We start from the raw sequence: 55,737 nt of genomic DNA, 5'->3' as shown, positions 1-55,737 counted from the left end.
CGATGCCGGCCGAGGTGCTGGCGCGCGATGACCACAGCGCGATATCGCGCCCGATGGCGGCGTCGCTCACCGCCTCGACGTCGAGTTCCCCCAACGCTACGGCCACACCCAGTGCCGAGGCGCCGCGCGAAAAGCCCATGGATTTGAGGGTATCGCGCGTGGCCACGCTCCCGCCTCGAGCTTCGACCTCGCCGATCCGTTCGGCGGTCAGCAGCGGACACTTGATCTGCACGAAGTGGACATCGGCCGGATCGGTAATCCCCGCGTCTGCCATGGCCGCAGCCACGCCGTCGGCAACCAGCCGAACCTGGGCTAGACGACCGAGACCCTCGGACGGCAAATCCGATGTCAAGGCGCTGCCAATCGCCAAGGCCGGTCCCGGGCCGTCGCCCGCGCCGCGCTCCAGCACCAAAATATGGGGAGATAGCGCTCCCTCGGTGCCGCCCGACATGACATAGGCGATCTGGCTGATCCGTCCCGCATCCAGGTACTGGCTCAATCCGGCCTTGAGAGCCGAGACGGCAAATGCGCGGGTGAAATCATTGACGCAGCCATTGCCCTCGGTCTTGCCCAGAATGGCAACGATGCCCTGGGGATCGATGGTTCCGGCCGCGATCGCAGCAAGCAGGCCCGACAAATCGTCCGGCGCCGTCGTTGCAATTCGATGCACCTTGGCCTGCCGCATCATGAGAGCCTCCCGAGAGACACGGCGGTGGCAGCGGGCGCCTCATGGCTTCGCTGCAGACGTTGGGTATTTTGGATACATCTTTCGCCGAACGACATGCGGGCCTCCTTCACAACAGGCCACGACGCTGCAAGGGGCATGCCAGTCTTCGTCCAAACGAGACGCCGCCGGCGCTGGCCTTGAGCAAATGCTTGGAGCGCCTGCCCTCGCCTGCTCCCGATGCCGCGCGGACGAGCAATGAAGCATTGGCCACATCGTTAAGTTGGATGACCTTCTGCCCAAAGTTTGCCCATTTCACCCTCCGATGCTCATGGTTTGCTCACCTTGCTAAGCCAGCGGAGGCGTATCCCTTTGATTTCTCGTCTCTTTGCTTTTGGCATGGCGCTTGCTGCGTTGCGCCGGAGTAAGGAGCTAGGGTTCCGGCGTTCCGTTTGAACGCGTCTGGTCCGAGAGCTACGACCACGCGGGAGACATCCGCGCGGATGCACGGCGGGACAAAAGCCCGGGAGACCTCGATAGCCAAGGGATTGGCGCGATGGTTTCTGCCGATCCCTTTTTGTGAGACACGCAAAGGGGAATTGAGATGCGCCTCAAGGCCAGCAGAGCCGAGGCGGCGTCGGCGAAATTGCCAATCTGCACAATGCAAACCCACCCACATCCCGCCCGGCTGCTGTTGGCGCAGGCTTTCCTGCGCCTCACCTGAGCAGCAGCCCAGCTATCCAACCAAACGTTCCCAACCAAAGGACCCATCGGCATGTTCAAAATCCACAATCCACCAGAAGTTCTCCCGCTTGTCGGACCGCTGAGCTGGGGCCTCGAATTCAGTAAGGTACGGCGATTTGTCTATGTGTCGGGCCAGGTCGGCGCCGATGTCGATGGCAGGGTCGGAGATGGCTTGCTGGAGCAGGCGCAGCTCGCTTTTGACAATGTCAGCGCCGTACTTCGTTCGGCAGGGCTGACCCCGCAGCATGTGGTTCGCACCGGCCTCTATTTCACGCGACATGTCGAAATGACGCCCAAACTGCAGGCGGATTTCAATGCCATCAGGACCGACTTCATGGGCGAGCACCGCCCCACTTCGACATTCCTTTTCGTGCACGCACTCGCCGATCCGCGATGGCTCTTCGAGATCGACGCAATCGCCGTCGAATTCGAGCCGAACTCTCCATAACTAGCACTGCTCGCCGCATAAGCAGACCATACTTCTGCTTAAGGAATAAGCGTATTGCGTATACAGGAAGCATTTGTTCCGCCGCAGACAAATTAAAAGCCCGGATTTCCGGGCTTTTTCATTTGGCACGTGGCTTGCAATAGTCCTGTTGAGCTTAGCCGCTAGGGATCCAGCGTTCATCGCAAGGACCAAGAGCAGCTGTTGGTGCGGGAGAAATCCGCCCCAAGCACGGCGGGATAAAAACCCGGGAGATCTCAAACCAAGAACGGCCACCGCGGCCTTTCGAAGGGAGATTCTCTGTGGGTTACCGCGCAGTTTTTGATGTCATCACAAGATGCCCCGGCCGGTGCGATATGCCCGCGCGGTCCTGGCATTGCCCTTTTTCTGTTCCCCGAGGAAAGGACCGGCAATGACGGTTCACGCACAGATCGTGCCCGATCTCACCACGCCCAAGCTCAGGCTGGAGGCGCTATCGCATCAATTCCTGAGCCGTGGGGCGCCAGCCGTTCAGGCCATCTCCAACATTTCCCTCGATATCAGGCCGGGCAAGTTCGTCAGCATCATCGGCCAATCCGGTTGCGGCAAATCCACGCTGTTCAACATCCTTGCCGGCTTGCTGGCGCCGAGTTCCGGCAGCGTGCTGCTGGACGGAGAGGACATTACCGGCCGGGCGGGCCTCGTGTCCTACATGCTGCAGAAGGACCTGCTGCTGCCTTGGCGCACGGTGCTCGACAACGTCATCTATGGCCTCGAAATCCAGGGCATGGACCGGCGAGAGGCCCGCGACGTCGCCGAACCGCTGATGGAGCGCTATGGACTGGGCAAGTTCAAGCAGCACTATCCCAGCAGCCTGTCTGGCGGCATGCGGCAGCGCGCGGCGCTGTTGCGCACGCTGCTGTGCAACAACGATGTCATCCTGCTCGACGAGCCCTTTGCGGCGCTCGATGCGCAGACGCGCTTCAAGATGCAGGAATGGCTGCTGACCCTGTGGAAGGATTTCGACCGCACGGTCCTGTTCGTCACCCATGATGTGGATGAAGCGGTTTTTCTCTCCGACGAAATCTGCGTGCTCTCGCCGCGTCCGGGTCGCATCGCCGACCGCTTCGAGGTCCCGCTGGCCCGCCCGCGCGACCGCTCGGTCGTGACCTCTCCTGAATTCGTCAGCATCAAGCAGCGTTGCCTCGACCTGCTGTTTGCCACCCAGGACACCTCGACCGCAGAAGGATCCCAGGCATGAGCCAAGATCTCGCATCCCCCGCCAAGCCGCCCCGCGCACTGCATCCCCTGCCGGTCGGCGGCCTCAAGAAGCGCACCGGGGTGGTCATCGCCAGCGAAAAATCCTGGCCGCGTGCTGCCATTGTGCTACTTAGCGTGCAAGCACAGCGCTAAGCCATTGAAATCATTGACCTCAAAAACCAGCGTGTTAGTTGCGTGCTAAGCTAAACGAAGAAGGCTGGGTTGTCACCCAGCCTCTTAAGTCATTGATTTTCAATGGAATTTTGGTAGCGAAGCCCAGATTTGAACTGGGGACACACGGATTATGATTCCGAGTGTCTGCGCCTTCTCGGATGTTTCTAACCTCGATTTACGGGTGCCGAAACCCTTGTATTCGCTCAGTGTTAAGGACCTTCGTCGACGGGCCCTTTGAAATAGGAGGTAGGCGTGGTTTCTTCGCCGGCGTCCCAACGGCGTCCCAGCGAAACCAAATCAAATGCCCCAGACCGACATCACCGCGACAACCGTCAAGAGAGCAAAAACCGACTCCAACGCGGGTTCTGAGCGGTACGAGATCACCGATGCGCGCCAGCGAGGCCTCTGCATTCGCGTCGGCGCAACCAGCGCCAGGTGGCAGATACGCTGGAAGCGGCTGGGCAAGAATTCGCGGTTGGACATGGGTGACATCGACGATTGGTCCATCGCCGAAGCCCGCGAAGTTGCGTCCAAAGCCCAGGCTTTCATCCGCACGACAGGCATTCCCGACGAAGTGTGGCTGCACGCGCGAAAGGTCGAGTACAAGAAAGTCGAGGCTGAGGCACCGGAGCCCAAAGCCACGCCGGTCCGTCTGTTGTGGGATTTCGAGACCGCAAAGAACATGTATCTCGGTGAGGTCAAGCGGACCAGGAGGGAAGCGACTTGGACAGACTACAAGGGCATGCTTGGCGCTCCGGAGCTAAAGCCCTTGGAGAGGAAGCTCGTCGGTGACATAAGCCGCATCGACATGGCTACGGTTGTCGCAAAAATCCATCGACGCGGTGCGGAACGCCATGCCGAGCACCTGGCCAGTGTGCTGCGCCCGATGTGGAAGTTTCTCGCCAGCGATGATCAAATCGGCAGATCCGGCGTAACGCCGGGGGTGATGACAGATCTGCAGGCGCCCGTTCGCACACTAGCCGAAGGCGATGAAGAGGAGACTGAAGAGAAGTACGTTCCCTCTCTAGCCGAGCTGGGCCGCATTCTCGCCATCGCCAAGTCGCCTGGCGTGCTCGAAGAGCAAATCGGTCTCGCCGTGCAGTTGCTGGTCTACACCGCCCAACGTCGGCTTACAGTGATCTCCGCCAAGATTTCACATTTCGAGGAAGTCGAAGGCGGGGGCCTATGGTCTATCCCGCCAGCACGCCGGAAATCCGGAACTTCGAAACGCGGCCGGCAGCATAACCACGTCATCCCCCTGCCCCCGGCTATCTGGGGTTCGGTGAAAAGGGCGATGCAGCTGGCCACGGGTTCGGGATCAGAGGGTCCGTGGCTATTCCCCGGGTTCCGGCCGAAACGAGCCGGCGGCCCCGTAACCCACATGAATCCCTCGGTGCTTACCAGAGCGCTTCTTCTAATGCCCGGCGTCGTCGCCAGCCCTCACGACGTAAGACGCACTCTGGGTACCATCGGCGAAGCCGAGCTCGGGCTACGAAGATCGGATACTAAGGCGATCCTCGACCACAATGAGGGTGTAGAGAGCGGGGACGTGACACGCGCTCACTACAGCCTCCATGACGGACGCAACTTCAAGTGGCCGATCATGATGATTTGGTGCGAAGCGGTCGAACATCAGCTTGATGTCGCATATGCTATGGATCCCATGCTCTACGATCTGAAATGGCTCAAAAGCCGGATCGATTACGCTCGTTACGAACCACGCTTTTAACCTGTATTTTTCTCCCCCGGATTTGGGGTTACTTTCCCCGGTCAATCTCGCCCAGCCGGAACATAGGCTGCGGCGCGGGCCTGCGGCCTGCCCCTGGGACGAAGTTCCTGCCGGCCTTCAGTAGCATGCAGAGGCGGGACAAGCGCCTGGCCGCGGCGCTGGACTACACGGCCAAGCCGGAACACGAGGCGGATGTGCGCGGGGTCCCGGCCGCCGCCGTCGACTAATGAGTTCGTGGCCCATGGTGATCCCGTCAGGTCGTGCCAAACGTGACGTGGTTCAACATTCAGGGTTCTGCTATGGTTTAAAGCTTAGTTTTTATCGTCGTGTCCGGCGATCGAGGTTTGGTGGGACGGTCCGAATCCGTACGCAATCTTGAAACCTACCCACACACAGAGTTTTATTAACTTTTAGGGTGGAGGAGCGATCATGCGCGACGTTCCAGCGCTTGTTGGCTTGCGCGTCCTTGTTGTCGACGATGAACCGCTTATTGCGGTGATGCTCGAGGAGTTCCTGCATCGAGCGGCTGCACCACATTGGCCTGCACCAGCCTCGCCACCCACTGCCCATAGCGGCCGCGCGAGGTCACCGGCACGTCGGAGGTAATGCCCAATACAGGTACGGAGGATTCATTGGCTTCGGCCAGTCCGGGCAACAGATAGGTCGCCCCGCCGCCGCTCGGGCCTTCGCAGACGCCGACCCGGCCCGACACGCGGGCATAGCCATCGGCCATGTAGGAGGCGCTGCGTTCGTCGCGGGTCAGCACGTGTTCGATGCCGTGATCGAGGCGATAGAGCGCGTCGTACAGCGGCAGGCTGGTGTCACCGCAGAGCCCGAACACGTGCTTGACCCCGTGCAGTTGCAGCATGCGCACCATGGCCTCGGCGCCATTGGGTGCATTGGCCTTGGTGTCGCTCATGGCACTCTCCGGCCTAGTTCAATGCATTGACGATGATATCGCCGGCCTCGCGCGTGCCGCTGACTGTATCGCCCTTCTGCGCGATGTCGCCAGTACGCAAGCCATCGGTCAGGGCCTTGAGCACCGCCGCCTCGAAGGCTGGTCGCCGAAGGGCTGATCGAGCGCCATGTCGGTCGCGGCAGCTTTGTTACTGAACCAAAAGCCGCCAATAACAATGTCGATTCGGCTGCCTCGCGCTGTCAGCTCAATGAACTGCTCGAAGCGCGCCTGTTGTTCGAGCCGGCGCTCGCCGCTCTCGTGGTCGAGCGCGCCAGCGATGACGATCTGTCAGCGCTGGAAGACAAGCTCCATGTGTTGCGCGCGGCCAAAAGCTGGTCGGAGTTCAAGGAAGCCAAATACGCGCTGCATTTCGCCATCGTGGCGCTGTCGCATAACAGCTTTCTCGAATTCGTCTTCAGCGAAATCATCGCGGCCCGCCGCGCCGTCGCCTGGCGCCGGCCGGGACCGGCAGTGCCCTTATCCATGGTGCACGATGTGGCCATTGCCGAAAACGCCGCCATCGTTGCGGCATTGCGGCAGCGCGACGACAAGCTTGCGGCAGAGTTGATCAGAGCAAATTTGTTGCGGGTCTTTCTTTCTCTCTCGGGTACCTGAGAGAGCTCTTCCTGCAGCTCCTCCGATCGCGAGGCGGCACCTGCTGATCCGGGCGCTCACCAAGGTGGTCAGTCGAAATACGTGTTCGACCATTCCAGAATATGATCGCGCATCGCGGTCGCAGCTTCCTGGCCTTTGTGGGCTTTCACCAACTCGAAGATGGCACGGTGATCGTCGATTTCCTTGCGCCGGGCATTGGGAACCGAGTCGATTCTCCGCCCTCGTTCCTTCATGATGTGCAGAATCGAGGACATGAAGGACGCCGCAACGCGGTTGTGCGAGGCCTCCGCCAGTTGGATGTGAAACCGCGCACCGTATTCGGACACGGGCTTGTCCTGATTGTGCAGAAGCTCATGCTCCTGCAGCAGTTGCTCGATCGCGGCCAGATCCTTTTCCGTGGCCCGCTCGGCCGCCAGCCTGACGCAATCGGGTTCGATCATGACCCGCGCCTCCAGCATTTCCGCGGCAAGCGTGTCGTTGATGAGAAAGCCGATCACGTCGGTGCGAAACAGCTCCGCAGGCGTCGGCGATTTCACGACAGTCCGGTGACCTGCGGAAACCTCCACCACATTGAGGGCAACCAGATTCTGCAGTGCTTCGCGCACCGTCGAGCGGCCTACGCTAAGACTCTCGGCGAGCTCCTTCTCTGATGGCAGGGAGTCGCCTAATTTCCAGGTCCCCGAGCGGATCATCCCCAGAAGCTGGTTCGCCGCGGTCTGCGCGCTCGTGAATTTGACGACGGGCTGAAGTGCCAAAACTTGCTCCCTTTCAGATTGTCAGACAGCTAGTCTGCATTGGCCAGATTGGCAATATCGTACGCTCGTCAGAGCAAATTCAGCGGGGGTAGTAAACTGTCAACCCGCTCCATGGCCGCCGCAACATGAGCCTTCCCGTTATCCAGAACGAAAGGACCGTGTCCGGCAAAAAGGGCATTGAAGTCGAGGGCGAAAAGAGACCGGATGGTCTGGCACGTTTGGGCTACGGAACAATCCCAGGTATCCTGCAGCACGACCTTGCCGCCCGAAAATATCGCATCGCCCGCAATCAGTGTCGTGATGCCGCCTTTGCGGACGAGATAGCTGAAATGGTCGGCGCTATGGCCGGGCGTGGTCAATGCCCGAATTTCAACACCGCCGATGCTCAGCACTGCGCCCTGGTGCACGATCCGGTCGGTTTCGGCAGCGCGGTAGACATAGGACTGCGGGTAGACGCCGGCACGGCGCGCCGCTGGGAGACTGACCTTTGCCTCATCGGCCGCGCCGAGCCATTGAGCGGTCAGCGGGCCAGCGTACAGCGTGGCCCCGTAGCGCTCCTTGATGTCCGCTGCGCCACCGGCATGGTCCGCATGTGCATGGGTGAGAAACATATGCGTCGGACCGCCTGGAAATCCGGCCGCCGCGAAGGCGCGGGTCTGGACGGCCGCATGCTGCCCGGCTCCGGCGTCGAAAAGCACAAGTCCATTGTCGGTTTCCAGCGCGAAGGCGTTGCAATCGGTCGCCGCCGAGAGCAGCTGTTCCCCGCAGGTGCCCAGGATTTGGTGCCAGTGATCGCTAATTCGCATTGTCGCTACCGTGCCAGAATATCGGCGAGAGTGGACATAGTCGCCGCCTCAATGGCAAGCGGCACCACATCGAGAAGAACGCTGGTCTCGCGAAACCCCGACCCACACCCCAGTGCAACCACGGTTTGCCCGGCGACAATAACGCCATCGCGCGCCATCGCGCGCAACGCAGGAAGCAGGATCGCGGTGGATGGCTCGAAGTAAAGACCATCACTGGCCCCGATCTCGCCGACAGCCAACATCGCCTCATCATCGTCGAAGCTGTAAACCAGCCCCTTGCTCTCGCGCAGGGCGCGGAGCGCCTCCATCCCGTCGGGAGGATGACCATGGGCGATCTTGTTGAGCACCGTGGGTCCACCGGCCGGGGCGGCCATGGCAAAGAATACTTCCTCCGTCTCAATTCCCGCTTCGAACGCCCTCTTCAACGCGTCGAACCGCGACGGCACGACTGCGATCAGCCTGGGAAGCCTGGCGATCCTGCCGTTCTGCAACAGTTGCACGAACCCCCGATGAATGGCCCCCAGCGTGCCGCCGCCGCCGACCGGTACCACCAGCACATCGGGGGCGGTGCCCAGGTCGTCCACCAATTCATAGGCGATCGTGCGGGCCGCTTCGGCCTGCACAGCATTGGCCGATTGCGTGGTCGAGGCGACGTAAATGCCGTCGCGGCCGGCCAGGGCCGTCACCGCCTCGATCAATTGATCGATGCCGGCATCGACAACGACAAGCCTGGAGCCGAGCGCTTGCAGCGGATAGATACGTTCGCGCTGCGCGCCTGCCGACATGACGGCGACACTGCCCAGGCCGGCGCGGGCGGCATAGGCCGCGTTTGAAAGACCGGTCGAGCCTGCCGACACAACCACCATGGTTCGTGCGCCCTTGGCCCGGGCGTCGGTCGCCGCAAGCGACAGAGCGCGATCCTTGTGCGAACCCGTCGGATTGCGGGTCTCATCCTTCCAGCGGAGGTCCATTCCCGGCAGCAGGCCGCTGCTGACCAGCGGCGTCAGGCCCTCTCCCAGACTCACCGGGCGGGGGTAGGCATTGGGAAGTAAGTCCATATAGCGCCACATGGAATTGCCGCTGACGATGTCAGCCATGAGTATTTCTCCGTAGATTTTCGCGATGGCGCTTGACCACTGGATAAATTTATACACATATTCTGAATGTCTGACAACCGGGCAGGTTCGGTGAGGGTTATCGAAGCCAGATCGGGCGCGGTGAGCGAAATGGCAGGGAGCCACATCATGTACCCCACGACTAAAAGGACGAAAGCAGCAACCACAATGGCGGTTATCTCGACCGCCGCCATCCTTCTCGCCAGCAGCGCTATGGCTGCCGAACTGAATTTCTCGGTGATGGAATCGGGAACCTACGACAAGGCCGCAGCCGAAGTTGCCGCGGACTTTAAGGCCGCTACCGGCACGGACGTTCAGATTTCGGCATTCCCCTGGGCGGTACTGCGGCAGAACAACACCACCGATCTGATCTCTGGCACCAACCAGTATGACGTCATGAGCGGCGGCTATTATCTGTCCGACGTCTATTCCTACTTTGCGCCCCTGGACGACTACATCGCCAAGGACAACTACGCCCAGGGCATGATCCCGGGGCTGCTGTCACCGGGCCGCTCGGAGTTCGTCGGCGGCAAGTCTATCGGTATCCCCTATGGCGTGGATGCCTACGGGCTGATCTTCAATAAGGACATGTTCGAGAAGGCGGGCATATCCCCCGACTTTGCCAGCTGGTCAGATGTCGCGGCCGCTTGCGACAAGATCATCGCCGCCAACGCCGACGTCGCCTGTTTCAGCCACCCCACCGGCAGTCCCGAACAGATCGGCGGCTTCTTCTTTTCCGGTTATGCCCGCACTTACGTGTCCAAGGATGGCAAGTATTCGCTGGACGTCCCAGCCGCGACCGCCGCGGCCGAAGAAATCGCCGCGCTGTGGAAGTACCTGCCTGCCAAGGGCACGGCACTGACTTTCGACGAAGCCCATCAGCTGTTCAAGGATCAGAAGGTGGCCATGACCATCACCTATCCCAGCTTCATCACCAATAGCCTCGACGCCGACGACTCGCCGGTCAAGGGCCATTGGGGCATGGCCAAATTTCCTGGCAAAGGCTTCCCATGGCTATCGCTGTGGCAGCTGTTCGTCCCGACCGCGACCGAGGACAAGGACGCGGCCTGGGCCTGGATCAAGGCCTACGCCGGTCCGGAGAATGCCAAACGAAACCTCGTCGAACACAATATAGGCTCGGTATGGTCGGCGACCTATGACGACCCTGAGCTGAAGGCAAAGAACGCTCATTTCTGGCCGGCCCTGATCGCGGGGTTCGCCTCAGCCAAAAATCCGCCATTGTCGGGCGAAGCCCAGGATCTGCTGACCAACACGCTCCAGGACATCGTCAATGGCCGCGTCTCCGCTGCCGACGGCATCGCCGCTGTCGAATCGCAATGGGCCGCCATTCCAGTTCCTGCTGCAATGCTCGAGGCCGCTGCTGGCTCAGGCCTGCAGGAAAAGTAAGCAGCCGGGACACTCGGGGTGCGGTGCTGCCGCGCCCCGATACTCCACTAAGGACACCAGACATGCGCCAGCCTCAACCATACCCACAAGTGCGCCGGCCAGCGGGCATCGTCGGCCGGCTGGAAGCGCGGCTGGGTGAGAGCGGCATATTGTTGCTCTTCCTTGTGCCTGCATTGCTCGTGGTCATCGGGGCGCAACTCTACCCACTGGCCTCGTCGGCAATCCTCTCGTTTTTTGACTGGAGCCTGTCGCGCTCACCCACGGTCGGGCCGTTTATCGGCTTCGACAATTATGTGCGCACCTTCACCGACCCGATCTTTGCCAATTCGGTCGCCTTCACGGTGATTCTGGCGGTCTGCTCCACGGCGCTGCAACTGGTCTGCGGCCTCGGCATCGCCATGCTTACCGTCGGCGAGAGCTACACGCTGCGGCTGGTCCGCACCCTCCTGATGCTGCCGATGGTCGTGGCCCCCGTGGCCGTCGGCACGATCTGGCGCATGATCCTGTCGGCGCGCGTCGGGCCACTGAACCAGGCCCTTGCCTCAATTGGCATCGATGGTCCGAACTGGCTGGGCGATCCAAACTGGGCCGTGTTCTCGCTGATCATGATCGATGCCTGGGAATGGACGCCCTTCGTTGCCATTACCCTCACCGCCGCATTAACCTCATTGCCCTCCGAAGTCATGCGCGCTGCCTCCGTGGATGGCGCGGGGCGCTGGACGACCTTTCGCTACATCGTCCTGCCGATGATCATGCCCATCTTTGTTCTGGTTGCCATGTTCCGAACAATCGAGGCTTTCCTCACCCTCGATATCGTCTTCACCACCACCGCGGGCGGACCCGGATACACGACCCATACCCTGAGCTTCTGGATCTACCAGCAGGGTCTGAAATACTTCAACATCTCCTACGCGGCGGCTTCGTCCTGGGTGATGCTGCTGTTCTGCGTCGCCATCGCCGGCGGCTTCCTGCTGTGGCGCCGCCGCATCACGGCATGGCAGGTATCGCGATGAGCCGGGGTCTCGGTTATATGGCGGAAAGCTCGGCAAAGGCGGCGCTGATCGCGCTGGCGCTGTTGGTTGCGCTGGCCCCCTTTGTTGTCCTCTTTTTCAACAGCCTGCGCCCGGCCGACGAATTCCTGGCCCAGGGCGCGGGGCTGATCCCGTCACGCCTGACCTTCGAGCACTATGCTGAGATTTTCGATCCCAACGGGGATACCTTTCGCTATGTCATCAATTCCCTGATCATCACCACCGCGAGCACGATCCTTGCCGTGCTGTTTGGTGCCCTGGCGAGCTACGCACTCGCGCGTTTGCAACTCCCGTTCAAGTTGTCGATCATCATCGGCATCCTGTTCCTGGTCATTCGATTTTACCCCAAGATCACTGTCGCCCTTCCCTACTTCCTGTTGATGCGTGAGTTCCACCTGCTCGATACCCATCTCGCCGTGATCATCGCCCATGTCAGCATGACGGTGCCGTTCGTGGTTTGGATGTTGCTGGCATTCTTCGAGGACTTCCCGCGCGAACTTGAGCAATCGGCGATGATCGATGGCTGCGGGCCGATCCGGCGCTTCGTGCTGATCGTCATCCCGCTGATGGCTCCCGCGCTTGCCGCCGCGGCCGTGCTCACCGCATTCCTGTCCTGGAACGAATTTCTCATGGCATCGACGGTTGCCCCCAACGCCGCAAAGACACTGCCTGTGCGCATTTCGGGCTTTATCACCGACAAGGGCATCCTGTGGGGATCGATGTCGGCGATGAGCACGGTGATCGTCGTGCCGGTCGCGCTCTTCGCCCTTTTCACACAACGCTATCTCGCACGCGGCCTGACGGTCGGTGCGGTGAAGGGATAGATCATGGCTTCGGTAACCCTCACCTCAATCAACAAGAAGTTCAACAATTTGAGCGCGGTCAAAGACCTCGACCTGGAAATCCGGGACGGCGAATTCATGGCGCTGCTGGGACCTTCTGGCTGCGGCAAGACCACGACGCTGAACATGATCGCGGGTCTGGATGTACCCACCTCCGGCACGATCCGGATCGGCGATCGAGACGTCACCAATCTGCCGGCCATGCACCGCGACATCGCCATGGTATTCCAGTCCTATGCGCTCTATCCCCATATGACCGTCGAACGGAACATGGGCTTCGCCCTCAGGGTACGCGGCTACGAATCCGATGAAATCGACCGGCGCGTGGCCAGGGCGGCCGAGATGCTATCGCTCGGAGATTATCTGAAGCGCCATCCCCGGCAATTGTCTGGGGGTCAACGCCAACGCGTGGCGCTGGGCCGGGCCCTGGTGCGCGACCCACAGGTCTTTCTGCTCGACGAGCCGCTCTCAAACCTCGATGCGGTCCTGCGCGTACAGACCCGGGCCGAACTCAGCAGCCTGTTCAAGAACCTGGCCACGACCGCAGTCTACGTCACGCACGACCAGTCCGAGGCGATGACGATGTCCGATCGCATCGCCGTGTTCTCGCACGGCCAGTTGCAGCAGGTTGGTGAGCCGTTGGAAATCTACCGCGCGCCAGCCAATCGGTTTGTCGCCAGCTTCGTTGGCAGCCCGCCGATGACCTTTCTTGACGCCATGCTGACCGACGACGGCAAGCTTGCCGCGGGTGACTTGCGCCTTGTCGCGCCCCCAGCGCTGCAGGGACTGCGCCCCGGCGAAAAGGTCACGCTGGGCATCCGCCCCGAAGACGTGCAGCTCGTCCCCGATGGCTTGGCGGCGAACGCTGACATTGTTGAGCACCTGGGCTCGTTGCAGATCGTCTATCTCGCCCTCTCCGGCCAACGCGTTGTCGCTCAGGTTGTCGAAGGCTCTCAAATCCGCCGCGGCGATGCGCTGCAGGCGCGTATCGAACCCGCCAAACTTTACCTGTTCTCCCCCGAAACCGGCAAGGCGATCTACACGCCTGGCCGGGATGGCGGACGCTTACCATCTCACCTGGAGCTATCGAAATGACGACCAAACACCTTTATGCCGACATGACATGGCCCGAGGTCAACGAGGCTGTGAAGCAGGAGCGCGTTGTGCTGATTCCGGTCGGCGCCATCGAGCAACACGGCTACCATCTGCCGGTCGACGTCGACAATGTGATTGCGGTCCATATCTGCGACGAAGTAGCGAAGCGATCCGAGAACAAGGTCGTCACCATGCCGCCGATCCATTATGGCTATAACGACCACAACATGGACTTCCCCGGTACCATTTCGATCAAGATGCAGCACTTCATCGACTATTGCGTCGATGTGGGAACCAGCCTGGCATCGCAGGGCTTCAAACACATCCTCTACGTCAATGCGCACGGCTCCAATGCCCCACTATGCGACCTGATCTCGCGGCGAGTCACGGTCGAAAACGAGACGTGCCTGGCTGGTTCGGTCAATCACTGGCAAGTCGGCTGGGACGTCATCGCTTCGGTTCTGGAGGGCGGGCCCTATGCGGCCGACCACGCCTGCGAGTGGGAGACCTCCGAATATCTCTATATCGACCCGTCCAAGGTGCAGATGGACAAGGCAGTGGACGAAATTCCAGCGCATCGCGGCGGTCCGCGCTGGCTCTATCCGGACCTGAGCGACAGCCGCAAGGTGTTCTTCATGAACTACTGGAGCCGCATGAACGTTTCGGGCGTTGCGGGCACTCCGACCCTGGCCACCGCCGAAAAAGGCAAGGCAATGGTCGAGGGTACCATCGAACGCCTGCTCACTATCGCCAGCGAGTTCCGCGATATCGAGATCGTCCCGCGCATCGATTATCGGGTCAAGGTGTGATGGAGATCGAAGTCATTTCGGCGACCGCGGGTGCGGCCGTCACCGCCGCTCTACCCGGCACGCTGGTGCGTCGCTCGGTCCAGTATGCTACCGGCGCAGATGGCGTTGAACAGACTTTTCCTCTCATCGTCCTGCAAGGGGTGTCGGCTGGGCCCACAGTGGTGCTGGTTGCGGGCATCCACGGCGATGAGTACGAAGGGCCTTCCGCCTTGCGGCAGCTCAGCGAGCGGATCGATCCAACCACGCTTGCCGGCCGCGTCCTTATCGTGCCCATTGCCAACCTGCCGGCCTTTGCCGCAGGGACGCGAACCAGCCCGATCGACAACGAAAACCTGGCACGGATCTTTCCGGGCGACCCCAATGGCACGCTCTCCCATCGCCTCGCGGCGGCGCTGATGACCACCGTCATCGATCAAGCCGACATCCTGATCGACAGCCACTCGGGCGGCGTGCGCTTGGCTTTCGTGCCGGTGGCGGGGTTTTACGATAGCGGCGACGTCACGCCGGCGACTGCGGCGAAATCCCTGCAAATTGCCAGGCAGATGGGCATCGCCTTCCTGTGGCGCTTGCCACCCGTGCGGGGCGTGCTTTCATACGAGGCCGCCAAACGCGGGATCGCGGTGTGCGGTGCCGAGATCGGCGGCCGTGGCAATTGCCTGGCGCGTGACGCGGCGGATTATCTCGGCGCCTATCTTTCCGTTCTCGCCTCCCAGGACATGATCGATCCAGCCCACAAGCGCCCGGAAACGAGCGTCTGTCTCGACGGTGACTGGGAGAAGACCCCGCGCGGCGGATATCTCCAAACCGTGGTCGCGCTGGGCGAGCGCGTCGAAGCGGGGCAGCCCCTGGCCCGCCTTTACAGCCCCATGGGCGAGTTGCTGCAGGACTTTCGCGCAGCCTTCGACGGCAGAGTGATGGCGGTGCGGCACCTCAACAGCGTGCAGGCCGGGGACCTGGCGACCTGCGTGGTCAAGGAGACGACACTATGAGCACCCGTTTCAAAGGCAAGGTGGTTCTGGTGACGGGAGCGGCGGGCGGCATCGGTGCGGCCATCGTTCGTGCTCTGCTCGACGAGGGAGCGATTACTGTTGCTTCCGATGTCAAGCTTCCAGCTAGCGAACTAGGCACAGCTGGCGCACGCTTCATCGCCGCCGACGTCAGGGAGCGACCGTCTGTCGATATCCTCGTGGCACAGACAACTGCAATTGCCGGGCGGATTGATGCTCTCGTCCATGCTGCCGCCATCCTGGGCGCCAGTGGTCCCTTCGAAACTCTGACCGTCCAGGATTGGACGAGTTACCTCGACATCAACCTGACCGGCACATTCCATGTCTGCCAGGCGGTCGCCCAATCGATGATCGCCGCTGGCGTGCGCGGCCGGATCGTTACCATGGGATCGGTGAACGCCTTCGCTGCTGAGCCGGAGGCGGCACCCTATGTGGCAAGCAAGGGCGGCATTCGCATGCTTAGCAAGGCAATGGCGGTCGATCTGGCGCGCCATGGCATTGCTGTCAACATGGTCGCGCCCGGCCCGGTGACTGTGCCGCGCAACACGGAACTTTTCGCGCGGCCGGAACTGGTGTCGCTATTCGCCCAGTACATTCCCTGGGGCGGCCCTGGGACCCCTGAGGACGTTGCAAAAGCAGCACTGTTCTTCGCGGATACAAATCTGGCCTTTGTGACCGGCGCAGAACTGGCAGTCGACGGTGGAACGATGGCTCAGGTCTTGGCGCTTCCAAAATAGCGGCTTCGATATCCCCAATAGCGGAGCGTACGGATGAGTTTTCGCAATTGCCGCGCTCCTAGGCCGACGGCGTAACCCGCCAATTCACGACGTCGCACGAGACAAGTTCCTCTGAGAGCGGCGTCCGCGTTCCCAGCGGGTAGAAGTAACAGCAGCCGAGGTACTCGCCCTCGGCGGCGCGCACCTCAATGGCTGAACAGGGCTTAGCGACAGGCTAATACCTTATGTGCCGAGGGCAAATCTAGATAACGCGAAGTTATTCTTCGAAAGATCAGGTGTTGCTTAAACCGAAGAAGAAGGCTTCGGATAGCCAGCAATATCACGTCGATCTCTCGACCATTACGAGCGGCTATGCGTGCTGTCCAAAATGGGCTACGCGGGTCGGCCGATTGCCAGTCTGCCTCAGCCAATCCTCGCCACATCGCCGAGGACGTGCCGGGCGACCTCCGAGCCCGTGGCGCACCAAACGCCGGATTTACTCATGATGTGCTGCACGGCCTTTTCGAGATAGGCGATGCGGTGCGGCGCGTCAATCAGCCAGGGATGCATCGGCAGGCCGAAGAATTTCCCGCGTTCGGCACCCTCCTCGTAGAGCGTGTCGAAACCGGCGATGACCATGTCGAGGTAGCGCGGCATCATCTGGATGCGGCGGTCCCAGAGGTTGCGCTGTCATCCCATTCGAAGGGGCTGGGGATCGAAACGAAGTCCTTCCCCACGCTCATGCGAAAGGGCTCATCGTCGTTCGGCCAGTCGCACACATAGCTCAGCCCGGCATCGGCCAGCATTTGCGGCGTGCGGGTGGATTCGCCGTAATCCTGGCTGAACCAACCGGTCGGCCGAACACCGGCGACCTTCTCGATCCTGTCGAGCGACGCCGCGATAAAGGCCTGCTCTTCAGCTTCGGTCATCGCGCTCGAGATCATGCGGCTGGCGGAAATCCCGCGCCCCGCGATCTCGTAGCCACGCTGCAGGAACGTGTTGACGAGATAGGGATATTGCTCGGCCGCCATGGCATTGGTGCCCACCGTGGCGCGCAGCCCATGGGCGTCGAGCATGTCGAGAATGCGGAACATGCAGACCCGATTGCCGTATTCCCACCAACTGAAGGCACGGGGGTCGGGCTGGTGGCGATCCTTCCAGCGCGGGTCGCGCACGGCCCCCTCGGGCGGCATGAATTCGAGATGCTCGAAATAGATGATCGGCACGAAGGCTATGCGGGCGCCATCGGGCCAGGTGAAAGGCGGCCGCTTCCTGATCGAGGAATACTGAAAGTAGCCGTGCTCGACGCCATTGGGGAACGCTGTCATGCGGCCTCTCCCGTCTTGCCGGCCCAGAGGGGCGCCTGTGCCATGTGCGCCTCGACTTTGGGCAGGTGCTGGTCGTTGTACCACTGCGTGATTTCCATGCCGGTCGCCTGCCAGATGCCGTCTGAAGAGGCTCCGGAGCAGCTTGCTGAAGCCTTGCGACAGTTTTTGAGCGAGGCGCATGATGGCGTGCTCGCTGCCGCGGCCTAGCGCTAATGCTCGATTTCGATCCACACCGGAGCGTGGTCACTGGTCTTTTCCAGTGCCCTGATATCGCGGTCGACGTCGGCGGCGCGCAGTCGCTTGGCAACGGCGGGGCTCAGAAGAAAATGATCCATCCTCAGTCCGGCGTTTCGCCCGAAAGCGTTCCGGAAATAGTCCCAATAGGTATAGATCGCCTCGCCCGGGTGCATCTGGCGCAAGGCGTCGGTCCAGCCTTGCGCCACCAATTGCCGATAAGCCTGACGCGTTTCCGGGAAGAAGACCGCGTCCCCTACCCAGCGTTCGGGCTTATAGGCGTCCAGTTCCGTGGGCACCGCGTTGTAATCGCCGCAGAGGATGGTGGGCTCTTTGGTAGCGATCAGTTTCGAGGCACATTGGTCCAGTCGCCTGAACCAGGCCAGCTTGTAGTCGAATTTCGGTCCGGGCGCCGGATTGCCATTTGGCAGGTAGATGCATCCCACCGTGAGGCCGTCGATACTCGCTTGGAGATATCGGCTATGAGTATCGTCAGGATCGCCTGGGAGGCCGCGCCGCGTTTCTTGCGGCTGCCGGCCTCGTGCCAAGATGGCGACGCCATTATAGGATTTCTGGCCGTGCCAGATGGCGCCATAGCCGGCATCCTCGATAGCGCCTATGGGAAATGTCTCGTCGGAAGTCTTGATCTCTTGCAGGCAGACGATGTCGGGCGTGGTCTCCGCCAGCCATTGCAGTAGCACCGGCAGGCGACCCTTTACCCCATTGACGTTATAGGTCGCGATCCGCATCGCTCAACGCCCCTGAGCCAGGCTACGGAAAGTCAGCGAATAGCGCGTTTCCGACACCGGCGGGATGCTGTGTTCCCACTCTGATCGCACTGAACCGCTGAACAGGTAGACAGATCGCGGAGCCAGTTCGGTCGAAACTCGTTGCCACTTCTCGCCGTCCCGGCGGCGAAGTCGCAGCGTGCAAGTTGCCGCGAGCGAGACGCCGATCACCTCACCGAACACCGCCTTGTCCTTGTGCCAGCCAATGCCGGCGCCAGGGCCATATTCGGTGACCAGGACTTGTTTGAAACCTTCGGCGTTCCGGCCGATAGCGGCGGTCGCACGATCCCGGATGGGAAGAAGAAAGTCTGGAATGGCATCAGCCTGTCGAAGCGTCGCCGCCGCGAAGTCATATTTCCAGCCAAACGACACCACGCGCCTCTTGCCCAAAAAACCATGGAAATCGAATTCCTGGAATGGGAGGGTTTCAAGCTCGGCCAGCAACCAGCCCTCCTCGCCCGCGCTGAGCACCTCCGCCGCGTAAACAAAGCCTTCCGGGAATGAAGACGCGCCGAAGAGATCGAGTGTCATCCCTCATCTCCATCGTGATCAATGTAACCCAAGGCGAGCCGCGTTAGGCAATCCCCTTGCCGCCGGTGACGCCATAGACTTCGCCATTGATAAAGCTGGCTTCCTGGCTGGCCAGCAGCACATAGACCGGAGCCAGTTCCACAGGCTGGCCGGGCCTGCCGAAATCGCTGTCCTTGCCGAACTGCTGGACCTTTTCATCGGGCTGGCCACCACTGGGCTGCAACACGGTCCAGAACGGACCCGGCGCGACCACGTTGGCACGAATGCCCTTTTCGATCACCTGCTTGGCCAGCGCCTTGGTATAGGCGACAATCCCCGCCTTGGTGGTGGCGTAGTCCAAAAGGATCGGCGAGGGCTCGTAGGCCTGGATCGACGCCGTGGTGATGATCGCCGCCCCTGGCGGCAGGTGCGGGACGGCTGCCTGGGCGATCCAGTGCAGCGCGTAGAGGTTCGTCTTCATGGTCTGGTCGAAGTCGTCAGTGCTGACTTCCGCCACGGACTCGCGAAACTGCTGGCGGGCGGCATTGATCACCAGGATGTCGAGCCCGCCAAGACCATCGACAGTGCGCCGCACCATATCCTTACACCACGCCTCATCCTTGACATCCCCTGCCAAGCCGAGCGCCTTGCGACCTTCCGCTTCGATCAGGGCGATGACCTCTTTTGCGTCGGCTTCCTCCTCCGGCAGATAGCCGATCGCGACATCGGCGCCCTCGCGCGCATAGGCGATCGCGGCGGCGCGGCCGATGCCGCTATCACCGCCGGTAATAAGGGCCTTCCGACCAGCCAGCCGACCTGATCCCTTGTAGCTTTCTTCGCCATGGTCGGGTTTCGGATCCATCTCTCGGGCCAGACCAGGCGCCGGCTGCGGCTGCTTGGGAAACGGCGGGCGGGGATACTGCTTGCGGGGGTCCTGCATCTTCAGGCGGTCGGTCATGGGGTCCTCGCTGTGTGAGATTACAACCAGCAATGACATTGCAAGCGCTGGGGTTCCGCATGCTGCAATCGGCATCGACGGACGATTTCAGCGATTCATCGTTCAGAAGACAGAGCCTTTTTGCCACCTGTCTCGTTTGAACGTCATGAGCGAACCGATGAATCCTGCCGATCGCGAAGAGCTTTTCGCACTCTATTCCGAGCTGCATCTGGCTTGCGGCCGGGCTGCGGCGGCTCTGCGGCTCGCCGACCACTGGGATGCTCCAGAGGAAGAACTGCTGGCGCGGTTTCGCATCGAGGAAGACCGGGCCGCAGCAATCTGGAAGCGGATAGTGGGGCTACGCGACGGGTCGACCGACTAGGGCCGCCAAGCACGCACCCAGATCTCCCCTCCTCCTGACGGCGCCCCCCCAAAACGTGAATCGCCCCAGCAAAGCTTTCGCGGTAATTATTCCGCTGCGGAACCAATCGCCTGACACTCCGTACACGCTTGAATTCCACCGAGAACAAAGATGTCCGAGAAATACGCGTCAGCAATTCTGCGTTGGCGGCAATATGCCGGCCCGGCGGACACGTGGTCCAGCGCCGCGGTCTCCACAATATTGTTCGGCTGCCAACGCTGGATAGAAAAGAATGGCCCCACCTCCGACCAGGACACGCGCGAGCATATCTTAGCCATCAAGGGCGAATTGGAGGCCTGGGTGGCGGAGCGTGCCGAAGAGGCGCTACCGCCGGTAGTGTAACGTATTGCAGTAGAACAGAATGGCCCGTATCGGGGCAGCTATATTATTCTATTTCAGCTGCTGGAACCGTCCGGCCCCCAAACGATTGTGGTGCTGATGCAGCGCGCGTCAACCGGACATGGCGGCAAGGGAAACAGTGCGATTTTTCCGGTCTCTCGCACTGGCCAACGAAACGGCACTCGAGTCCATACCCCGCCCGCGCTGCATCACCACTCTATCTCAGGAAGCCTACCCTCTGCGCGCTCAGCAGGACTCAGCTGCCTGCCCGACGGGTCCCCGAGTCCTCTTGCTTCATTCTTTCCCTGATGCCGCCGCCGACCGTTGCCCCTTCATGCATCGGCTGATGCAGACTGCCGGTCGTCGCATGCGCCTCCCATGCCTTACGGACTTCGGGCTCTCGCATCTGGTTGAATCGCGACCAACGAGACGAGGCACGCACGGTTCCCCAGAGATGGTCGAACATTCTTCCCAGCGTGAGGGTCCGATTGCTGGAGTGACTTTGGAATTCGCATGCGCAGTCGGCTTGGCTTAGGCCGGATCGACCGCAGGCCAGGGCACCGACAACGCCTGGCGGAACCAGGATTTCACAATTGCGTTCAAGTCCATCATTCATCACGAACGCGAGAACGACAATGGCAGCTCAAAAAGAGAAGACCCTGAATGACCTCTTCGAAGATACGCTGAAGGACATCTATTACGCCGAAAAGCAAATCGTGAGAAATCTGCCTAAGATGGCCAAGGCGGCACAGTGGCCGGCTCTTAAAGCGAGCTTCGAGAAGCACCTTGCCGAAACCGAAGTTCACGTTGAGCGCCTTGAGCAGGTGTTCGAGCTGATCGGCAAAACGCCCCGCGGCAAAGTCTGCGATGCGATCCTCGGCATTCTCGAGGAAGGCAAGTCCATCATGGACGAGTTCAAGGGAACGGTCGCCTTGGACGCCGGCTTGGCCGCTGCGGCCCAAGCTGTGGAGCACTACGAAATCGCCCGCTACGGGACGCTTCGGACCTGGGCAAATCAACTCGGCCTGACTGACGCTGTCGCGCTGTTCGAGGCCACACTGCAGGAAGAAATTGCAACCGACCAGGCGTTGAGCGAACTGGCCGAAGCAGAAGCGAATGTGAAGGCCGCCTAAGTCCTTTGCATCAGGGAACTGGAATTGACGGCGGCCCCCGCAGGGCCGCCGTTTTTGTCGATACGTCCGGACAGTTGAGGAGAGATCGATGCGTTTTATGAAGGACAATGGCCTGACCCTAGCCTTGATGCTTTTGTTTTGCGGGTCGCTGGTGGGAATGGTGCTGACCGGCTGGCAGGTCGAAAACGAGGAGCTGTTGCGCCACAGCGAAGGGCCAATCTCGATCGTCACATATTTCTTCAGCCACGCCTTCCAGTCCGCATTGTTTGAAAACTGGGAGAGCGAATTCCTCCAGATGTCGGCCTACGTGATGATGACAGCGATCCTGTTTCAGAGAGGATCGTCAGAGTCGAAGGATCCGGACGAGAGGAACGCTGCTGAAGACGAGGACCCCGCGAAGAAACAGAACGACCCGGACGCTCCTTGGCCGGTGCGCGCAGGAGCATTCTGGAGACAGCTTTACTCATATTCTTGGGGAACCGCTCTGGCGCTTCTCTTCTTGGGTTCGTTCATTTTACACTGGCTCCATAGCGTGGGCGTTGCCAATGAACAGGCACTGCAACACGGTGAACATGCCCTTGGCGCATGGGAATACCTCGGCAATCCACAATTGTGGTTCGAGTCATTCCAAAACTGGCAGTCGGAATTCCTGTCGACGGCCGTCTTAGTGGTGTTGTCGATTGTGCTGCGGTTCAGAGGCTCGCCTGAGTCAAAGCCGGTGGCTGCGCCGCACGCCACAACGGGACATTGATTCACTACGGTCGTTGAAGTGAGAGGGCGGCCGAAGCCGCCCTCCATTTGCCGCTATGCGCCGTCTGGTCGATCCCAGAACCGAAGGGCTCGACACGTCGCGATGAAGCCGCTGGCGTCACCTGGCTGGTTTAGGGCAATAAAGCCATCGTCAAGATCTTCGGGCAACCCGATCTTTTCGAAGAGTTTGGTCGCCGGTTCGGTGAAGCCCAGAAATTTGTAGTGCGCATAGGCATCGCTGACAAAGTCGCGGGCAGGCGGGAGCTTCATCAGCGACAGCACGCCCTTGTCTGTGATCAGCAACGCGACGGCATCGAACAGCACCGAGGGAGCACCATCGATCTTATGATGAGCAGGTTGCAACGTTCCATCGCTCAGCGTCACGCCGCCAATTGTCGGTGCTATGATTTCGATGACGGCACCCTCAGCGACAATGGCATCCTGCAGGGCTTTGAGCAGCTCTATATCGGCGCCTTCGGTCACCAACACACCGATCTTGCGGCCCTCGAGCGACGGCGGCGGATTTTTCAGGATGCTGAGCATATCGGAGGGAGGCAGGTCAGTTCGCGGGGTCACAGCGGCAGAAGCCGCCGCAGGCAATGCGGTCAGCCCCAAACCATCGGCAACGGTCTGAGCGAGGTCGGGGTCGATATTGAGCAGGTGGCCGACCATGCGTTCGCGAATAGGAGAGAATTCGCATTTGCTGAGTTCGAACACCAGCGCATCGGCGATATGGCGCTGCTCGATCAAGGTCTGGCTGATGTAGAACTGTCGGGCCTGGCTATAATGATCGGCAAAGCTTTCCGGGCGCAGCCGCACCTTCGGCCCCTCGGGTTCCTGGGGAAAGGTCTGGAAGCCTTGCTCCGCTGATTCCCGCGGTCCGCCGATTTCCGGACCCCAGGAATTGGGCTCGTAATTAGCGCGGCCCTTGGGGTTTTGGAACGCCATGTGTCCATCCTGCTGGAAATGATGGAACGGACACTTGGGCGCGTTGATCGGCAACTGGGCGAAGTTCGGCGAGCCCAGACGCTTCAGCTGGGTATCGAGATAGGAAAAATTGCGGCCCTGTAGCAGAGGATCATTGGAGAATTCGATCCCCGGCACCACATTTTGCGTCATGAACGCGACTTGCTCGGTCTCAGCGAAGAAGTTCGCCGGCATGCGGTTGAGCACCAGCCGGCCCACTGGTTCGGCCGGCAGGATTTCTTCGGGGATAAGCTTGGTCGGATCGAGAACGTCGAAATCGAAGCTATCGGCGAAATCCTGGTCGAACACCTGCAGGCAGAGCTCCCATTCGGGAAAGGCGCCACTCTGAATGGCGTTCCACAGGTCGCGCCGATGGAAATCAGGATCGGCGCCGTTGATCTTCACCGCCTCGTTCCACAGCACCGACTGCAGCCCCAGCTTGGGCTTCCAGTGGAATTTGACGAAATTGGACTCGCCCTTGGCATTGACCAGGCGGAAGGTGTGAACGCCGAACCCCTGCATGAAGCGGAATGAGCGCGGGATGGCGCGATCCGACATTACCCACATGATCATGTGCATGGATTCTGGGGTCAGCGAGATGAAATCCCAGAAATTGTCATGGGCACTCTGCGCCTGCGGAAATTCCTTATCCGGCTCGGGTTTGACCGAGTGGATCACGTCGGGAAACTTGATGGCATCCTGGATGAAGAACACGGGGATATTATTGCCAACCAGATCCCAGTTGCCCTCCTGGGTGTAGAATTTGACGGCAAAGCCGCGCACGTCGCGCGCCAGATCGAACGAGCCCTTGCTGCCGGCCACCGTCGAAAACCGCACGAACACCGGCGTCTGCTCGCCCTCGCGTTGGAAGATGTCGGCCCGAGTCAGCTTGGTCAGCGGCTTGTAGGTTTCGAAAAACCCATGGGCGCCATAGCCGCGGGCGTGCACCACCCGCTCCGGGATGCGCTCATGGTCGAAATGGAAGATCTTCTCGCGAAAATGAGAGTCTTCGATGAGGGCCGGGCCGCGTGCACCCTGACGAAGCGTATTCTGGTCGTCCCCGACCGGCGTCCCCTGTTGCGTGGTGAGGACATCGTAGCCTTCCTCGGCAGTCTGATGTGTCTCCCCACCCGCGGCCCGGTTCACCGCTTGATCGCCGTATGTTGCCTCTTCAAAACCAGTGGATTTCGGACGTCGGGTCATGATCTTCTCCAGGAGGACAGTGCTGCTCAGCCATAAAGGTTCACCGGCCGAAATGTTCCCGCGGGTCAAAATGGGCCGCGACTTGTAACGTCGCTTTCTCCCGCTCCAGCATTCAAGGCCCACAGCATGCTGACATTCCCCGACCTGCCACACGCCGGTCCAGTCCCCAGCACATGTGCAATAAAGTGACGGAACGCACCTGTAGATCGACCATTGTTGCAGTCCAGCCATTCGGCATGCACTTGGAGACAAACAATGCCCCTAAAAGCCCTTTTACTCAGCACCGTCGTGCTATTCGCTACGCCCGCCTTTGCACAAAATGCCGCCCCCGCACCCGCGGCGCCGGCCGCAACGATGAGCGTTTCGGACCCAGCTGAGTTCGCGACCAAGGCGGCGATCGGCAACATGTTCGAGCTCAAGTCCAGCGCCCTGGCCCAGGACCACACGCAAAATGCCGATGTGCTCGCATTTGCCGAACAAATGACCACCGACCACTCCAAGGCGGCGCAGGATATGTTGACTGCGGTCACTGCGGAGAAGGTGACGCCATCTACCGGGCTAGACGAACCCCACCAGACCCAGCTCGATGCGCTTGAGGACGTCAAGGACGACCAGTTCGATGCGGCCTATATCGAGGCCCAGGTTAAGGCGCACGACGAGGCCGTAGCACTCTTTGAGGGCTATGCAGCTGGTGGGCCCGCTGGAGCGCTCAAGGACTTCGCTTCGAACACTCTGCCGACGCTGAAGATGCACCAGGAGCATATTCACGCTCTTGCGGGAAAATAACTGCGCTCGTTCGCGATTTCTAGGAGCTCCTTTTGGGGGCCTTTTTTGGTTGGTAGTGGAGACCCGGTGCCGATCAGTTCCGCCACGCGATTGCAGACCAAGCGCCGAGCCGAAGGACCTCCCCATGCTGGTGAAAATCTCCGGTGGAAACAGGCGCACCCTGGATGAGGCAAGGCATGTCCAGGGGGGCGGCCGTGGGATTGAGTGCCAGGGTTAGCGTACCTGCCTGGAACATCCAGTTGACGATCAGCCCTTGTCCGTGCCGGGCGCTTGTGGCGTCGGTACAGGGCGTTGCGGACAGCGGCCAAACCTTGTCGCGACGGAACGAGGCGAGCTCGCGAAACCGGCGAAGCGAGGCGCGGTGCTGATCCTCGCCGAACGCCTCCCATGGCAACTTGGCCATCTCGAATGTGCGAGGGTCGTTCGGATGCGGCAGATCCCCGTCCTCGACCGCCTCCATGAACATCTCGCGCATTTCCTTGTAGCGCCGCTTGTTGGCTTTCTCGCCTTCCTCTTGGCTCATATCCACGAAAAATGGGAAAGGGGACGCCAGGCTGGCTTCATCGCCCATGAAGCAGAGCGGAATTTGCGGGGCAATGAATTTGACGAAATGCACAAAGTCGAGCCTGTTAGGCTCGAGCCGGGCGGACAGGCGCTTGCCGTCCGCGCGATTGCCGATCTGGTCGTGGTTTTCCACATAGGTAATGAAGGAATCGGGCGGTAGCCGGCTCGCAGGGCCGCCACGCATGCGTCCATCGCTTTCCGGACCCTCGTCGTGGTCGTGAACGAAGCCATCGGCGAGAGCTTTTTCAAGATCCGCGACGGGATCTTTGCTGTGTTCGTCGTAGCCGGTCTTTTTGCCCTCGCCGGTGACGATGTAAGCGAGGACGTGATGCATGTCCTCATTCCACTGAGCCCAGTAGGTCATAGGCTCATTGTGATCGTTACGCTCCAGCCATTGCGTCGAGTTATTCATATTCTCAAGGATCAGTTTTACCCCCGGCTTGACGGCCCGGGCGGTCGCCGCGAGCTCCCCGAGAAATTTGTCTTTGGCGTCGCTCTTGATTTCATGGACGGCATCGAAGCGCAGCCCGTCGAAGCCGTACTCGACCAGCCACATCATGGCATTTTCGTAGTAGAAGTGACGCACCAGTTCCTGATTGAAGTCGATGCCTGGTCCCCAAGGCGTCTCGATCTTTTCGTCGAACCACTCAGGGACATACTGGGGGGCGTAATTGTCGACGCTGCCAAAGTGATTGTAGACCACATCCAGGATCATGGTCAGCCCGAGCTCATGGGCGCGAGCGACCAGATCGCGCAATTCTTCCGGTGTGCCGTAAGAAGATTCCGGCGCGAAGACGAGAGTTCCGTCGTAACCCCAATTGCGAGAACCGGGGCATTCATTGACGGGCATGATCTCAAGGCAGGTGTAGCCGGCGTCACGAAAATGTTCCAGGTGTTCGCTGAGTGCGGCGAATGTTCCCTCAGGCGTGGCCGTACCGATATGCACCTCACAGAATACCATCTCATGCCAAGGCCGCGAGAAGGTCGGAGGCGGAACCAACTGCTCTCGAACGACGCTCCAGCCGGTCGTATCGCCGTCTTGTTGGCGCGAAGCGAGATCCGGGAACTCGAGATCACCCACCCGAAATTTGTACCGTGTGCCAGGTCCGCATTCCGCCAAGACTTCGAAGAAGCCATCTGATCTCTTGCTCATGGCAACAGCCGCTTGACCTTGGATCACGAGTTTGGCTGTCGCGGCCCCGGGGGCCCATAGTCGAAACCGCGTCTGCGCACCCTCGATCTGGGGTCCAAAGCGGTATGCAAGATCGGTCGCGACGCGGTCCTGAGCCATAATACAGTCCTGTAAAGGGAACACGCGCCTCAACGCCGGCAAGTTTTCGGAGTTCCGCTGGTTTGTCGGAACTCCAATGCGCCTCAACAGCGTTATGGGGCCATGGTCCAGATCGGCTACCACGCCTCGCACGAACAGTTTGCCCCGAGCCGCCTGCTTGCGTTGGTCAAGCGCGCGGAGGCGGCCGGCTTTCATGCTGCCAAGTCCTCTGATCACTTTCATCCCTGGAGCGAGCGGCAAGGCCAATCGGGTTTCGCCTGGTCATGGCTGGGCGCGGCTATGGAGGCGACTCGCTTCCCCATGGGGATCATTTCGGCGCCCGGCTACCGCTACCACCCGGCTGTGCTGGCACAAGCGGCGGCGACAATCGGCGAAATGTATCAGGGACGGTTGTGGCTGGCGTTGGGCAGCGGTGAAGCCATCAACGAGGCAATCACCGGTGAGTATTGGCCTGAGAAGGCCGAGCGCAATGCCCGGCTTCTCGAATGCGTGAACGTGATGCGCCGCCTGTTTGCGGGCGAGACGGTAACCCATCGCGGCCGGATCACAGTCGTTGAAGCCAAACTCTATACCAGGCCCGCTACACCTGTGCCGCTCTACGGCGCAGCAGTGACCGCCAAGACGGCTGCATTGGCGGGCAACTGGGCGGACGGCTTGCTGTTGGCGGGAAGCCGCGCGGAAGGCGTCCGGCCATTGATCGAAGCGTTTCGCGAAGGTGGCGGAGACGGCAAGCCGGTGCATGTGCAGATGGCGGTTAGCTGGGCCCCGACGCTGATGGCCGCTGAGGAAAACGCTGTCAGCCAATGGCCTTCGGCGGCAATTGGAGGTGAGGTCGCATGGGACCTGCGGCGCCCTGCCGATTTTGACAGCGCCTCGAAGGCCGTCACCAAGGAAGCGCTCGGACATGCCATCCTTATCACCGACAGCACCACCCGCATTGCCGATGAGATCGATGAGATCGCCGCCGTCGGCGCGACTGCGGTTCATCTGCACATGGTGGGACAGGAGCAGGAGGCGTTCATCGAGGAAATTGGGCGCTCCTGCATATTGACCGGCAGCGGGGGTCAAGGCTGCTAGACGTGGATCAGCCGCCGCGGCCAATATCTGAAGTGAGCGTCTCGACCGGTGTTGGTCTCGTCGAATAGGCGTAGCTAATTCTTACGTCCACATTTCTCAGGTGGCTCCACGCTGCCATCTCACGAATTTGGGCTGAGGGGTTTACTCACGAGACCTCATCGGTGCTGGCCCATGGCGGATTACAAATCCCCTTGTTGCGGGCAGGCCTTGGGACTCCGATGGCGTCATGGCGCTGCGGCCGATAACGTCGCCGAAGGCGAGAGTTTGCCTTGAACCGCGCGCTCTGGACTCCACGTTTTGGAAAGCGCATTCTTTTGGACGGGAGGCCCAAATGGACGAGGAAAATATCGTCCGAGACCTGGAAGTCTCGGACAGCACCAGGACGCTGAAGGCGAGTTATTTCGTGGAGCACGGCGTGCTACATGCGAGCATCGAGGGCCGAGTTTTTCGCCTGCCAGTCGGCGACGACACCTCGGCCGATGCCGTGCATCGACTGTTGGTCGGGAATCTCCAGACCCGGGCCTGGCGCAAGCGAATGGCCACCCACTGGCGCCGACCGGCCCCACGGATTCATTTGAGTGTCGTGGTTGACCCGCCAACGATGGACTGCCCGAAAACGCGGGCCGACGGCTAGTCAGACCTTGGCGGTGCAGGTACTACCGCAATCAAAGTCGGCGCGGTGAACGTAGTCCATCGCGCGATAAGCGGCGCCCACTCCCTTACCTCTGAGACCACGAACTCGGCCTTCGAGGCGAGCATTGCCCAGGCGCCGCGGTTTCATGGCGATGTTTCCTGTTGGTTTTCACCGCCGCCAGCCACTCCGCGACTGCCTGTCCCGCACTGCCGGCGTCCTCGCCGAGAACCACGAGCCCGTCAAGCACCCGCGATATCCTCGCGCACCCGCCGGAGTCGGCAGACGATTTACGTCGAAAGGCGTTACGTGCTGGTCGGCGAGGTCTTGGCCGGCGACAAAGCTCCTGACGGTTAGGCGGACGTTCCACAGCGGCGAGCCAACGAAGACAACATCGTAGCTGCCGATGTCGTCGATCTTGGTTCGCAGGGGCGGCAGGAATAAAGCTGCCCTTCACCGCCCGGCGAAATGTCATCAGCGTAGTCGCGTTGAATCCAATCGGAATCGGGCCAGGCCCGATCCCCACTGCGCTCCGCCTCAGCAGCCGCGTGCGAGCTGGTTTCCTTGGGACGGCAATTCCGACGAAGAAAACGATGGTCCAATTTGTCCTTGGTCTATTCTTCCGCTCGCTCGGAAGACAGTAACATTTCCACCATGCAATCGGGCGACCGCGACATGGGCTGTGTAGCCTCGTAGTACGCAGGCTTTCGCAGCTACGATTGCGCGCTGTCGGACCATTAATATTGGGAACCGGTCCGCAGGCTCCTGATGGTATGCTGCGGTCAGGGGTCAAAAATGCAGCGCGAACCGACGAAGGTGCCGGGGCGACCCGTCAATCTTTGAGTTCCGACGACCATGGAAAGTTGACGTACTGGTAGCGCGTGTCAAAGCAGATATTGCCGTACATCCTGAGGTAGGCACCGCGCCGGGCGGAATCGGCAAAGACGGCTGCCGGATCGACCAGGTCGGCCTGATATTGAGCGATATTGTCTGCCGTCAACGCGACTGGAAGGATGTCCATTGCCTGGGGCACGCTTTTGCCGTCCAGCCAGTCGGCAACAAATTGGCCCATCGCGTAACCAAACACCGGCGAGGATAGGGCGATGCTGGCCTTGTAGGGGCTGTCACCCCTGATGATTTCGGCCACCCCTTCGCCGTCGCCGTCGATGCCACCCAAAAACTGGTCGGGACGGTCTCTGCCAGCAGCCCGAAGGGCGTCGAGCGCGCCCAGCACGACGGCGTCGCCGCCCAAGACGACGTCGATATTCGGATTGGCCAAAAGGATCGTATTCATCGTCGCGAACCCGCCCTCCTTGCTCACGGGACTTGGCGCGATATCGGCGACGATCGTCACCCCTGGCATGGCATTGAAGCCGTCGCGCATCGCTTCGAACCGCGGCGTCAGATATTCCATGCTGTCCTGCGTCAGCAGAACCACATTGGCCTTGCCGCCGAGATGGGCATTGATGTGGGAGATGGCGGCATCCGTAAGCGCCTTACCGGTCGCATATTGCGGTGCGTTGAGCAGCAAGGTCGCTGGCGGCGGGACGACGGTACCGACGAAGGTGCCTGCCCAAATGGCCTGCTGCAGGCTTTTGCTGATCGCTGTCGGATCCGAGGATGTGGCGACGAGACCACCGACCTTCGCCTCGTGAAACGCCGCTATCTGCTGCAGCGCCTTGGTGACATCGTTGTCGGTAATGCTGTGGCGGTACTCAAGGCCACGGTCTTTCGCTGCCATTTCTAGCCCGTAACCGATGCCCTGCAGGAAATCGCGCTCATTCTCCTGCACGTAGGCCAGCACCCGGGAAACGCCCTGCGGCGCCGTGCACATTGGCGCGGAAGGATTGAAAGTCGGAAAAACCATGCGTTGCGTGATGCCGGGCGGCCCTTCCTGGGCAATTGCGACACTGGCGCCGATCATCGTTGCAAGCACGAGGGTTAAAGGCACCGCAAGTCGCCAGCGAACACTTCGATACAATGACATTCGTCCTCACCGCCGCGCCGATAGGCGTCTCTTTTGGAGGACCTTTTCACATATCCGGTGTACCGGTCTACTCTACGACAGCGGACGGAGTCGATTTCGGCGTGAAGCTCAGATAGGCGGCCGTGCCTGGCTGGCGGCCGCGGTATTCGATTGTTGCAGACAGGCTCATGCACATCGCCTTAACGATGCGGGTCCCGACACCAGTCCCCTTGGCTGGCGCCCCCTCGGCCCGGCCGACACCGTCGTCTTCGACGGTCAGCTCAATCTGTTCGCCGGCTTTGCCGAGACGCACCCGAACCTCACCGACCCCATCGGGATAGGCGTATTTGAACGCGTTGGTCACCAGTTCGGTGATGATCACGCCCAGGCTGATGCTCGCGTCGGTATCGAGGTCGATCGGCTCGATGGCAAAAGACAAAGACACGCCATGCCCCTGGCCGCGCAGCGAGGTGCTCAGGTGCTCCAGCAACCCCGTCAGGTATTCATCCAGCTGCACGGACCGCACATCGGCAGAACCATAGAGCCGCTTGTGTACCAGCGAGATGGCGAAGATGCGCTCCTGCGTTTCCGCCAGCGCGTCCTTGGCAACCTGGTCCGCGACCGCCCGCGATTGCAGCGTGATCAGGGACGACACCAGCGACAGGCTATTGGCGACGCGGTGGTTGACCTCTGCCAGCAAAACCCCGGCCCGGTCCCGCTCGATCGCCAGGTCAGCCGTTCTGGTCGAGACGCGCCGCTCGAGCTCGTTGTTGAGCGTGGTGACCTCGTTGCCCGTCGCGCGCAGTTCTCGCGTATATCGGGTGATGCCATAGGCCGCCCCGCCGACCACTGCGACGATGACCAGCGCGCCTATTCCAGACACGAGGCGAAGCCACGCTGCATTGGCGCTCTGCTCGGCGACGCCGGCCGTCAACCGACTGTCGGCCATCCCGATGATGCCGGCGAAGAACACGTTGGCTTCGTCGGTCAGCGCTTTGCCGCTGTTCGTCAGGATGATGGCGATGACGTCGTCGTCGCGCCCGTCCCGCTTGAGGGCAATGGTGCGATCGAATTCGTCGAATTTTGTCGCGAGGATTTCCGATAGGCGGCTGAGCGTCGCGTCCGCGTTGGGATAGGGGAGCAGCAGCGATTGCAGCGCCAGCAGGTATCTTTGTTCCTGCGCTTTGGCGGACTGGTATGGCGCAAGGTAGATTTCATTGCCGGTAATGATGAAGCCACGCTGGCTGGATTCGGCCGTCTGCATCGCATTGCGCAGTTCCACGGCAGCAACGCGCGTATCGCGTGCGGCCATCGCGTCGGCGAAATAGGCTTGTGCCCGCTCCCCCAGCCAGAAGTTCGTGCCCACGATGGCCATAAGAGCAACGAACCCGACAAGCAGGAACGCAGAAGTTGACCGGATAAGCTGTCGGGTAGAAGTGGGCATCAGCACTTTTTGCCCTATTCCATGCTGTCGCGCCACGGCTGAATAGAACATCCTCCGGGATCTCGGCACGGTGCTTGATTTCGCGAGCCTCTGGAAGCCCGCCAGCTTGACCTCCAGCAGCCAAGCCGCTGTTCCGGACCGCATATTATGCGAATCGAAATGGAGGCGTTTCCCTGCTGGTGACGGCAAACAAGGCCGTGCTCCATCGCTGCAGCGACGATAACCTGTTGAAAGTGTTCGCAGAAGCTTCGAAGCCTGAGCGTGCCGGCTGGCTACTCTCAAGTCTCCATTCGGAGGTGGCACCTGGCGTCGATGAGGACAAAGGCGATCCGTTCGACCAGTATCTGTCCGACATCATCAAGTGGTGGCCGGAGAAATGGGACGGGCGTGGGCAGCGCTGAGGGAATCGCGGATTCGGCTGATCCGTTCAAGGATTACGATCAACAATCCTTCGGAGGGTCAGCGAGTTCGTCCCGACGATACAAACATCCTTTTGAGGGTTCCGTCTTTGAGGACCAACTGGTGAAAGAGTGCAGCGATGACATGGAGCGAAATCAGGATGATGAAGGCCGGCTTGGCGAGGGCATGAATGTCGCCAAGGTCTGGCGCAACATAAAGGGCCAACAGGCCGACAACCGGGACGGCAATCAGCAAGCCGTAGAACAACCAATGCACGAGCTTTGCCGCAAGTGACATCCAGGTCGAGGTTTCATTGGTTTTGGGCGGCACGCCCTGCACCAGTCGCAAGGCGAGCCGCATTGCGACAAGGGCCAGAATAGACAGACCAAACCAGTAGTGTGCAGTGCTGAATGCAATGTCGGCCGGTGACGCTGCGGTGCCTTCCGCGTTTGCGTCGACGACGGTGGTCATGCTCTCGCCGAACACGAGTTGAAAAAACACCAATGCGGCGATGAGCCAATGGAGGCCGATCTGAAGGCCAGAGTAACCTGCGAGCTGTCGATTTTGCATGGATGACCCAAATCTTGCGCGGATTGCGAATGCTGGACTCTAGCGCACCTTCCTGACACCAGGCTGAACGACAGGCGAATTCTAGCGGATGCGGAACGATCCGCGTTCCACCATCGCGGCGCGCGCAAGCCGTCGGTCGCGGCCATTGTAAACGTCGCGCCGGCAATGATGGCATGAAGGTGCTCGGCAGTCTGGTGCCGCTGCGGCCCCTCCGCGATGGAATGGTCAACGTCGTTGCGACGTTAGGTGTGACTGGGCCCGGCTCGCTCGGCGACAGCCTTCACGCCTTCCAACCAGCTGCGAATATTGGCCCTCAGTTCATCGTTGCCGAGTTGTGGAAACATCGGCGCTGTAAACGCTTCATGGCCTTTGAGCAGCGTGTTTCCGTCGCCGCGCCGTTCCAACTCGTAGTGAGCCGACATGACCAATCCCCGTGTCGACGTGCTCCAGGCCACTTCGCTAACGGGGGAGACCAGGCCGAACCTGGACGAGAGGCCGAGACCTTGCGTCGACCAGGTGAACGGCGAATTCGTCGCTACGGAGCCGTGCATGGTCACATCGGAAATGTCGGCGCGAATGTGGTGCCATCCAGCCACGTGGGTCAGCGCGGCCCAGACCCTTTCGGGCGGCGCGGCGATGTCAATTTCTCCGTCGGCCTGCACCGGCGCGTTATGATCAATCAGCCCCTTCCGAGAGTATTTTTCGTGGATCTCGTCCCACGCCGGATCTGTCTCGGCCATCTCAAAGGTCCCCTGGTCGGATTAATCGACACGTGTTTCGGTACGATTCGATGCATGGTATGATACAGTGTATCGTGCTACTTCTGGCGTCAACCGGGAATTGCGTTATGATGACCAGCGGCACACTTTTCGAGGCATCATGACTGGAAGCGGGAAAGAGCGGCCGCGCGCGCTCGCGGAAACCATGAGCCTGCTGTGGGCTTCCCATTCGCGCGCCATCGGCCGCACCGGAATGTCCATCAACGACTTCGTGGACGCCGGGATTTCTCTCGCCCAGCAGGACGGCGTTGCGGCGCTGTCCGTCCGCAACATCGCGTCACGTCTTGGCGTACGAGCGATGGCGATGTACACAGTCGTGCCGAGCAAGCAGACACTGATCGCCCTCATGGTCGACAAGGCCTACAGGGGCCTCTACCCAGACGGAAGCGAGCCGAACCCAATGGATTGGCGCGCCGGGATGCGCGACGTCGCACGGGCCAACCTGGCGCTTCATAACGCGCACCCATGGCTGCACGAGTTGATGCCGGTTCGCTCGCCGATGGGGCCCTACGAAGCCCGTAAGCACGAGCTGGAACTACGGGTCGTCGACAAGATCGGCCTGACCGACTTCGAGATGGATCAGTCGCTCGCCCTAGTGCGCACCCATGTCATCCATTCAAGCCGAATAGACTCGCAGTTGCTCAAGGAGCGGGAAGAAAGCGGCCTCGACGACTCCGAATGGTGGCTTGAGGCCATGCCCGTTCTGGAACGGGTGTACGACCCCAGACGGTTCCCGCTCATAGTCAGGGTCGGTACCGCTGCGAATGCGGAGCGGGACGAAGAGTTCTGGGGTCAAGAGATCTTCGAATTTGGCCTGGAACGGATTCTCGATGGGATTGCATCTGTCATTGCCACCCGGGATCCGAAGTGAGCGATCCTCGAGCCGCAGCCCGTTTGCGCCGCTTGAATCATCAGCAGGCCTCGTAGTGTACTGGATTTTTGAGTAGCCTGACACCGTGCTGTCGAACGCCACGAGCTGGGCGATTGCAGCCTTCTTCGCTGATCCGCGATAGGAGCATGGCGCCGATCGTCGTCCACCAAATACCAATAGGCCGGCGACGTCGGGCCTCGACGCACGGCCCCCTGGGTGTCGGTGGTCTACATGGATGTCATCGCCATAGCGGCCTGAAACGTCGAGGCGATCATTCGGGCCGTTGCCGGACAGGGGGCAGTAGCCACCACCACCTCCAAGGCCCCTAGCCCGCCCTCACCCGCGGGCTTTTTGTTGCCACTATCGAACCATGATCCAGCCCAATCGCTCGGGCAGAACCGGCGTGGCTGCGAGGAAGCCCACCAGAGCCCCCAAGCTATGGGTTTCCTCGCAGCACCAGCGACCCCCTACTGCAACATCAACATCTGCAGGTCGATGCCCGACTCGGCGGCCTTCCAAAGATCTGACTTGGCTGGAAAGCTCCAGCCGACAATCTACCTGAGTGTGCCGCCAGCCGACATCGCCCGGACGGAGCGTATCTTGCAAATGAGCATTCAGCGCGTCCACTGAATCGCGGATGCGAGTATTCGGTGGGCACGGCCAGTTCCGATCGATGCCCGGCGGACCTCACGAGCCATGAGTTGGATCAACCCGCTTTGACTTGCGATATGTTCTTATTTCGTTCTATCTTTGTGGTCCCCGTTTTTAATGGAAACGACCAATTTGCCGAGAGCGGGTTTACGCCGGAGACGTCCGGAGGAATAGACAAGTTTTCCTCCAACCATGGTGGCCACCACTTGCGGATGCGCCGGATCGGCGTCATCGACGAGGATCAGGTCCGCCCTGCAGCCGGTATCGAACGATCCGCGATCATTGAGACCGGCGACCCGGGCCGGATTTGCCGAGACCAGATTCCAGATCAAGAGGAAGTCGCTGGCGGCGGGCGAAGACAGCCTGAAGGCCGCATGACAGCATCGGCGGCATCGATCGCGCCATTGTGGCTGCCGCCGCAGCTAAAAGCCCTGTAGCAATGCGGGGCCCATCTCTGCGGCCCTAGCGGAACGATCAACCGACTGCGGTAAGATCGCGGCACTCTGGGCGATTGCCGCCGCCACGGTGTATCCACGATGGCAGCGACAAAATCCGTCTGAAGGTTGGGGATTCAGCGATTGGACGCTGCCAGCTGGATACTACGCGCCTGGCCCCACATATCGATCATCCAACCTGGATATTCCGCTGGCAGCTTGCTGACGTTGGCGATTGCGGCGAGTTCGTCCGTCGCAAGCGCGATGTTTGCCGCGCCCAGATTGTCGACCAGCTGATCCATGCGCTTGGCACCGATCAAGACCGATGAAACGACCTTCTGGTGCAATAGCCAGGCCAACGCAACCTGCGCGATTGAAGCGCCATGGGCACTTGCAATCGGCTGCATGATGTCGAGCGCGTCATAGGTCCGCTCCTGATCGAGCGGTGGAAATGCATTGGCTGCCCAGCGACTGCCTTCCGGCGCATCGCTCCCCCTCCGCTTCTTGCCGCTCAGGAAGCCGCCGGCAAGGGGACTCCACACCAGCAGCCCAAGACCCTGGTCAAGAAGCAATGGTGCAATCTCTCGTTCGAGGTCGCGACCAGCGATGGAATAGTAAGCCTGAACCGAACTGAGGCGGCTAATCCCAAGGCGGTCCGAAATGCCAAGCGCCATGGCGACCTGCCACGCCGCCCAGTTGGAAACGCCGACATAACGAACGTGGCCCTGCCGAACCAGGTCATCGAGCGCTCGAAGCGTCTCGTCCATCGGCGTTGCGGCATCGAAGCCGTGAATCTGGTAGAGATCAATGTGATCGGTGCCCAGGCGCTTTAGGCTGTTCTTCACGGCATCCATCAAATGGCCGCGCGAGGCGCCGGCATCATTGGTTCCCGCTCCCATGGGTCCAAACGCCTTGGTCGCAATAAGATAGCTTTCCCGGGGCGCCCCAAAGCTGCGCAACGCTTCGCCTAGAATGCGTTCCGATTCACCCTGGGCATAGGCGTCGGCGGTGTCAAAGAGATTGACGCCCGCCTCAAGAGCCGTCGAAATGAGCTTGCCGGCTTCAGCCTGATCAAGTGCTCCAAGCGAAGGCTGTCCTGGGTTCTCGCCAAAAGTCATAGCTCCGAATCCAAGCTCGGAAACGAAAAGGCCGGTCGTGCCAAGCCGGTTATACTTCATCCCAATTCTCCAGGTTTGCATTGCCGCTGGCCGCCAGGGTGAACCGTCTGATCGGGTATCGAGGTCCGTGGCAGGTCGATGCGATCTGAGCTTTGTCTAGTGGGAGCGCAGTGTTCGGCGGTAGCCTGATCGATGCAATTTACTGCCCAATCCTCTCTTTCTATGAGAAACGGCTGGTGCCATTCTTCGGCGTATGAAACATTGATCTGCACATGATCAAAGACGTTTCTACCTATTCGGATGCAGACCTTCGCTGCGAGTTGGAGACCCTTATTGCCGACCATTTCGCGGCCAATCGAGGCTCGCAAACGTCTGTGCCCGGCTTAACCGTCGGGTGGATTGCTGAAGCGGTCCCGCCAACGTCGCATATGGCGGAGGCATCGGTCTGCATCTGTGTCCGAGGATCGCGGAAACTAATCCTTGGCGAGACCGTCCATGTGCATGAACCGGACCAATATCTCCTGAACGAGATCGGGCTTCCGACAATCGTCACTATCGAGGAGGCAAGTCCTGACAATCCCTATGTCGCTCTGCGTATTGATCTCGACCTCAACCTTGCACGGCAGGTGATGGCTGAGATCGATATTCGACCGCCTCAGACCGCACAGTCTCCGGCATCAATGTCCTTCGCCATGATAGACCGGGCGTTCCTCGATGCGGTGACGCGTTTGGTGCGCCTCATTAATGCGTCCGGGGACATCTCGTTCCTGAGCAGCCTGATCCACCGCGAGATCCTGTACCGCCTTTTGTCCGGCCCCAGCGGAAACCGGCTGAAGCAAATCGTCCTCTTGGGCTCACAGGGGAACCGGGTAGCCAAAGCCGCGGCCTGGTTGCGTGAGCACTTTGCGGAGCGGCTCAGCATCGACCAACTGGCATCAATGGCTGGGATGGGAATATCGACGCTGCATCGACACTTTCACGATTTTACCGGTATGAGCCCAGTTCAATACCAAAAGCACCTTCGATTGCACGAAGCGCGCCGGCTGATGCTCGAAGAGGACACGGACGTGGGATCGACCGCATTGCTTGTCGGTTACGAGAGTTCAACCCAATTCATAAGGGAATATCGGCGCCTGTTCGGCGCTCCGCCATTTCGCCACACTGCCGTACTTCGAGCAACAGGAAGAAGGAACTCGCTTGTAGTCTAGGTGCTCCCCTGAATGTCAGCTCAAGGGAAAAGATCAAGCCGATCTCAATGTCCTAATGGGGTCGGTTGCCGGCGGTCCGTTTTGGGGCGGGAAGCCGAATGTCGGCTCTTGGGTGTAGAAACGCCAAAGCGGCTGTGAAAGCCATACGGATGGTCGCGAATGGCACCGCTCTGCGTGGTCACGGCGCCGAGGCCATCGCCGGGGCCGCCCTTCCACACCACACGTCCACTGCGGCGAACTTTGATCGTCATGATGTCCTCACTTGCTTAGGTCTTGGAGGCTCTGCAGCTCGACTGTGTCATGGCTGCAGAGATTTGGATTTCACTGCCGTGCCCCGTTTTGGCGATCGCAGCCGGTCGAGATTGGCTGCTCCTGACTTCGGGTCCGTCGCCATGATTGCCCCATAGATTGCGAGACCCGGCGGCATGTGCCTCTTGCCGAGATCGAGTTCACCGCGATGCAGGTAGGCGTCTCCGGCGTTGAAGAGCCAACCCGTGGGTGTGCTCACGGCAACGCCGGCGTGCCCACGCTCTCGCTCCTTCGCACGAGCCATTGTGTTTACACGAGCCAGTGTGTTTAACGGCGTGACCCGCGAGCGGGGCCTGGAATGATCCGGGCCCTTTAATCGCGGTGTCGGCTTTGATCAGGTTCGAGGCAAAGTTGATCATCTCGTCCTGAATGCGGTCGTGGGCGGCGTTGAGCGGGCCTTCGGATCAGATCTGCGCCTGTCCTCCGTCCACGAACACTTCGCTTCCCGTCATGAAGCTGCTGTCGTCCGAGGCCAGAAACAGCGCGACCGCCGCTGTCTCGGAGGGGTCGCCCATGCGTCCCAGCGCCGTGTCGGCGATCATGCCGTCCACCAATGCGTCCTTCATCCCGGTTTTTCCGAGACTGTTCATCAGGCCAGGCGTGACCGTCGGTCCGGGAACGAGGACGTTGACACGGATGCCGGTGCCCTTGAGGTCAACCGCCCAACTGCGCGCGAAATTCCGAACTGCCGCCTTGGAGGCGCTATAGACGCTGAATGCGGCTGATCCCTTGGTGCCGGTGGTCGAACCGGTGAGGATGATCGAACCGCCGGCCTTCATCAGCGGGAGGAACTTCTGCACTGTGAACAGCGTGCCTTTGACGTTGACGTCGAAGACCTTGTCGAAGCTTTCTTCTGAAATCGTACCCAGGGGCGCAAGCGCGCCCAGCCCGGCATTGGCGAAGAGCACGTCGATGCGGCCGTGGGTGGCCTTCACGGTGTCGAAAAGGCGATCCAGATCGCTCAGATTGGAGATATCGCCCTGGATGGCCAGGACGTCACCGCCAATAATTTCGACGGCCTCATCCAACTCCTGTTGCCGCCGGCCGGTGATGACGACCTGGGCGCCTTCGGCGACGAAACGCCTTGCGCTGGCCAAGCCTATGCCGCTGTTGGCGCCTGTGATAAGTGCGATCTTGCCTTCGAGCCTGCCGATGTGAGCCTCCTGAGTTTAGTGACAGTCGAGGAGATAGGGGCTTGCTTTTCATTCCACCAGTATGCACCTTTTGGTAAGTGCCAACAGGAGCCCCACAAAATGGCGGCCATCGCTTTTACTTGCGGCCTGGATGCCGCCCTGGCTGTGATCGGAGGGAAATGGAAGCTCTTGATACTGTTTCACCTCGCGCACGGCACCCGCCGCTATGGCGAATTGAGGCGCGCTGTTGGAAGCGTTAGTGACAAGATGCTCATCCAGCAGCTCAAGGAACTGCACGCCGACGGAGTCATCGACCGGCTCGACTTCAAAGAGATTCCGCCAAAGGTCGAATACTCCCTGACGGCGTTCGGCATAACGCTGGCCAAGGCCTTGGCCCCGCTTTGTGTCTGGGGCACTGAGCACATGTGCGAAGTCGAGACGCTCATGTCCCGCAGGAAAATCTCAGACCAGGATGCTGCCTGATTGTTTTTCTCAGATCATCCGAACCGAGGCCGTGACGTCATGGATGACGACCGACGCGTTCGTGAGCGTGCAGAAGCCACAAGGAGCTGTTCTGGGGTCGAGCGGGCCACCCAAGCCCCTCTTTTGTCTCGAGACGCCCTTCCAGGGTTTGCCGGGTTCCGTTTCCATAATCGGTTCGCTTCGGAGCGTCTGCTCCAGCGCTGACTGACAACATTTGGATAGGCACCAAAGGCGACACCCGCTAAACCTGAGGCAAAACATAGATCCCGCAGGGAGCACTTTTTTGCCGACGACACAGGACCACTCGACCTTCCGCCTCGCCATTGCCGGCGTCACTCATGGGCATCGTTCCCCGATCCACATTCGCCGGCATGCAGCTGGTTGGTGTGGAGGAGGCTCAGACCGATCTGCGCCGGGCCTACGGCGAAAAGCACAACCTCGATCCCTCGCTCCTGTTCAGCGATCTCGATGAGATGCTGGATACCGTCAAGCCCGAGGCGGTTGCCGCCTTCGGATCGATCCGGGATCATCTTCGCGTGGTTGAGTGTTGTGCGCCGCGCGGCATCCACGTCATGGTCGAGAAGCCAATGGCGATCAGTGTGGCCGATGCCGAGCGGATGGCAGCGCTGGCACACCAGCATGGCATCCACCTGCTCACCAATTACGAGACCACCTGGTACGCCAGCACCCATGAAGCGATTGCACGCACCAGCGACGTGGCCGTCTTTGGCAAGATACGCAAGGTTGTTTTCCACGATGGTCATCCGGGCCCCGTCGAAATCGGCTGCAGTCCCGAATTTCTCTCCTGGCTTACCGATCCGGCGCAATCGGGTGGCGGCGCATTACCCGATTTCGGGTGCTACGGCGCCAATCTGATGACCCGGATAATGGGCGATGCGCAACCGCTGCGGGTCACTGCGGTCATCCACCAATTCAAGCCGGACATCTATCCGAGGGTCGAAGATGATGCGACGATTCTGGTGTCCTACGCCGATGCCGAGTGCGTAATCCAGGCATCGTGGAACTGGCCGGTGAGCCGCAAGGACATCGAGATCTATGCCGAGCGTGGCTATCTCGTGGCCATGAATGGCCGCGATATCCGGGCCCGCATGGGCGATAAGGCCGAAGAACATAATGAGACGCTGCCGCCGCTGCCGGCGCCGCTCAACGATCCGTTCGCACATTTTGCGGCCGTCGTTCGCGGTGACATCACGCTCGAGCCATATGATGTTGCCGGCATGGCCAACAATGTCACGGTGGTGAGAATCCTCGAGGCGGCCCGGCAGTCGGCGCAATGCGGCCAAGTCGTCACCCTCGCGACGGACTGAGCCGGCGACTGTGCCGCGCCGTCGATCCCAGCCGGTGTCGACCAGAATGTGTCAGCCGATATGGTGGAAAGGTGCGTGACCGCCGGCCGCCGGAGAGCTGGTGCGCTCGCTGCTCCGCCACGGGCGAACCATGATGGACGTCGCCCAATCCTATAGTGTCGGGAGAACGGCCACGCCGCCTTTCCGGTCCCGCTGAGGCCATATTCAACCTTCGGAACAATCCTGCTGACCGGCGGCGGCGTGGCGCTGACGCCGATGGCTGCAATGATGACGCTGTCGGTCGGCAAAGTGGCCTTGCGCTCGATTGCCAAGACATTATTTGCGTCGCTTGCGGACAGCGGCGTCCACATCGCCACCGGCACTGGTTAGTCGGGGGGTGGAACCAAACTCTTCCCCGGCCGCCAACATCGGTGACGCGTTCTGGATGTTGCATGCCCGGAATCGAGCCGATTGGACCTGGGAGATGGTGGTTTCGCTATAGCGCCGGTGGAGGCAATGTGGTCGCTGAACCGTCGATCGGCCGGAGCTAACGGTCGTTCGCGCAAGTCAACGCGGCCGGCCCATACTGCATGTTATACGAATCCGCCGGCCGCTTCGCGCACCTTATCGGCCATTAGGGCGGGGCGATTGCGCCCTGAAGTTGCCATAAGTTTTTGGGGCGGCGATGATCAACAAGGGATGCGGAGAGGTCACATCAAGCTGATGCCTAACGGCAGTTATGGACTTTGCTGTCGCTGGGAGCTACGCGGCCAGAACCGTGGAGGTATCGACAACCTTTGCAAAATCTGCTTCCAAATGCGCCATCGTCACATCGAAAATGACTCGGGCAGATCGGCCTGCGGCTGGTAGATCGAAGCCGATCACGGCATCATGAACAACCGTCACGTTGAAACCCAGATCAGCACCGCTAAGAACAGTGGTGTTGACGCAAAACCCCGCCACTGCACCCGTTACAAGCAAGTCGGTGATGCCTGCGCTGCGCAAATACCCTGCCAGACCGGTCGAGACGAAACCGGATGACGTTCGTTTTAGGAAAACAGGTTCACGCCAATGGCCTCGCACACGGCATAGTTGGATAACCCGCCGCATCCGCGTTGAGCGGCGAGGCCTTGTCTTCATCGCGGTGCCGGATATGGATGACTGGCAGTCCCCTTTGGCGGAAAGCTTCGGCAAGTGTAGCAATCCGGCTTGGTGGGTCGGCGTTCACGCAATCCCGGCCCCCTTCAATGCGATGCTGCATCTCCATTTGCATGTCGATGATTATCAATGCCTTCAAGGTGCCGCCTCCTGTAGCTGTGCTCGCTGATCTAGCACTTTTGGGCGACCGTCCGCAAAGGGCGGTGGGCTCAACAGGTGAGCGCACCGCTCGAAGCAGACGTTTCGAATGAAAAGTGCCTATGTCCGAAATGAGGTCAAGTGGTCGTCAATTATCGAGCTGGTTGAACAGCAGCTATCCGCCTTCGGCCCTCAGGAGTCGTCAGTCGGCAGACGGCCCGCCGTTCCATACCAGATATCATGCGAATCCGTTTCGCGCCGAGATCGTCACTGCAGTACTCGGCGATATCCGGAACGCGGCCGAGAGCAGGCTGACCCCTTCGGGCTTCTTGAAGCGAAAAGCGGTCATACAAACCGGTTGGCTAATGCCCTTCAATTGCCAAAATGAACTGTCGAAGCGGCCGCCTCATCAAAAGTCGGCCGCGCGGGGAGGCCGCCGTGTCATGCCCGGCCCGCACGTCCGGCAATGCTGGTGATGGCTCGGAGCGAAGCGCTGACGATATTCCGATCTATTCCAACGCCAAAAATCGTCCTGCCATCCGGGAGCCCGGCTTCGACATAGGCGGCTGCCTGCGCATCGGATCCTGCACCCAGCGCGTGCTCGTGATAGGAGAGCACGGCGATATCGGCGATACCGGCGCACCGTAGTGCGTCGACGAAGGCATCGAGCGGACCGCTGCCATGGCCTTCGATGACGCGCTCGTCGCCGCGATCTGCAATCGTCGCATTGAGCGAACGCCCATGGGCGTCGGGTAAAGAGCGGTATTCGACAAGATCGATCGCGCCCTCGCTGAGATAGGTTTGGCAAAACATAGTCCAGATCTCCTGGGAACTGGCTTCCTTACCCGTGCGATCGGTCCATTCCTGGACAATGCGGCTGAATTCGACCTGAAGTGCGCGCGGCAGCTCAAGACCGTGGTCTGCGTTCAGCAAATAGGCAATGCCACCCTTCCCCGACTGGCTGTTGACGCGAATGACTGCTTCATAAGTACGGCCGATGTCCTTGGGATCAATTGGGAGATATGGCACTTCCCAGAGCTCGTCGTTCCGCTTGGCCAACGCCTCGAAGCCCTTTTTTATCGCGTCCTGGTGCGAGCCCGAGAATGCCGTGAAGACCAGTTCGCCAGCATAGGGATGACGGGGATGCACCGGCAGCCGGTTGCAATACTCGACCGTCTCGACGATCGCACCGATGTCGGAGATGGTCAGCTCGGGATCAACACCTTGGCTGTAGAGATTCAACGCTAGCGTCAAAAGATCGACATTGCCGGTGCGCTCGCCATTGCCGAACAAGGTGCCCTCGACCCGCTCGGCGCCCGCCAGGACAGCGAGTTCGGCTGCGGCGACCCCGGTTCCGCGATCGTTGTGCGGATGCACCGACAGCACGAACCGGTCTCGGCCGGTGATGTGGCGACCGAACCATTCGATCTGGTCCGCATAGACATTGGGCGTAGCCATCTCGACTGTCGCCGGCAGGTTCAGGATCGCCTTCTTTTCGGGCGTCGGTTCCCAGACTTCGAGCACGGCCTCGCAGATATCGACCGCGAAATCGAGCTCGGTACCGGTGAAGCTTTCGGGTGAATATTCATGGATGATCTCAGTATCGCGCACCTTGGATGCCAGCTCGCCGATCAGCTTGGCACCCGTCACCGCTAGGTCGACGATCCCAGCGCGATCCTGCTTGAACACGACGCGGCGTTGGAGCTCGGAGGTGGAATTGTAGAGATGCACGATCGCGCGTGGCGACCCCTCGATGGCATCGAAGGTTCGTCGGATCAGCTCGGGGCGAGACTGCGTCAGCACTTGGATGGTGACATCCTCGGGCACGAGATCGCCCTCGATCAGTTCGCGCAGGAAATCGAAATCCGTCTGGGACGCGGCCGGAAAGCCAACTTCGATCTCCTTGAAGCCGAGGCGGACCAGAAGGTCGAACATGCGGCGCTTGCGCTCGGCACCCATGGGCTCGACCAGTGCCTGGTTGCCGTCGCGCAGATCGACGCTGCACCAGGTGGGTGCACGCTCGATCACACGGGATGGCCAGGCGCGGTCGGATAATTGGATAGGCTGATAGGAACGATACTTGTGAATCGGCATGGTTGCCATGGCAGGAACTCCTGAGGCGAGTGGAACGCGGGACGTCAGTAACTGGCGGCTGCTATTGGCAGCGGCCGGTACTAAGTCGCGCAAGAAACCCGGGCAGGAGTGACCAATGACGGCAATTGAGAGGGAACATGGGAGAAACGAGCTTTCCGGGAACGAGAGACCAACAAAACGACCGGCGCGGTCAGCGCGCCGGGTTGCTAAGTCGTAGTTGGCCCAGAATTTTGCTCATTACGGCTAGAGGGTAACGGCCGCACCCCCGCGCGTCAACTCACTGCGGTACCGCGATGCTTCACGGCCTGCCTACGACCGACCGTCTGCAGCCGCATCCCGCCCTTGGTCAAATCGCTGCTGTGCGTCCTCGATGATCGTCCGCTTGGCGCTGGCCCAGCCAGCGAGGATCGAGAGGGGAACGGTCAGGGATTGGCCGAGTTCGGTCAGCTCGTAATCGACCCTTGGCGGGGTGGTGGCGAAGGCGGTGCGGTTGACGAGGCCATCGCGTTCGAGGCCGCGCAGGGTGATGGTCAGCATGCGATGGGAAATGCCGGGGATCACCCGCATCAAGTCGTTGAACCGCAGCGAACCGGTCGATAGATGCCCGACCACCATCACCGTCCATTTGTCCCCGATGCGGCTGATAACATTGCCCAGCGCGCGGCATTCCTGGGCGGGGACATCGCCCCTCGTCTCGCCAAGCACAGCTGCCAATCGCGCCTCCTCCGGCTTCAATACGATCATGGCTGATCGTGACGCACTATTTCATGCGTTCTTGCAGGGTCGTCTAGTTACCAACATATACTGACGAACAAACAGTGCGTGAATTATTTCCGCACGCCTTTGCCCGGAGAAAAACACCATGCTGAACGATATCGCCCAGCGCCTGCAGCAATTGGAAGACCGCGTTGCCATCAGTGAGCGCGTCATCAAATATGCGGTCGCCATCGATCGGGCGGATTGGACGATGTTCCGCGATTGCTTCACCGATACGGTCCATGTCGATTTTTCCGCGGCCGGCCTGCCAGCGAGCGATTTCGATCGCGACACCTTCGTGTCCTTCGCCAAAACCGGCCTCAGCACCTATGCCGCACGCCAGCATCTCAGCCCCAATCACATCATCACCTTCAGCGATAGCGATGCGAACCGGGCGACCTGCCAGTCCTATATGTATGCCCAGCACTACCAACCCGGCGCTGCCGCAGGCGATGTCTTCCTGATGCACGGCGCCTACACCAACGAAATGGTCCGCACCGCGGATGGCTGGAAAATCGAACGGCTGACTCAGCATCTCAGCTGGATGGACGGAGCGCCGGCTCAACAGGACTGAACCCGCGACTGGGGCTCCCCCGCCTTCCCTGATCCAGCTCGGTGACGATCACTTGGTACTGCGCCAGAAAGAGACCATCTATTTGGTAGACGCAATTGCCGGCCCGCAACAGAGCCCGTTGCCCGCTCAACAACCCGTTGAGGCCGTGAAATGCCAGAGCACAAGCGCTACATCGCGACGCCCACAGGTTTTCTCATGGTGCTGCGCCAGGGTGACGACGTCTTCGTCAGGCTTGAGAGTCTGATGAGGGACGAGGCGATCCCCTCAGCGACAATTGCTGGCTTCGGCTTCGTCCACAAAGCGACTTTCGGCTTCTTCGATTTCGATAAAAAGCAGTATCGGCCGAAAACGATGGAAGACCTCGAGTTGACCAACTTAACCGGGACTTTGGCGTGGAAGGGCGGCATGCCGGCAATCCACGCTCATGGTGTTGCCGGCGACGACAGCTTTCGCACCTTCGGCGGTCACTTGCTGGCGCTCGAGGTGGGACGCGGCTCTGTGGAGATCAGCGTCACCGTGCACCCGACCCGCCTTGAACGGATCGTTGATCCCACAATCGGCGCGAACGTGCTCCAACTGTGAACGGCAGCGTTCGTCTGGTCGCTGGGGGACCAAGGCGCTACCGGCCCTAAGTGACTCCCAAGCGCTCGTCGATAGCGGACGGCGCACGTCTGTCACTTCACTGAGCGCGGCAAGGCGCATCGCTGCAACCGAAGGTAGAGGCAGCGGCAGGGGCCGTTAGGCCAAAAGCGCGCAGCGGCGATATGCAATATCTAATGGCTGCCCAGCCCAGAGAGGAGCTTTCTGTCAATGCTGAGGTCTGGGTGGCTCCGCCAGCATTTTGGTCATCATCTCAATGATGCTGGTTTCGTCGTACGGCTTGAAAAAGAACTTTGCCCCTGCTGGAAGCTGGCTTTCCGCCAGAATGGCTTTTCCCGAGGCTACAATTAGATGAACCGGTGGCCACCGGTCACGAATATAATGCACCAGTTTCAGGCCATCCATGGTGCCCGGCATCTCGACATCGGTGAACACCAGACGGATGTCTGTGCGCGACTCCAGGATCATGATCGCCGCGTCCGCGCTCTGCGCCTCCAGAGCTTCGAAACCCGCCGAGTTCACGATGTCCAAAGCACCTTGTCGAATGAGCACGTGGTCTTCGACGACAAGAACGACGGGTCTACTGGGGGACATTGCATTTTCGAGCTTTGCTGAAAATCTTTGCGCAAGCATTGGATCGTCTTCCGAAAACGAGTTAAGCGGTTTCGAGAACCACATCAGCATCGACGACCGATATTTGGCGGTGAGCAACTGAAACGGCCGTCCCTGGTCTTTCGTTTGAGATCGCCACCTTGGCCTCGAGCCGTTTCGCGAGGGCTTCGACAATGTTAGTCCCGAGTCCTGGCTTGGCGTCTTCCATGTTCTCCGGCATCCCCATTCCATCGTCGCTTACCGACAAGGTCCAGTTCGGTCCCTGTGAGTGGTAGGCGACGTTGATTGTCCCATGCCGATGATCCGGAAAAGCATGTTTGAGCGCGTTGATAACCAGCTCGGTGACGATAAGACCGAGGCTTACGGAAACGTCGGCGTCGATAACGCTTTCGTCTACCTCGACCTCAATCGAGAGCTGCTTGTGGTCATGAACCATTGATGCGCTCAGGCTCTTGCAGAGCTGAACCAAGTATGGTGCCAGCTCAACTTCGCCAAGGGTGGATGCCGCGAGCTGCTTCTGAACCGCTGCAATCGACATCACCCGATGGTGGGCGTCATGCAGGTGACCGCGTGTCTCTTCTGATTGAACCTTACGGGCGCTTTGCATCAACACACTGGCGATAATCTGTAGGCTGTTGGCGACGCGGTGCTGGACCTCACGCAGGAGAATGTCCTTCTGCCTCACCAAGTCGTCTTTGAACTTCTCGTCCGCATGAGCCTGCGTCATATCCGCGACAGCCATCACTAAGAGAACTTGATTTTTGTCGGAGTAGTCGAGCTTGTGGGCGCGGATGACCAAATGACAGACTGGCTCGCCCTGTCGATTTAGGTCCATCTCATAGGCTTCTATCTCGGCCGCGCCGGACGCGGTTGCTTCCAGCAGGGACATGAGCTGAGGTGCCGCCCACTCACCAGCGCCGACCTTGGCCAGTTCCTGTCCGGAAATACTTGCTGGATCGATTCCAAAGTCCCTGCAAAACGACGCACTCGCGGCGACCACCCGCAATTCCTCGTTGAGGAGCAAGAGCGGTGTGCTGGATGACGATATGACAGCCAGCGTCAGGCTCAGGGCAGCTTCGGGATGCAGATTTATTGGGGCAACCATGAATGGGCCTCCGGTGCCGGAGGCTCGCAAAGCGAAAGCCATATACGGCGAGCTAAGTATCACAATTTACTTGGGGCCCTGACCGAAACGCCTCCGCCACAAAATGGTTGCGAATGAGCCTTAGCCGGCAACAACGCGTCTTGAAATCGACAGGAATGGTCAGCTTTCTTCGTATTAGAGGCGTCCAAAGCTAATCGGCCGATCGCATTACTTTCAGCCAAGCTGCTTATCGCGGCAGCCTGTCCCTGCTGGGGCATCGACAACGCGCAAACTGTCAAGAATGGCGAATGGTTAGTTTCGATTCCGAGGCGACTGTCCTGCCGGCGTGTGACTTCGGCCCGCTCGCAATCGTCGCGTCGATCACTTTGTTCCAATTATTAACTCCATCGTCAGTCTCCAGGCCCACCTATGGGGGAGGAGACCCCAATGGACTTGATCTGGCATTCGCTTATCGGCAATCTTGCCGTCAGCGCTCTGACTATTTCGCTGTGGGTGCATGTGAAACGCCATCTGGGCGACAGACTGTTGCCGATCAAGACAGTCATCTTCGGCGGTCTTCTGGGCATCGGCGCCGTTGCGACCATGCTTCTCTCAATCGAGATACGCCCCGGTGTCTATTTTGACTTGAGATCCTCATTGGTCGGAACGGCCGCGCTGTTCGGCGGGCCGACTGCCGCGGTTCTCAGCCTGCTGCCTCCCCTTCTCTTTCGCCTCTACTTGGGTGGCCAGGGGGCCTTGGCCGGCAGCATGGCGCTGGCCGCGAGTGCCCTCATGGGACTGGCGGGTCATTTTTGGTTCCGGGGAAAAGCCGTCAGGCTTTGGGGCGTCGTCCTGCTGTCATGCGGCATCGCGGGATTCACGCTTCTCAGCCTCCAGCTCATCCCCGACATTGCGAGCCAAAGCGCATGGCAGACTGTGGCCATGCCGGTGTGTCTGCTCAGCTTCGCCGCTACGCTCGTGGCCGGATACTTCATCGTGGCGGCCAGCAAAGAGGCCTCTGAGAGGGAGATCATCACAACAGCATTCGTCCAGACTCCTGACTTCGCTTACGTCAAGAACCGCAAGAGCCAGTTTGTGGCGGTCAACACTACGACAGCGACCTTCAACGGCTTCGACGAACCGGGTGAGATGGTCGGGTTGACCGATTTCGACATCACCGACGCCGAGCGCGCTCGCCAGCTTTACGCCGCCGAACAGGACAGCATGGAAAACCGTCGCTCCATCACCGATGTCGAGGAGATGGTGACGGACGCGAACGGTGAGGACCGGTGGTATTCGACGTCCAAGACGGCCCTCATTAGTCATGAGGGCGAGGTGATCGGCATCGCGGGCGTGACCAGGGACATAACCCGCGACAAGCAGATCGCGGCTGACCTCCGGGAAAGCCGCAACCGGCTGAGCTACGTGATGACCGAAATGGCTGACGGCATAGCCCTCTTCCACAAGGAGGGAACGCTGATGTTTCTGAACGACCGCTATCGCGACCTGTTTCCGCTGACCAAGGCTGTCCGCCGGCCGGGCATGGACCTGAGGGATATCCTGCAGGCAGTTCAGGACACTGGCGAGCAGCTGGGATTGCCCGATGATCGCAGGGCATGGTCCGACGCGGCGATGGATGCTCTCAAGGACGGCGGGAACGAACAGATACAAATGTTCGACGGACGCTGGCTCAACCTGCGCACCCGTCCGACGCTCGAGGAAACTGCCATCGTCATCGTCTCGGACATCTCAGACGCCAAGGGCATGGAACTTGATCTGCGATCGACGACAGAGAAACTCCAGCACCTGTCCGAGGTGGACGCGCTGACCGACCTGCCCAACCGGCGAACCTTCGACAGCGTCCTTTCAAGGGAAATCGCCCGGACCGACCGCAGCGGCACGCCGCTCAGCCTCCTCATGATCGACGTCGACAAGTTCAAGGCCTACAATGACGCCTATGGACACCCGGCGGGAGACGAATGTCTCCGAACAGTTGGGCGTTGCATGAAGGAGGCAGTCAATCGCCCCATGGACCTGGCTGCCCGTTATGGCGGGGAGGAGTTCGCCGTCGTGTTGCCCGATACCGACGAGGACGGCGCCTACCACATTGCGCTGACGATCGCTAAACGCCTTCGCGATGAGAACTTGCCTCATGGGGCCAGCGAGAAAGGTCGCGTCACGGTCAGCATCGGGGTCGCCTCGTATTGTGAGGGCCAGCACCAGCGGACTGCGATCGACCTGATATCCAGGGCAGACCAGGCGCTGTATGGCGCCAAGGCGGCGGGCCGCGACCAGGTGAATGGTCGCATACATCCCGAAGCCGTGGAAATGGCCCGACCCAAGCCACCGGTCCGCTGCCGCTTGTGACGACGACGTGGCCCATTCCCGACGTGGAGGCGGCAGCAGTCGTTCCCTGAAGCGGACAGCCGAGTGGCCGTCCTGCGCCCCGTTCCAGCCATTCACGTATCTGAAGTCAGTTCCCAAAAGCAGATGAGGTGGATGGCTCCCGCTCCCGGCATCTGAGTGCCAAAGTGGGCTTGCTATCAGGCAACCCGAGCGAAGGAGCCATCCGCCATGCAGATTACCACCGTGGGCCTTGATCTGGCCAAGCGTGTTTTTCAAGTTCATGCCGTTGACGCGTCAGGGGGCGTCGTCGTGCGCAAAGCGCTGCGGCGATCACAAGTTCTGCCGTTCTTCACCAAGTTGCCACCCTGTCTGATCGGCATGGAAGCGTGCGGGACATCGCACCATTGGGCTCGGGAGCTGACCAAGCTGGGCCATGAGGTTCGCATGATGCCGCCAGCCTATGTGAAGCCCTATGTGAAGCGCGGCAAGAACGATGCGGTGGACGCGGAAGCGATCTGCGAAGCGGTGACCCGCCCCACCATGCGGTTCCTGGCGATGAAGTCTGCCGAGCAGCAGGCGGCATTGTCCCTTCATCGTTCGCGTAATCTCCTGGTCAAGCAGCGCACGCAACTGGTCAACATGATCCGAGGCCTGCTGGCCGAGTTCGGTATCGACATCCCTGAAGGTTTGTTGCGGGCGCTTGGGCTGGCACGCCAGATCGCCGCGAAGGAAACGACGCTCGATGTGCCGCCGATGGCGATGCAGATTCTGGGTATGTTGTGTGGACAGGTCCTCGATACGCACGTCAGGGTCCAGATGATAGACCGTTCGATCCTTGCGCTGCAAAGAACTGACGAGGTGGCACGGCGTCTATCGACTATTCCTGGCATTGGCCCGGTCGGTGCAACAGCACTGGCGGCATCGGTCGCTGATCCAAGCCAGTTCCGTTCGGGTCGTGAGTTTGCCGCCTGGCTGGGGCTCACACCCTCGCAAAACTCCAGTGGTGGTAAGGACCGGCTGGGCCGCATCACCAAGATGGGTGACCGGTATCTGAGAAAGCTTCTGGTGATTGGCGCCACCTCGCTGATCCGCCGAGCGCGGCACAAACCCGAGACGGCCGATCCGCGCCTCCTTGCCCTGCTGGCCCGCAAACCAGCCCGCGTGGCGAGTGTAGCCATGGCCAACAAAATGGCCCGCGTGGTCTGGGCGATCATGGCTCGCGGGGAGACATATCAGGCCCGCCATGCCCCGATCCTTGCAGCCTAAAGTCGCGACGGAGATGAAACCTTGAAGCAAAATCCAGTTCGAGCCGGTCGGCCGGCTCCCTGAGGTTGTGAGAGCGAAGCGATGTGATGGCGAAACCGGTCAGGCCGGAAACAGGGACAACCCGTCGGATGTCGGAGGCATCATAGCCTGCAAAGCAGATTGGGACCTTGTTCGCCGACCCCATCAGGGCCAGCAGTCTCCAATGGCTGCATCAACAGGCCGGACACAAGACTGCACCCGACCAACGCGCCAACGTCGAAATACCTCTTGCAATGCGGGGGCCATCCACAGAAGACATCGACCTGCCGCAGGCAAGATGGCAAATGCGGAGTGGACGTTGCAATAATCGCTTTGGCCGAAGGAGTAATGCAATGATATCTTACAGTATCATACCGTCGTCTGCTGGAGGGAGGCGCCGTTGGACCTGATCGTGCAGCGCATCGGAGGCGGGTGGGAGGCGAGTTACGACGGTAAGACCTGGCGCGCAGGGGTTGGCTACAACGGTATCCAGCGTGACAAGGCCGAGGGCGATGGGGTCAGCCCCGCAGGCTGCTGGCCGATCCGGAGAGTGCTCTATCGCGCCGACAAGCTCGGCGCGCCACCCCACTCGGTGTTCACAACCGCGGCGATTGATCCGCAGGACGGCTGGTGCGACGCGCCGGAACATCCGGATTACAATCGCCCGGTACGACTGCCGTTTGCCGCTAGTCGCGAGGAATTATGGCGTCAGGACGACCGCTACGACATCGTCGTGGTGCTGGGCCATAACGACAATCCGATCATTCCGGGCGGCGGCAGCGCCATCTTTCTGCATGTCGCTAGCCCCGGCTACGGCTCGACGGCGGGCTGCGCTTCAATGACACACGACGATCTGCTGGAATTCCTCGTCATGGCCGCGCCGGGAACGCGCCTTTGCTTTCAGGGCGAGTGAACAGCGCTGGGATCATCAATCGCGCCAACCTGCACGGCGCGCTCAACTTGAGCCTTCTACGAAATCATGCGAATGAGGCGGGTCTGCGCCCCATTTCAGCCGTTCAAACGACGTCTGCGATTTCCTATAAGCGGCCATTGCCGTCCGGGTGGAGCAGCGACTAGTTTGGGGTGGTTGGCGGACTGGCGGCTTTCGGGCAAGATTATAAGCGGACATCAGCGCGCATTGTGAGGACTAACGGCCGAATGTTTCGCGTCAGGAGCGCCACTCGGGACGACGCGGTTAGCCTGATCGCAGTATGGCGGGAAACGTGGCCAGCGACTTATACTGCCACGCTCGGCGCACGTGCCGTCGAAGTCATGCTTGACGATCTGGATCGGCACGGAACCGCAAGCCTTCTTCCGGAGATAGGCGCAAAAGGTTTGTGCCTTCTGGACGGGAACGAAGTTGTGGGGACCGCTATCCATTCTGTCGGTCGATCCGTGGTCTACCTTTGGGGCATGTACGTGATGCCGCGATATCAGCGTTCCGGTGCTGGCACTTTACTCTACCGAAGCGTTCAGGAAGCCGCACGAGGACAACCCGTCGAAGTTCGAGTTGTGCGGTCCAGCAACCAAGCTGTGAACTTCTATCGGAAATTGGAGTTTCAAACGGTTGGGGAAGAGGCAACCGAGATCATGCCGCACGTCCAAGCCGTTTGCCTTACTATGAGGCACCCCGCGTGAATCATTGTTCGGAAATGGCTCCGTCGGCCTCTGAAAGGGGTGGATAGCGGTCGGTCCGCTTTTGGGCAGCCACGCAGACATTCCACGATGGGAACTGCGGCACGCGGAGGGCGATCTCTTTACTACCGCCACCGTATTCTCTAGGCCCCCGCCGGGGATGCGCCACAAGTCGATCTGCGTCCGCCCATCACCTCTTCTACCATGCGTCGTCGCTCAACAATGAATGGTTATCCCGCGACAATCGTTAGGTGTTTTCGATGACGAGACAGCGCGTTCTGACTTCGGCGAAGGTCATAGTTCTGGCAATCTGCGCATTTCAGATAATGTTAGTCTGGATACCGTTCTTCAGCACGAGGGTTGGGTACACTCTGCTTCCCATTTCAAGAGAAAGTACGCCTCTCATATCTCTGGTTGCCAGCTTGTGCTGGCTAGTCGCGGTTATCGTTGCGAATGGCCACGGCAGCAGAAATGCGGGTAGGCTCTGGCTGACGTTTCCCCTAGGCGTGCCTTATCTCGCAACTTTCATAATCATGATTGCGATGTGGCCAAAGTTCTGACGTTGGCCCGGGACCGTCTCGTATGCGGCACCGTTACGTCTGCTTTGATGAAGTTGGACCAATGACGCGAACGTCTGAAATGGGATCGGAAGCGGCCGGACAGGAGCGCGTCCCATTCTGGCCATCTCGCCGGCTTTTCCGACTTCCCAAAAGCGGCCGCTTGACTGTAGCCACCTAGATGGAGGTGACGGTAATTTAAGCCGGCAGATGCGGCACGGCTTTGAAGCCGTCGCCGATGTGAGCATCCTCGGTTGGGACCTTAAGATTGGCGTGTCGGCCGCCATGTACACCTCTCGCGCTTCCATATAACACGGCATGGTCGGCGTGGCGTGCGCCCATGCAATGTTAGTCACGCCGCCCCACGTTCAGCGAGCTCACCTGGAGATGAGAATGCGTCTTTTGCCTATTGTTGCGGCGCTGTTGCTGGGTTTTGTCGGATCAGCGATGGCACAAAGCTTTGACACGCCGGAGGCCATGCTCACAGCGCTCCACGCACCGTATCTCAGCGACGAAATTCCGGAGAACAGCGAGATATTCCGCTCCCAAGCGCTGAACGCACTCTACGAAGCCATCGATTTTGATCCTGTCATCAATGGTCAGGATTGGATAATTGCCGATTTCGCCATCGGCAAGATCCAAGTTGACGGGGACACCGCGATAGCGCGGGTAACTTTCAAGAATTTCGACACAGCCAATACGTTGGATTTCACGTTGGTCAACGAGGACGGCTGGAAATACGACAACATCGTTGCGAGCGGTGGCGACAATGAATACTCGCTAGTGGATGTCTTTAAGGACTACGAGTAACTGCACCGTAGCCTACTGGAGACTTCTCGCTTTCCTGGCCGATGCTTGCTTAATAAGCGCAAGACGAACCGTCCCGCTTGAGCAAAATCTTTACGGACTTTTCAAGGACCCGTTGATTTTGCAAGGACTTGAGAATAACGCCGAGTATCAACACTTGCGGGCGAGGCGTATTGGGCCGCCTCGGGCCCGCATTTTATTTGCCCTCGGGGAGGCAGACCATGAGCGACACATTTACCACGACAACCCACCAATCCTGGTTCAGCCGCATCGGCAATTCCTTTGCGGGGGTGCTGATCGGACTGGCGCTC

At 60.2% G+C, this 55,737-nt stretch carries 56 protein-coding genes, 1 pseudogene and 1 riboswitch (2 of these 58 cut by a window edge); of the genes and pseudogenes, 33 read left to right on the top strand and 24 right to left on the bottom strand.

Annotation, left to right across the window (positions count from 1 at the left end):
• Positions 1 to 688: the 5' portion of a ring-opening amidohydrolase gene (locus JWR51_RS02735; RefSeq protein ID WP_299743344.1), read on the bottom strand. It extends 392 nt beyond the left edge of the window; the window shows 688 of its 1,080 coding nt (coding positions 1–688); the start codon lies at positions 686 to 688; its stop codon lies off the left edge, out of view.
• A gap of 397 nt (positions 689 to 1,085) precedes the next feature.
• Positions 1,086 to 1,196: riboswitch (guanidine-I (ykkC/yxkD leader) on the top strand.
• 243 nt (positions 1,197 to 1,439) lie between these two features.
• Here JWR51_RS02735 and JWR51_RS02730 point away from each other — a divergent pair.
• From JWR51_RS02730 to JWR51_RS02715, 4 genes are all read left to right on the top strand, one after another.
• Positions 1,440 to 1,856 (top strand): RidA family protein, encoded by a 417-nt coding sequence (locus tag JWR51_RS02730; protein WP_299743343.1) that lies wholly within the window; start codon positions 1,440 to 1,442, stop codon positions 1,854 to 1,856.
• A 409-nt stretch (positions 1,857 to 2,265) separates the two neighbouring features.
• A complete protein-coding gene (locus JWR51_RS02725; RefSeq protein WP_299743341.1) occupies positions 2,266 to 3,093 on the top strand; it encodes an ABC transporter ATP-binding protein in 828 nt (275 codons plus the stop codon).
• A complete protein-coding gene (locus JWR51_RS02720; protein WP_299743339.1) occupies positions 3,090 to 3,245 on the top strand; it encodes a hypothetical protein in 156 nt (51 codons plus the stop codon). The genes JWR51_RS02725 and JWR51_RS02720 overlap by 4 nt, the downstream gene beginning before the upstream one ends.
• A gap of 322 nt (positions 3,246 to 3,567) precedes the next feature.
• On the top strand, positions 3,568 to 4,995 hold the full coding sequence (locus JWR51_RS02715) for an integrase family protein (protein WP_299743337.1): 1,428 nt from the start codon (positions 3,568 to 3,570) through the stop codon (positions 4,993 to 4,995).
• 487 nt (positions 4,996 to 5,482) lie between these two features.
• Here JWR51_RS02715 and JWR51_RS02710 read toward each other — a convergent pair whose 3' ends face one another.
• Positions 5,483 to 5,914, bottom strand: a complete 432-nt coding sequence (locus JWR51_RS02710; protein ID WP_299743336.1) for a thiamine pyrophosphate-binding protein — start codon at positions 5,912 to 5,914, stop codon at positions 5,483 to 5,485.
• Between the two features lie 138 nt (positions 5,915 to 6,052).
• Here JWR51_RS02710 and JWR51_RS02705 point away from each other — a divergent pair, with 138 nt between their 5' ends.
• Positions 6,053 to 6,568, top strand: a complete 516-nt coding sequence (locus tag JWR51_RS02705; protein WP_366525541.1) for an FCD domain-containing protein — start codon at positions 6,053 to 6,055, stop codon at positions 6,566 to 6,568.
• Between the two features lie 68 nt (positions 6,569 to 6,636).
• On the opposite strand, the gene JWR51_RS02700 is transcribed toward JWR51_RS02705, so the two are convergent.
• The 3 genes from JWR51_RS02700 to JWR51_RS02690 all read right to left on the bottom strand — a co-directional run bounded on the left by JWR51_RS02700 (position 6,637) and on the right by JWR51_RS02690 (position 9,226).
• Positions 6,637 to 7,323 (bottom strand): FadR/GntR family transcriptional regulator, encoded by a 687-nt coding sequence (locus JWR51_RS02700; RefSeq protein WP_299743334.1) that lies wholly within the window; start codon positions 7,321 to 7,323, stop codon positions 6,637 to 6,639.
• Positions 7,324 to 7,391: 68 nt separating this feature from the next.
• Positions 7,392 to 8,129, bottom strand: coding sequence for an MBL fold metallo-hydrolase (locus JWR51_RS02695; RefSeq protein WP_299743332.1), 738 nt, complete (start codon positions 8,127 to 8,129; stop codon positions 7,392 to 7,394).
• A gap of 5 nt (positions 8,130 to 8,134) precedes the next feature.
• On the bottom strand, positions 8,135 to 9,226 hold the full coding sequence (locus tag JWR51_RS02690) for a pyridoxal-phosphate dependent enzyme (protein WP_299743330.1): 1,092 nt from the start codon (positions 9,224 to 9,226) through the stop codon (positions 8,135 to 8,137).
• A 186-nt stretch (positions 9,227 to 9,412) separates the two neighbouring features.
• On the opposite strand from JWR51_RS02690, the gene JWR51_RS02685 reads away from it, so the two are divergent.
• The 7 genes from JWR51_RS02685 (at position 9,413) to JWR51_RS02655 (ending at position 16,172) form a co-directional block, all read left to right on the top strand.
• Positions 9,413 to 10,651, top strand: a complete 1,239-nt coding sequence (locus tag JWR51_RS02685) for an extracellular solute-binding protein (RefSeq protein ID WP_299743327.1) — start codon at positions 9,413 to 9,415, stop codon at positions 10,649 to 10,651.
• A gap of 62 nt (positions 10,652 to 10,713) precedes the next feature.
• Positions 10,714 to 11,664: a sugar ABC transporter permease gene (locus JWR51_RS02680; RefSeq protein ID WP_299743324.1), complete on the top strand. Its 951-nt coding sequence runs from the start codon at positions 10,714 to 10,716 to the stop codon at positions 11,662 to 11,664.
• Entirely contained in the window at positions 11,625 to 12,506 is an 882-nt protein-coding gene (locus tag JWR51_RS02675) for a carbohydrate ABC transporter permease (RefSeq protein WP_299743321.1), read from the top strand. Before JWR51_RS02680 ends, JWR51_RS02675 begins: the two co-directional genes overlap by 40 nt.
• A 3-nt stretch (positions 12,507 to 12,509) precedes the next feature.
• On the top strand, positions 12,510 to 13,619 hold the full coding sequence (locus JWR51_RS02670) for an ABC transporter ATP-binding protein (RefSeq protein WP_299743318.1): 1,110 nt from the start codon (positions 12,510 to 12,512) through the stop codon (positions 13,617 to 13,619).
• Positions 13,616 to 14,428, top strand: a complete 813-nt coding sequence (locus JWR51_RS02665; protein WP_299743317.1) for a creatininase family protein — start codon at positions 13,616 to 13,618, stop codon at positions 14,426 to 14,428. The genes JWR51_RS02670 and JWR51_RS02665 overlap by 4 nt, the downstream gene beginning before the upstream one ends.
• Entirely contained in the window at positions 14,428 to 15,417 is a 990-nt protein-coding gene (locus JWR51_RS02660; protein ID WP_299743315.1) for a succinylglutamate desuccinylase/aspartoacylase family protein, read from the top strand. The genes JWR51_RS02665 and JWR51_RS02660 overlap by 1 nt, the downstream gene beginning before the upstream one ends.
• Positions 15,414 to 16,172, top strand: a complete 759-nt coding sequence (locus JWR51_RS02655) for an SDR family oxidoreductase (protein WP_299743313.1) — start codon at positions 15,414 to 15,416, stop codon at positions 16,170 to 16,172. Before JWR51_RS02660 ends, JWR51_RS02655 begins: the two co-directional genes overlap by 4 nt.
• Positions 16,173 to 16,574: 402 nt before the next feature.
• On the opposite strand, the gene JWR51_RS02650 is transcribed toward JWR51_RS02655, so the two are convergent.
• The 5 genes from JWR51_RS02650 to JWR51_RS02630 form a co-directional block, all read right to left on the bottom strand.
• Positions 16,575 to 16,811 carry a hypothetical protein gene (locus JWR51_RS02650; RefSeq protein ID WP_299743310.1) on the bottom strand — a complete coding sequence of 79 codons (237 nt, stop codon included), beginning with the start codon at positions 16,809 to 16,811 and terminating at the stop codon, positions 16,575 to 16,577.
• The gene (locus tag JWR51_RS02645; RefSeq protein ID WP_299743307.1) at positions 16,808 to 17,479 is read right to left on the bottom strand and encodes a polysaccharide deacetylase family protein; all 672 of its coding nucleotides are present in this window, start codon (positions 17,477 to 17,479) and stop codon (positions 16,808 to 16,810) included. The genes JWR51_RS02650 and JWR51_RS02645 overlap by 4 nt, the downstream gene beginning before the upstream one ends.
• Positions 17,480 to 17,688: 209 nt before the next feature.
• On the bottom strand, positions 17,689 to 18,462 hold the full coding sequence (gene xth, locus JWR51_RS02640) for an exodeoxyribonuclease III (protein WP_299743304.1): 774 nt from the start codon (positions 18,460 to 18,462) through the stop codon (positions 17,689 to 17,691).
• Between the two features lie 3 nt (positions 18,463 to 18,465).
• Positions 18,466 to 19,032 (bottom strand): alpha-ketoglutarate-dependent dioxygenase AlkB, encoded by a 567-nt coding sequence (locus JWR51_RS02635; RefSeq protein WP_299743303.1) that lies wholly within the window; start codon positions 19,030 to 19,032, stop codon positions 18,466 to 18,468.
• A gap of 43 nt (positions 19,033 to 19,075) precedes the next feature.
• Positions 19,076 to 19,969, bottom strand: a complete 894-nt coding sequence (locus JWR51_RS02630; RefSeq protein ID WP_299743301.1) for an SDR family oxidoreductase — start codon at positions 19,967 to 19,969, stop codon at positions 19,076 to 19,078.
• Here JWR51_RS02630 and JWR51_RS02625 point away from each other — a divergent pair.
• The 4 genes from JWR51_RS02625 (at position 19,968) to JWR51_RS02610 (ending at position 22,592) form a co-directional block, all read left to right on the top strand.
• Entirely contained in the window at positions 19,968 to 20,330 is a 363-nt protein-coding gene (locus JWR51_RS02625; protein WP_299743299.1) for a hypothetical protein, read from the top strand. The genes JWR51_RS02630 and JWR51_RS02625 overlap by 2 nt on opposite strands.
• 150 nt (positions 20,331 to 20,480) lie before the next feature.
• The gene (locus JWR51_RS02620) at positions 20,481 to 20,711 is read left to right on the top strand and encodes a hypothetical protein (protein WP_299743298.1); all 231 of its coding nucleotides are present in this window, start codon (positions 20,481 to 20,483) and stop codon (positions 20,709 to 20,711) included.
• Between the two features lie 632 nt (positions 20,712 to 21,343).
• Positions 21,344 to 21,841, top strand: a complete 498-nt coding sequence (locus JWR51_RS02615) for a ferritin-like domain-containing protein (RefSeq protein ID WP_299743295.1) — start codon at positions 21,344 to 21,346, stop codon at positions 21,839 to 21,841.
• Between the two features lie 88 nt (positions 21,842 to 21,929).
• Positions 21,930 to 22,592 carry a DUF6766 family protein gene (locus JWR51_RS02610; protein WP_299743293.1) on the top strand — a complete coding sequence of 221 codons (663 nt, stop codon included), beginning with the start codon at positions 21,930 to 21,932 and terminating at the stop codon, positions 22,590 to 22,592.
• A 53-nt stretch (positions 22,593 to 22,645) separates the two neighbouring features.
• Here the strand turns inward: JWR51_RS02610 and JWR51_RS02605 are convergent, their stop codons facing one another.
• A complete protein-coding gene (locus tag JWR51_RS02605) occupies positions 22,646 to 24,760 on the bottom strand; it encodes a catalase (RefSeq protein ID WP_299743290.1) in 2,115 nt (704 codons plus the stop codon).
• Positions 24,761 to 25,015: 255 nt separating this feature from the next.
• Here JWR51_RS02605 and JWR51_RS02600 point away from each other — a divergent pair, with 255 nt between their 5' ends.
• On the top strand, positions 25,016 to 25,546 hold the full coding sequence (locus tag JWR51_RS02600; protein ID WP_299743287.1) for a DUF4142 domain-containing protein: 531 nt from the start codon (positions 25,016 to 25,018) through the stop codon (positions 25,544 to 25,546).
• 73 nt (positions 25,547 to 25,619) lie between these two features.
• Here JWR51_RS02600 and JWR51_RS02595 read toward each other — a convergent pair whose 3' ends face one another.
• Positions 25,620 to 27,401 carry an alpha-amylase family glycosyl hydrolase gene (locus tag JWR51_RS02595; RefSeq protein ID WP_299743284.1) on the bottom strand — a complete coding sequence of 594 codons (1,782 nt, stop codon included), beginning with the start codon at positions 27,399 to 27,401 and terminating at the stop codon, positions 25,620 to 25,622.
• A 102-nt stretch (positions 27,402 to 27,503) separates the two neighbouring features.
• On the opposite strand from JWR51_RS02595, the gene JWR51_RS02590 reads away from it, so the two are divergent.
• Together JWR51_RS02590 and JWR51_RS02585 are read left to right on the top strand one after the other, a co-directional pair.
• Positions 27,504 to 28,478: a TIGR03885 family FMN-dependent LLM class oxidoreductase gene (locus tag JWR51_RS02590; RefSeq protein WP_299743281.1), complete on the top strand. Its 975-nt coding sequence runs from the start codon at positions 27,504 to 27,506 to the stop codon at positions 28,476 to 28,478.
• Between the two features lie 331 nt (positions 28,479 to 28,809).
• A complete protein-coding gene (locus JWR51_RS02585) occupies positions 28,810 to 29,112 on the top strand; it encodes a hypothetical protein (protein ID WP_299743278.1) in 303 nt (100 codons plus the stop codon).
• Positions 29,113 to 29,941: 829 nt separating this feature from the next.
• Here JWR51_RS02585 and JWR51_RS02580 read toward each other — a convergent pair.
• Positions 29,942 to 31,096 carry a sugar ABC transporter substrate-binding protein gene (locus JWR51_RS02580; RefSeq protein ID WP_299743276.1) on the bottom strand — a complete coding sequence of 385 codons (1,155 nt, stop codon included), beginning with the start codon at positions 31,094 to 31,096 and terminating at the stop codon, positions 29,942 to 29,944.
• A 67-nt stretch (positions 31,097 to 31,163) separates the two neighbouring features.
• Entirely contained in the window at positions 31,164 to 32,450 is a 1,287-nt protein-coding gene (locus tag JWR51_RS02575) for a CHASE3 domain-containing protein (RefSeq protein ID WP_299743274.1), read from the bottom strand.
• 296 nt (positions 32,451 to 32,746) lie between these two features.
• Between JWR51_RS02575 and JWR51_RS02570 the strand changes: the two genes are divergently transcribed.
• Positions 32,747 to 32,920: a hypothetical protein gene (locus tag JWR51_RS02570; protein ID WP_299743272.1), complete on the top strand. Its 174-nt coding sequence runs from the start codon at positions 32,747 to 32,749 to the stop codon at positions 32,918 to 32,920.
• Between the two features lie 58 nt (positions 32,921 to 32,978).
• Here the strand turns inward: JWR51_RS02570 and JWR51_RS02565 are convergent, their stop codons facing one another.
• Together JWR51_RS02565 and JWR51_RS02560 are read right to left on the bottom strand one after the other, a co-directional pair.
• The gene (locus tag JWR51_RS02565) at positions 32,979 to 33,488 is read right to left on the bottom strand and encodes a cytochrome b (protein WP_299743270.1); all 510 of its coding nucleotides are present in this window, start codon (positions 33,486 to 33,488) and stop codon (positions 32,979 to 32,981) included.
• 242 nt (positions 33,489 to 33,730) lie between these two features.
• Complete coding sequence (locus JWR51_RS02560) at positions 33,731 to 34,228, bottom strand: SRPBCC family protein (protein ID WP_299743268.1); 498 nt, start codon at positions 34,226 to 34,228, stop codon at positions 33,731 to 33,733.
• Positions 34,229 to 34,412: 184 nt separating this feature from the next.
• On the opposite strand from JWR51_RS02560, the gene JWR51_RS02555 reads away from it, so the two are divergent.
• Entirely contained in the window at positions 34,413 to 35,138 is a 726-nt protein-coding gene (locus tag JWR51_RS02555) for a TetR/AcrR family transcriptional regulator C-terminal domain-containing protein (protein ID WP_299743265.1), read from the top strand.
• Positions 35,139 to 35,872: 734 nt separating this feature from the next.
• On the opposite strand, the gene JWR51_RS24030 is transcribed toward JWR51_RS02555, so the two are convergent.
• Both JWR51_RS24030 and JWR51_RS02545 read right to left on the bottom strand, forming a co-directional pair.
• Positions 35,873 to 36,121: an amidohydrolase family protein gene (locus JWR51_RS24030; protein WP_366525539.1), complete on the bottom strand. Its 249-nt coding sequence runs from the start codon at positions 36,119 to 36,121 to the stop codon at positions 35,873 to 35,875.
• A 239-nt stretch (positions 36,122 to 36,360) separates the two neighbouring features.
• Positions 36,361 to 37,401, bottom strand: a complete 1,041-nt coding sequence (locus JWR51_RS02545) for an aldo/keto reductase (protein ID WP_299743260.1) — start codon at positions 37,399 to 37,401, stop codon at positions 36,361 to 36,363.
• Positions 37,402 to 37,613: 212 nt separating this feature from the next.
• On the opposite strand from JWR51_RS02545, the gene JWR51_RS02540 reads away from it, so the two are divergent.
• Positions 37,614 to 38,549: an AraC family transcriptional regulator gene (locus JWR51_RS02540; protein ID WP_299743258.1), complete on the top strand. Its 936-nt coding sequence runs from the start codon at positions 37,614 to 37,616 to the stop codon at positions 38,547 to 38,549.
• 713 nt (positions 38,550 to 39,262) lie between these two features.
• Here JWR51_RS02540 and JWR51_RS02535 read toward each other — a convergent pair.
• A complete protein-coding gene (locus JWR51_RS02535) occupies positions 39,263 to 40,012 on the bottom strand; it encodes an SDR family oxidoreductase (RefSeq protein WP_299743814.1) in 750 nt (249 codons plus the stop codon).
• Between the two features lie 99 nt (positions 40,013 to 40,111).
• Between JWR51_RS02535 and JWR51_RS02530 the strand changes: the two genes are divergently transcribed.
• The 3 genes from JWR51_RS02530 (at position 40,112) to JWR51_RS02520 (ending at position 42,171) form a co-directional block, all read left to right on the top strand.
• Positions 40,112 to 40,474 (top strand): helix-turn-helix domain-containing protein, encoded by a 363-nt coding sequence (locus tag JWR51_RS02530; protein ID WP_299743257.1) that lies wholly within the window; start codon positions 40,112 to 40,114, stop codon positions 40,472 to 40,474.
• 338 nt (positions 40,475 to 40,812) lie between these two features.
• Positions 40,813 to 41,802, top strand: coding sequence for a Gfo/Idh/MocA family oxidoreductase (locus JWR51_RS02525; protein ID WP_299743254.1), 990 nt, complete (start codon positions 40,813 to 40,815; stop codon positions 41,800 to 41,802).
• A 240-nt stretch (positions 41,803 to 42,042) separates the two neighbouring features.
• Complete coding sequence (locus tag JWR51_RS02520; protein WP_299743252.1) at positions 42,043 to 42,171, top strand: hypothetical protein; 129 nt, start codon at positions 42,043 to 42,045, stop codon at positions 42,169 to 42,171.
• Positions 42,172 to 42,543: 372 nt separating this feature from the next.
• Here JWR51_RS02520 and JWR51_RS02515 read toward each other — a convergent pair.
• The 3 genes and pseudogenes from JWR51_RS02515 to JWR51_RS02505 all read right to left on the bottom strand — a co-directional run bounded on the left by JWR51_RS02515 (position 42,544) and on the right by JWR51_RS02505 (position 45,885).
• Positions 42,544 to 43,042: pseudogene (locus tag JWR51_RS02515) on the bottom strand (isochorismatase family protein).
• A gap of 476 nt (positions 43,043 to 43,518) precedes the next feature.
• The gene (gene leuA / locus JWR51_RS02510; RefSeq protein WP_299743246.1) at positions 43,519 to 45,180 is read right to left on the bottom strand and encodes a 2-isopropylmalate synthase; all 1,662 of its coding nucleotides are present in this window, start codon (positions 45,178 to 45,180) and stop codon (positions 43,519 to 43,521) included.
• 300 nt (positions 45,181 to 45,480) lie between these two features.
• Positions 45,481 to 45,885, bottom strand: coding sequence for a helix-turn-helix domain-containing protein (locus JWR51_RS02505; protein ID WP_299743243.1), 405 nt, complete (start codon positions 45,883 to 45,885; stop codon positions 45,481 to 45,483).
• Positions 45,886 to 46,033: 148 nt separating this feature from the next.
• Here JWR51_RS02505 and JWR51_RS02500 point away from each other — a divergent pair, with 148 nt between their 5' ends.
• Positions 46,034 to 46,501 carry a nuclear transport factor 2 family protein gene (locus JWR51_RS02500; protein ID WP_299743240.1) on the top strand — a complete coding sequence of 156 codons (468 nt, stop codon included), beginning with the start codon at positions 46,034 to 46,036 and terminating at the stop codon, positions 46,499 to 46,501.
• A 150-nt stretch (positions 46,502 to 46,651) separates the two neighbouring features.
• Entirely contained in the window at positions 46,652 to 47,083 is a 432-nt protein-coding gene (locus JWR51_RS02495; protein ID WP_299743237.1) for a PPC domain-containing DNA-binding protein, read from the top strand.
• 225 nt (positions 47,084 to 47,308) lie between these two features.
• Here the strand turns inward: JWR51_RS02495 and JWR51_RS02490 are convergent, their stop codons facing one another.
• The gene (locus tag JWR51_RS02490) at positions 47,309 to 47,695 is read right to left on the bottom strand and encodes a response regulator (RefSeq protein ID WP_299743811.1); all 387 of its coding nucleotides are present in this window, start codon (positions 47,693 to 47,695) and stop codon (positions 47,309 to 47,311) included.
• Between the two features lie 61 nt (positions 47,696 to 47,756).
• On the bottom strand, positions 47,757 to 48,818 hold the full coding sequence (locus JWR51_RS02485) for a PAS domain-containing sensor histidine kinase (RefSeq protein WP_299743235.1): 1,062 nt from the start codon (positions 48,816 to 48,818) through the stop codon (positions 47,757 to 47,759).
• A gap of 426 nt (positions 48,819 to 49,244) precedes the next feature.
• On the opposite strand from JWR51_RS02485, the gene JWR51_RS02480 reads away from it, so the two are divergent.
• From JWR51_RS02480 to JWR51_RS02460, 6 genes are all read left to right on the top strand, one after another.
• The gene (locus tag JWR51_RS02480) at positions 49,245 to 51,164 is read left to right on the top strand and encodes a diguanylate cyclase (protein ID WP_299743232.1); all 1,920 of its coding nucleotides are present in this window, start codon (positions 49,245 to 49,247) and stop codon (positions 51,162 to 51,164) included.
• Positions 51,165 to 51,371: 207 nt separating this feature from the next.
• A complete protein-coding gene (locus tag JWR51_RS02475; protein WP_299743229.1) occupies positions 51,372 to 52,409 on the top strand; it encodes an IS110 family transposase in 1,038 nt (345 codons plus the stop codon).
• Positions 52,410 to 52,827: 418 nt separating this feature from the next.
• Positions 52,828 to 53,340, top strand: a complete 513-nt coding sequence (locus JWR51_RS02470) for a L,D-transpeptidase family protein (protein WP_299743227.1) — start codon at positions 52,828 to 52,830, stop codon at positions 53,338 to 53,340.
• 170 nt (positions 53,341 to 53,510) lie between these two features.
• The gene (locus JWR51_RS24025; protein ID WP_366525538.1) at positions 53,511 to 54,065 is read left to right on the top strand and encodes a GNAT family N-acetyltransferase; all 555 of its coding nucleotides are present in this window, start codon (positions 53,511 to 53,513) and stop codon (positions 54,063 to 54,065) included.
• Positions 54,066 to 55,012: 947 nt separating this feature from the next.
• Positions 55,013 to 55,429 carry a hypothetical protein gene (locus JWR51_RS02465; RefSeq protein WP_299743224.1) on the top strand — a complete coding sequence of 139 codons (417 nt, stop codon included), beginning with the start codon at positions 55,013 to 55,015 and terminating at the stop codon, positions 55,427 to 55,429.
• A 218-nt stretch (positions 55,430 to 55,647) separates the two neighbouring features.
• On the top strand, positions 55,648 to 55,737 hold the beginning of the coding sequence (locus JWR51_RS02460; protein ID WP_299743222.1) for a TMEM43 family protein. It continues 1,092 nt past the right edge of the window; 90 of the gene's 1,182 nt are visible here — the first part of the coding sequence; it begins with the start codon at positions 55,648 to 55,650; the stop codon falls past the right edge of the window.

Origin of the sequence: Devosia sp., assembly GCF_028290625.1 — a bacterium.
GTDB lineage: Bacteria > Pseudomonadota > Alphaproteobacteria > Rhizobiales > Devosiaceae > Devosia.
The sequence above is the reverse complement of the archived record's forward strand: the minus strand, read 5'-3'. Positions and strand labels throughout refer to the sequence as shown.

Excerpts from the sequence above, each read along its gene's own strand:
- JWR51_RS02730 (WP_299743343.1), top strand. The coding sequence starts at position 1,440 with ATGTTCAAAATCCACAATCCACCAGAAGTTCTCCCGCTTGTCGGACCG.
- JWR51_RS02725 (WP_299743341.1), top strand. The coding sequence starts at position 2,266 with ATGACGGTTCACGCACAGATCGTGCCCGATCTCACCACGCCCAAGCTC.
- JWR51_RS02720 (WP_299743339.1), top strand. The coding sequence starts at position 3,090 with ATGAGCCAAGATCTCGCATCCCCCGCCAAGCCGCCCCGCGCACTGCAT.
- JWR51_RS02715 (WP_299743337.1), top strand. The coding sequence starts at position 3,568 with ATGCCCCAGACCGACATCACCGCGACAACCGTCAAGAGAGCAAAAACC.
- JWR51_RS02710 (WP_299743336.1), bottom strand. The coding sequence starts at position 5,914 with ATGAGCGACACCAAGGCCAATGCACCCAATGGCGCCGAGGCCATGGTG.
- JWR51_RS02695 (WP_299743332.1), bottom strand. The coding sequence starts at position 8,129 with ATGCGAATTAGCGATCACTGGCACCAAATCCTGGGCACCTGCGGGGAA.
- JWR51_RS02690 (WP_299743330.1), bottom strand. The coding sequence starts at position 9,226 with ATGGCTGACATCGTCAGCGGCAATTCCATGTGGCGCTATATGGACTTA.
- JWR51_RS02685 (WP_299743327.1), top strand. The coding sequence starts at position 9,413 with ATGGCGGTTATCTCGACCGCCGCCATCCTTCTCGCCAGCAGCGCTATG.
- JWR51_RS02680 (WP_299743324.1), top strand. The coding sequence starts at position 10,714 with ATGCGCCAGCCTCAACCATACCCACAAGTGCGCCGGCCAGCGGGCATC.
- JWR51_RS02670 (WP_299743318.1), top strand. The coding sequence starts at position 12,510 with ATGGCTTCGGTAACCCTCACCTCAATCAACAAGAAGTTCAACAATTTG.
- JWR51_RS02665 (WP_299743317.1), top strand. The coding sequence starts at position 13,616 with ATGACGACCAAACACCTTTATGCCGACATGACATGGCCCGAGGTCAAC.
- JWR51_RS02660 (WP_299743315.1), top strand. The coding sequence starts at position 14,428 with ATGGAGATCGAAGTCATTTCGGCGACCGCGGGTGCGGCCGTCACCGCC.
- JWR51_RS02655 (WP_299743313.1), top strand. The coding sequence starts at position 15,414 with ATGAGCACCCGTTTCAAAGGCAAGGTGGTTCTGGTGACGGGAGCGGCG.
- JWR51_RS02650 (WP_299743310.1), bottom strand. The coding sequence starts at position 16,811 with ATGATGCCGCGCTACCTCGACATGGTCATCGCCGGTTTCGACACGCTC.
- JWR51_RS02645 (WP_299743307.1), bottom strand. The coding sequence starts at position 17,479 with ATGACAGCGTTCCCCAATGGCGTCGAGCACGGCTACTTTCAGTATTCC.
- xth (WP_299743304.1), bottom strand. The coding sequence starts at position 18,462 with ATGCGGATCGCGACCTATAACGTCAATGGGGTAAAGGGTCGCCTGCCG.
- JWR51_RS02635 (WP_299743303.1), bottom strand. The coding sequence starts at position 19,032 with ATGACACTCGATCTCTTCGGCGCGTCTTCATTCCCGGAAGGCTTTGTT.
- JWR51_RS02625 (WP_299743299.1), top strand. The coding sequence starts at position 19,968 with ATGGGGTCCTCGCTGTGTGAGATTACAACCAGCAATGACATTGCAAGC.
- JWR51_RS02630 (WP_299743301.1), bottom strand. The coding sequence starts at position 19,969 with ATGACCGACCGCCTGAAGATGCAGGACCCCCGCAAGCAGTATCCCCGC.
- JWR51_RS02620 (WP_299743298.1), top strand. The coding sequence starts at position 20,481 with ATGTCCGAGAAATACGCGTCAGCAATTCTGCGTTGGCGGCAATATGCC.
- JWR51_RS02615 (WP_299743295.1), top strand. The coding sequence starts at position 21,344 with ATGGCAGCTCAAAAAGAGAAGACCCTGAATGACCTCTTCGAAGATACG.
- JWR51_RS02610 (WP_299743293.1), top strand. The coding sequence starts at position 21,930 with ATGCGTTTTATGAAGGACAATGGCCTGACCCTAGCCTTGATGCTTTTG.
- JWR51_RS02605 (WP_299743290.1), bottom strand. The coding sequence starts at position 24,760 with ATGACCCGACGTCCGAAATCCACTGGTTTTGAAGAGGCAACATACGGC.
- JWR51_RS02600 (WP_299743287.1), top strand. The coding sequence starts at position 25,016 with ATGCCCCTAAAAGCCCTTTTACTCAGCACCGTCGTGCTATTCGCTACG.
- JWR51_RS02595 (WP_299743284.1), bottom strand. The coding sequence starts at position 27,401 with ATGGCTCAGGACCGCGTCGCGACCGATCTTGCATACCGCTTTGGACCC.
- JWR51_RS02590 (WP_299743281.1), top strand. The coding sequence starts at position 27,504 with ATGGTCCAGATCGGCTACCACGCCTCGCACGAACAGTTTGCCCCGAGC.
- JWR51_RS02585 (WP_299743278.1), top strand. The coding sequence starts at position 28,810 with ATGGACGAGGAAAATATCGTCCGAGACCTGGAAGTCTCGGACAGCACC.
- JWR51_RS02580 (WP_299743276.1), bottom strand. The coding sequence starts at position 31,096 with ATGTCATTGTATCGAAGTGTTCGCTGGCGACTTGCGGTGCCTTTAACC.
- JWR51_RS02575 (WP_299743274.1), bottom strand. The coding sequence starts at position 32,450 with ATGGCCATCGTGGGCACGAACTTCTGGCTGGGGGAGCGGGCACAAGCC.
- JWR51_RS02565 (WP_299743270.1), bottom strand. The coding sequence starts at position 33,488 with ATGCAAAATCGACAGCTCGCAGGTTACTCTGGCCTTCAGATCGGCCTC.
- JWR51_RS02560 (WP_299743268.1), bottom strand. The coding sequence starts at position 34,228 with ATGGCCGAGACAGATCCGGCGTGGGACGAGATCCACGAAAAATACTCT.
- JWR51_RS02555 (WP_299743265.1), top strand. The coding sequence starts at position 34,413 with ATGAGCCTGCTGTGGGCTTCCCATTCGCGCGCCATCGGCCGCACCGGA.
- JWR51_RS02545 (WP_299743260.1), bottom strand. The coding sequence starts at position 37,401 with ATGAAGTATAACCGGCTTGGCACGACCGGCCTTTTCGTTTCCGAGCTT.
- JWR51_RS02540 (WP_299743258.1), top strand. The coding sequence starts at position 37,614 with ATGATCAAAGACGTTTCTACCTATTCGGATGCAGACCTTCGCTGCGAG.
- JWR51_RS02530 (WP_299743257.1), top strand. The coding sequence starts at position 40,112 with ATGGCGGCCATCGCTTTTACTTGCGGCCTGGATGCCGCCCTGGCTGTG.
- JWR51_RS02525 (WP_299743254.1), top strand. The coding sequence starts at position 40,813 with ATGGGCATCGTTCCCCGATCCACATTCGCCGGCATGCAGCTGGTTGGT.
- leuA (WP_299743246.1), bottom strand. The coding sequence starts at position 45,180 with ATGGCAACCATGCCGATTCACAAGTATCGTTCCTATCAGCCTATCCAA.
- JWR51_RS02500 (WP_299743240.1), top strand. The coding sequence starts at position 46,034 with ATGCTGAACGATATCGCCCAGCGCCTGCAGCAATTGGAAGACCGCGTT.
- JWR51_RS02495 (WP_299743237.1), top strand. The coding sequence starts at position 46,652 with ATGCCAGAGCACAAGCGCTACATCGCGACGCCCACAGGTTTTCTCATG.
- JWR51_RS02490 (WP_299743811.1), bottom strand. The coding sequence starts at position 47,695 with ATGTCCCCCAGTAGACCCGTCGTTCTTGTCGTCGAAGACCACGTGCTC.
- JWR51_RS02485 (WP_299743235.1), bottom strand. The coding sequence starts at position 48,818 with ATGGTTGCCCCAATAAATCTGCATCCCGAAGCTGCCCTGAGCCTGACG.
- JWR51_RS02480 (WP_299743232.1), top strand. The coding sequence starts at position 49,245 with ATGGACTTGATCTGGCATTCGCTTATCGGCAATCTTGCCGTCAGCGCT.
- JWR51_RS02475 (WP_299743229.1), top strand. The coding sequence starts at position 51,372 with ATGCAGATTACCACCGTGGGCCTTGATCTGGCCAAGCGTGTTTTTCAA.
- JWR51_RS02465 (WP_299743224.1), top strand. The coding sequence starts at position 55,013 with ATGCGTCTTTTGCCTATTGTTGCGGCGCTGTTGCTGGGTTTTGTCGGA.